Below are 57,671 nucleotides of genomic sequence, written 5' to 3' on the forward strand. Positions count from 1 at the left end.
CAAGCCCATAAGATTACCATAGACACGTCCAGTCTTGCCTCTTAGCAATTCCGGCACATCTGGGTTTTTCTTTTGTGGCATGATGCTTGAACCTGTGCAGAAGGCGTCATCAAGCTCGATAAACTGAAATTCCTGGCTCGACCAGTTAACAAGTTCTTCTGATAGACGCGAAATATGAGTCATCAGGATAGAGGAAGTTGATAGGAATTCCAGTGCGAAATCACGGTCACTTACTGCATCCATGCTGTTTGGATATACTCTTTCAAAACCGAGTGCTTCGGCTGTCTGCTGGCGATTAATCGGGAATGTTGTTCCGGCAAGTGCACCTGCTCCAAGCGGTGACCAGTTGACACGCTTAAGGCTGTCACGGAAACGTTCTTTGTCACGTTCGAACATCCAGAAGTAGGCAAGGAGATGATGCGCGAAAAGGACAGGCTGTGCACGTTGCAAATGTGTGTATCCAGGCATAATAGTCTCAAGATTGTCTTTCGCCTGTTCTACGATTGATCTCTGAACGGCATCAAGCAACTCGATCATGACTTCAGTCTGTTTTTTTACATATAGATGGAAGTCAGTAGCGACTTGGTCATTTCGACTTCTTCCAGTATGAAGCTTGCCGCCAACTGCACCCACTTCATCGAGAAGAAGCTTTTCATTATTCATGTGAATATCTTCATTTTCAACAGAGTATTCTACTTCTCCTGCTTCCACTTTCGCTTCTACCTTTTTCAAACCTGCTACAATCGTTTCCTTCTCATCCTGGCCGATGATTCCACAATCAGCAAGCATTGTAACGTGAGCTATGCTGCCTGCGATATCCTCATGTACTAGGTTTTTATCAAAAGAGATTGAAGCTGTATATTCTTCAACTAGTTTGTCTGTCTGTTTTGTAAATCTGCCGCCCCATAATTTGGACATTTGACATTCCCTCCAGTTTTATAACCGATTTATGTAAAAGGAAAGCCATCAAATCCGGATTGCGGACGTCATGCCCGCCGTCCGTGAATTTGATGGCTTTTTTAATGTTCAGGATCAGTTGCCGACTTCCAATTGCTTAGCTTTTTTTTCGTTCTTCGCGTGGATTTCTGTCGGAAGGCCCCATAGTTTGATGAAACCTACAGCAGCATGGTGGTCGAACATATCACCTTTTTCATAAGTGGCAAGTTCTTCATTGTACATGCTCTGTGGTGCCTGGCGTTGGATAACCATATGTGTTCCTTTGAACAACTTGATACGTACTTTACCAGTAACGACTTCCTGTGTTTCATTGATGAAAGCATCAAGAGCCTGACGAAGTGGTGAATACCAGAGACCATTGTAAACAAGCTCTGCATATTCCTGTTCAATTTTATACTTGAACTTGCCAACTTCACGAGTTTGTGTAATGAATTCAAGCTCTTTGTGAGCATTAATAAGGATTAGTGCTCCCGGATTCTCGTATACTTCTCTTGATTTGATACCGACAAGACGGTTCTCGATATGATCGATTCTTCCGATACCGTGCTTACCGCCAATTTCATTCAAGTATTCAATAATATCAACACGGTTCATCTCTTCACCGTTGATTGCAGTTGGAATACCTTTTACGAAGTCAATTTCAATATACTCTGCTTCATCCGGAGTCTTTTCAATCGGATTCGTCCATGCAAATGCTTCCTCAGGCGCTGCATTCCAAGGGTTCTCAAGAACGCCCGCTTCACAAGCTCTCCCCCAGATGTTTGCATCGATAGAGAACGGATTGTCAAGATCGATCGGAATCGGGATACCTTTTTCTTCTGCGTAGGCAATCTCCTCATCGCGTGTCATGCCCCATTCACGTACTGGTGCAACAACTTCTAGGTCCGGGTTAAGCGCTTTGATTGAAACTTCGAAACGTACTTGGTCGTTTCCTTTACCAGTACAGCCGTGTGCAACGGCAACCGCGCCTTCTTCTTCAGCTACCTGGACAAGCAATCTTGAAATGAGCGGACGGCTAAGACCAGAAGATAGCGGATATTTGCCTTCATAAAGTGCGTTCGCCTTCAATGCAGGCATCAAATATTCATCTGCAAGCAACTGCTTACCATCAATGACAACTGCCTTGATTGCTCCAACATCTAATGCTTTCTGACGTACTGCTTCAAGATCCTTGTTCTCACCCATATCAATTGCTAGTGCGATAACATCGTAATCATATTTCTCTTGAAGCCACTTTATGGAAACAGAAGTATCAAGACCTCCGGAATAAGCCAAAACAATTTTACCTTTCGCCATTAAGAATTCCTCCTCCAGTTAACCAAGAAAACTCGGTTCCGTTTAATGCGTTGGTATCATTATACATAATTCAGTATAAATATACAACCTCTTTTTTTGAAAAAAACTGAATAACTTTTTTATTCAAAAAAGCCGATAAATCCGGGCTTTTTGCCTGCATCGCATCATATGCTCCATCCCAATTAGAAGTGAATCGTCCGTCAGTGTTATACAAAAGCAGGCCTTCCATTCAACAAGACATGAAAAGCCCGCTCGCTTCTATTGTATTCTTCTGACATGCCCACTAAAATGATCCTTCCAGTAGCCGCTATTCATATCCGCGACATCCAACCCTGAATCTTGAGCACCGAGGAAACGTCCATCACCAAGGTAAATGCCGACATGGCCATTTGTTTTGTACGTGTTAAAGAAAACCATATCTCCCGCTTGAGCACCGCTATAAGGAATCTTTTTCCCAACATATTGTAAGCCCGCAGTGCTTGAAGGCAAGTCATAGCCAGCTTGACGATAAGCCCAGGCTACAAACCCAGAGCAATCAAACCCGCCTGGCTTTTTCCCACCCCAAACATACGGTGTCCCAATCTGTGTATAGCCTGCTTCGATTGCTTTGGCCATAGCTCCTGCCTGGGCTGGTTCGGAATTCCAAGATGAACTAGCTTTAGCCGGTTGATTGCTTTCTTCTTTTTTGACATCTTTCTTATTTAAACTACCTTCATTCTCTTCATGTCTGGTCACTGTTGTTGAAGAAGCAGATGATGTGTTTGGGTTTTGAGCTTTTTCTTCATTTTGTTGCTTTTGTATTTCACGTTTGGCAGCAAGCTTCTCTTCTGCCAAACGTTTCGCTTCTTCAGCCGCCTTACGTTCTGCCTCTTCTTGAGCTTTTCGCTTCTCTTCTTCTTTCTTCTCTTTAATACGCTCGCCAACCTGTTTTTGCAAAGTAACGAGCTCTTCATCTTTTATTTTCAAAGCAGTTTGTTTCTCTTTAAGTTCTAAACGTTTCTTTTCCAACGCCTTCTTATTCTTTGCAAGCTGTTTATTCTGATCGGCGATTGTTTTACGAACCCCTTCAAGTTCAGCCTGCTCTTCCTTCTGACTGGCAAGCTCCTGTTCAACAGTCTTTTGCTTAGCGCTCAGTTCATCCTGAGCCGCTTCCAATTCTTTCATTAAGTCATAATCAGAATTTGAAATTGTTGAAACTGCCTTAGCCCGGCTCGCAAATTGGCTGAAACTCTGAGCTTCGGCAAGTACTTCAAGATAGCCAATGTCGCCACCACTTTTCTGGTAAGCAGCAAGTCTCTCTTTCAAAATGGAATAACGTTGCGTGATTTGCTGTTCCAGTCCATCTATTTCGCTACCTAGCTTGTCCACTTTCTTCTCGGAATTAGAAATGCTCTTCTTTGTCCGGGTCAACTGTTTCTCATTAAGTTTCAAAGCTTTAGCTGTTCGGTCCAATTTATCTTGCTTCTTATCCAATTCTTCAAGTAAGGAGACAATCTCTTTTTCTGATTTTGACAAGTCGGCAGTAACTTCAGCCCTATCTTTCTGTATTTGTTGTTGATCCGCTGTTAGTTCCTGTACGGACTCTGCCGAAACCGGACTGCACAAAGAGAAAATAAGCAAAGCCGCTGCTGACATTGTCGCCATTCTTTTATGCAATGTTCATCGCTTCCCCTTTAATTTGTTAATACAGGTCTTAAGAACCTTAATGTTTTTTCCATTAGTAATCTCTCTGTACTATAATAACAAATTAATAAGAAGAAAGGGCTGATTGAACAATAATATATTCATATATTTCCCATATGAGGTTGGCAAACCCTAAATTCACCAGCTCGACTTTTTGACTCCTGGAATTTGCCCTTTATGTGCATATTCTCTAAAAGCTATGCGTGACATGTTAAATTTCCTCATATAACTCCGAGGTCTGCCAGTAAGCGGGCAACGATTATTCAACCGAGTTGGAGATGAGTCACGAGGAAGCTTGCGGATTGCTTCATAATCTCCTTTAACCTTCAATTCATTTCTAATCTCTCTGTACTTTTCAACGAGTTGTTCCCTCTTCAGCTGTTTTGCGATTTTTGATTTTTTCGCCATTCAATATTCCTCCTCAAATTCAAACTTGTTGTACTTCCCATTCGAACGGATCACTAAGCTCCGTCCAGTCAACCATGTATTCAGATTCTGTCAGCAGACAGCAATCAAGTTCATTGATGATTTCTTCTTTATTCAAATCTGTTCCTATGAAAACAAGTTGTGTCATTCTATCTCCGTAATCAGGATCCCATTCAGAAGCAATTTCAGGGTTTTGCTGCAATAGCTGCGCTTGTCGATCTCCTGGCAAAGCTGCTACCCAGTATGCCATTGGTTCCAAATTCACAGAAAGTCCTGCCTGTGAAAGAAGCAAAGCTACATCATTCCTTGTTGCACACCATGCAATCCCTTTCGAGCGGACAATATTATCAGGCATGTTCTGAAGCCAGTGATACAAGCGCTCTGTATGAAATGGATTTCTTTTTTTATATACAAATGAGGAGATGCCATATTCATCTGTTTCCGGAACATGATTTTCAGGACCAATCTGCAATTCTTTCAACCATCCCGCTGAATTGCTCGCTTTCTCCAGATTAAACAAACCCGTTCCTAGTATATTTACAGGATCCAATTTGCCTTCTGTTGTCGTGATGACCTTTGCTTCAGGCTGAAGTTTATTGAGTACGCTCTTTAATCTTTTCAACTGTTTCTCACTGATCAAATCTATTTTATTAACGACGAGTACATCGCAAAATTCAATCTGATCCAAGAGAAGATCTGAGATTTCACGCTCATCAAGTTCTCCGACCGCCTGTTTTCTGTCCAGCAGACTTTCACCAGATTTCAAATCTAGCCAAAATCGATTGGCATCAACTACTGTCACCATCGTGTCAAGTTCACAAATTTCTTTAAGATCAATTCCAGTAAGTTCGTCTGCATAGGAGAATGTTTGAGCTACGGGTACAGGTTCTGATATGCCCGACGATTCAATTATTATGTAATCATAAACACCTTGTTCAGCGAGTCTTTGTACTTCAATAAGAAGATCTTCTCGCAATGTGCAACAAATGCAGCCATTGGATAGCTCCACAAGTTTCTCTTCCGTTCTTGAAAGTGCTGTATTGTTCTTAACAAGTTGCGCATCGATATTCAATTCGCTCATGTCATTGACTATGACTGCTACACGCAACCCTTGTCTATTGTTCAAAACATGATTCAGAATTGTTGTTTTTCCAGAACCGAGATAACCGCTCAATACTGTAACAGGAATTTTCCTCTTCACCATATCATCTCTCCACCTTCCTAATACGAAACCATTACGATTTAATCACCAAAAAGAAAACCGTATTCATTCGTGTATAAAACGTAATGATTACGATTAAATGGAATTATACAAGTAAACAAATATTAAAGCAAGATTTTTTTCACAATTTGATAATTGCCTAAACTAAAAACCGCCAAGCAATCTTTTACTTGGCGGTTATCTTCCTAATATTTAATTACTTTCACTCAAAACTAGGAAATATTATATTCTAAGCTTTAGGCAAATAACTATTTCCTATCGTTTCACCTATAGCTCCTGAAGCTCTTTCTGACTTCGGATCAAATGGTAAATGTGGAAAAACAAGTTCTGCGAAGCGATAAGCTTCTTCCAAGTGTGGATAACCAGAGAAAATGAACGTTTCTACACCGATATCACAATACTCCTTAATTCGCTCGGCTACCGTTATTGGATCTCCAACTAACGCTGTTCCTGCTCCACCTCTCACAAGTCCCACACCAGCCCAGAGGTTCGGACTGATTTCCAAGTCACCGTCTTTTCCTTTATGCAAATCCGCCATTCGTTTTTGACCATGGGAGTCGTAGCGACCAAGAGCCTCTTGTGCTTTTTGAATCACTTCATCGTCCAGATGGGAGATTAACTTTTCAGCTTCCTGCCATGCCTCGTCATTTGTTTCTCTTACAATTACATGGAGACGGATACCAAATTTGATTTTCCTGCCATTTCGCTCCGCTTGCTCTCTCACTTGAGTTATTTTTTCCCTAACATCCTCGATTGGTTCTCCCCAGGTGAGATACACATCAGCATGTTCAGCTGCGACTTGCTGTCCCGCTGGAGAAGAACCTCCAAAGTAGATTGGTGGGTGCGGAGACTGTACTGGCGGATACAAAAGCTCTCCTTGTTCGGTTCGCAAGTGATCTCCCAAGTAATCAACTTTTTCGCCCGATAGCAATTGCCTCCATATTGTTAGAAACTCATCGGTCGCTTTATATCTTTCTTCATGTGAAAGGAATATACCATCCCCGGCTAGTTCAACGGGGTCTCCCCCTGCTACGACATTAATGAGCAGGCGCCCGTTGGATAGTCGATCCAGTGTAGAAGCCATGCGAGCGGCAACACCTGGAAGCATAAGCCCTGGTCTGACGGCCACTAGATATTTTAATCTACTTGTTTCAGCAGATAGAGCGGAAGCCGTAATCCACGGGTCTTCGCAAGACTTACCAGTTGGAAGCAGAACCCCATCGTAGCCTAGTCTCTCTGCAGCCTGCGCTACTTGTTTGAAGTACGTGTGATCCGCTTCTCTTCCACCAGTTACTGTTCCTAAATATCGACCGTCACCATGCGTAGGAATAAACCAAAGTACATCCATTTCACAACTTCCTCTCCAATTTTTTATCCTTCAAAGCTATTACGCCATTTCAATAGTCTTCTCTCCAGTAAACGAACAAGTGAATCTGTCAGTTTGCCGACTACAGCAAAGATAATAATTCCGACAAACACTTTATCTGTTTGTGAGAACTGTCTAGCATCCATAATCAAATAACCGATACCAGCACTGGAACCCATCAGCTCAGCCACTACAAGACTGAGCCACGCAATACCAAGTGACAGGCGAACGCCGAGAAGAATATTGCTTAAAGCTGACGGCAGAACAAGTTTAGTTATTTGCTGTTTGCGACTGAATTCGAGTACACGTGCAACATCAAATAGCCTTGAGTCTGCACTGCGAATACCGAGATACGTGTTAATATAAATTGGAAAGAAAGATCCAAAAGAGATTAATAGAACTTTTGACAATTCATCGAATCCGAACCAGAGTATAAACAATGGAGTTACAGCCAGGTTGGGAATGGTTCTTAGCATTTGCAGCGAAGGGTCCAGGTAAGATTCTGTTTTTCGCGAAAAGCCAACTAGAATGCCAAACAGGAGCCCGAGGCTTCCGCCTAACAAAAATCCAAGTACGGCCCGCAAAACGCTTATCCGCAAATTAGCCAGTAAATCACCTGAAACTGTCAATTCCCAGAATGAACTCAGAATCGCCGATGGGACCGGAAGAACAGTTGGTGATATTAATCCCAGACTGCCAATGACTTGCCATACTGCAACGATCACCGCTGGCAGGAGAAAACCTTTTGTCCAAGCAGGCACATTCCACTTCTTTTTAGCCGCTTTTAAAGTTCCCGCTGAAGATGATGCTGGCAAATACGCTTCAGCTCCCATCTATTTCTCCTCCTTTTGAATTTTTTTAATGAATTGATTATCGACTACTTCACTTACATCGATTTTCTTTCCAATTGCTTTCAATTCAAGCTGCAAATCTGCCGTCTCTTGCTGTGCTTTTATAATTCTGTCAGTGATCGGCTCATTCAGCGGTTTCGTATTATCCAGGACGTTTTTAATAACTTTTTTGTCCAGTCCCTTCATTTTCGCGTAAATATCAATTGCTTCTTCTTCATTTTCCAATTGATAACGGACAGCTTCGTCATATACTCGAAGGAACTTCTCAACATATTGCGGATGATCCTTTATAAAGCCATCTCGAGCCAATGTAAACGAAGGAGAGAAGCTACCCAGTGTTTCTCCGTTTGCCAGAATAACCGCATCGTTCTCAATTGACTCAAGGGAAAGGAATGGTTCCCAAATTGACCAGGCGTCCACTTTTCCACTTTCAAACGCTGGCAAGGCCTCATCAGGCTGAAGTTGGATGATTTCTACGTCGTCCGGTGAAATCTTGGCATGTTTTAATGCACTGTATAAAAATCCAAATCCACTGCTTCCTTTAGCCACTGCGACTTTCTTTCCTTTTAAATCTTCCAGCTTCTTGATTTCACTATTTTTGTTAACTAGGATGCCGTTACCTTTCACTCCGTCACCGGATAAAGCAATCTCTTTGAATTTCACATTTGCAGCCTGACCGGCTACGACTGGTGTATTACCAACTTGGGAGAAATCGAGCTTATTGGCAGCAAGCCCTTCGAATTGAGGAGGACCACTTTGAAATTCTGTCCATTTAATTTTGATTCCATCTTCTTTAAACGCATCCTCAAACAGCCGCTTTTCTTTTGCAATCCACAATGGACTTAAGCTTTGCTGGATGCCGATGTTAATTTCTTTCGGCTTCTCTGTCGCTTTTGCCGAGCATCCTGTCAAAATACCAATCAGAACTATAACTAAAAGAAACGAAAGCTTTTTCATCTTCTCATCCTCCTCAAATCCCTTCGCCATTTGCAAACATAGGCGACTCTGTTTTTTCGAACTCTCCCAGAACAGTCTGTCTCAAATATTGAAACGATGAATCTGTACGGCTTCTTGGAAAGGGCAGGTCAATCGGTATAATCTTTTGAATCTGTCCTGGATTTGCACGGAGCACTGCAAGCTCTGTCCCCAGATAGACCGACTCATCAATATCATGTGTAACGAGGATCATAGTAATCTTTTTCTTCTGCCAAATATCAAGAAGTACATCTTGCAAGTGCTTCCTCGTAAAAGCATCCAAAGCCCCGAATGGTTCATCCAGCAGTAGAACTTGAGGGTTTCTCAATAAAGCTCTTGCTATGGCTACTCGTTGTGACATACCTCCTGAGAGCTCAGAAGGATAAGCCTTTTCATAGCCTGATAGTCTGACAATCTCAATTAGTTCTTCAACCTCTAATTTCACTTTAGGATCTTTCAAGTTGAGATTCGCCGCAATATTTTGTTCCACATTCATCCAAGGGAATAAGCGATGCTCCTGAAAAATAAACCCCTGATCAATCCCAGGTTGGCGAATCGTCTTTCCACCAATGACCACAACGCCCTTATAATCAGTATCAATACCTGCGATGATCTTGAGCAAGGTACTTTTTCCACAGCCACTTGGCCCAATCATCGTTAAGAAACTTCCTTTCTTCAATTCAAAACGGATATCTTTCAAGACCGTATTCGGTTTCATGTCCTTTAAGAAAGACTTCTCTGTCACTTGAATTTGTACACTCATCTCCAGATCCTCGCTTTCCCCTTAAAATGAATTGCTTAATTATTTAAATAGTTAGGAACTTATTGCAGTATGAGCATCTTTTAATCCATCCCCGAGTTTCTCCAAACCGTTATGCAAACGGAAAGCCGCCCCTTCTTCAATAAAATACTCATTCGACTCCAGCCGCTTTACCTGCTCATCATGGATGAAAATGCTGTCAAGAATGCGATTGGCTCCCAATATAGAGAGAACTGGCTTGAGTGAGTACTCAATTGAAAGTAAATGACCTAGAGATCCACCAATTGCTATTGGAAGGACTGTCTTATTCTGCAGTCCTTTCTGCGGTACCAGATCCAGATATGTTTTCAAAATTCCAGAAAAAGATGCTTTGTATACTGGTGTCAAAACAACAACCGCCTCTGCTTCGTTTAAAAGTCTGTTCGCTTCCTGTATAGCAGGGCTGTTGAACTTGGTATGGATTAAATCTTCAGCCGGAATATGTGGAACATTAATGGACTGAACATCAATACCGCGACCTTTGAGATACTCGAGAGCCTTTTCGTAAATTCCCTGCAACCTTGATGGGTTTCTGCTGCCACCATAAATCAATACAGCCTTTGTCATGAAATCCAACCTCTCTGTGTTTAATTTTAATTCCAACTAATTTGATGTGTTTAATTATATATATTATTTTTTCGAAGTCAATAAGGTTTTTAACCATAAAAATTAATATTCGAAGCCTATTAATGAAGGGATTCATTTAAATTTCTGAAAAATATAATTAAACAAATAAAATTACTTTACTTTTGATAATAATATTTGATATATTGCCAAAATTTATTATCAGATTTAATGATTTTAGAGAACTTACAAATAAAAAAAGAAAGAGCGCAGAATCAACTGCGCTCTTTCTATATCTAGACAACTTTTCTTGTTACAATTCTTTTCTTTCTCTTTTTAGATGGATCGAAACGTCGCTCAAGAAGTGCCATAATCAAATCTGCGGCTACAGCCATGAATGCTGTCGGGATTGCTCCGGCAAGAATAATTGCTGTTCCGTCCGTCATGTTTGTACCTCGAAGGATAATATCACCAAGTCCTCCCGCACCGATAAACGTGCCAATTGTCGCAACACCAATCGTAATAACGAGTGCAGTGCGAAGACCAGCCATGATTACGGACATGGACAGTGGCAATTCAACCATACGCAACACTTGGAAACGAGTCATGCCCATCGCTTTCCCGGATTCAAGCAATTTAGAATCGACACTGCGAATACCTGTGTACGTGTTTTTCAGGATTGGCAAGATTGAATAAAGGAAAAGCGCAACGACGACTGTATTCGTCCCAAGCCCCATGACCAGCATGAGAATAGCCAACATGGCAAGTGCAGGAATTGTTTGAATGATATTCGCCAGGGACATGACCCAGCCGGATAGCTGTCTATAGCGGGCAATCAGGATTCCAAGCGGAATGGCGACGATTGCGGCAAATAACACACCATACGCTGACATGAGAAAATGTCGGAAAAATTGCTCCCATACATAACCTCCATTATCGCTGTAATATGAAAGGATTTCCCTGATTGTATCCATCTGTCTCACCTCCGTTTATTTGAAGTAATTGTTTTTCACAAGAAATTCTTTTGCGATTCTTGATGGCTCTCTTTTCTTGCCATCCGCTTCGTAATTCAATTGTTGCATTGTATTGGTATCTATTTTACCGGCAAGCCGCTCCAACAATGGCGCCAATTCCGGATGTTTCTTAAGTACCTCGTTTCTGGCAACTGGTGATCCATCATAAGGTGGGAAGAATCGTTTGTCATCCTTTAACAAAGCAAGATTATATGCTGGAATACGGCCGTCTGTAGAATAAGCCAAAACAACATCCATCTTGTGATTTTTCAAAGCCTGATAAACGAGACCGATCTGCATAGGGTATTTGTTATCAAAGTCAAAACCATAATGTTTAACAAACCCTTTATACCCATCACCTTTACGCTGCAGCCATGAAGTATCGACACCGAGTTTCAAACCATCTTTGTACTTTTCCAAATCTGAAACTGTTTTTATTCCTCTTTTCTTTGCTTCACCTTTTCGCATGGCAAAAGCGTACGTATTTGAGAAGCCATAAGAGTTGAACCATTTAAGATTAAAACGCTCTTTATAACCTTTTTGGACAGTTTTCAAAGCTTCGTCAGGATCCTTCACTGCTTTCATTCCAAGCGGTCCGGTTAGTGAAGTGCCTGTATAAAGAACTGAAGCGATATCAATATCCTTATTAACAAGTGCCTTATGCTGCACAATGGATGAACCAAGATTATTTACCATATCTACATGAATGTCTGTTTCATGTTCAATGAGCTGACGAATGATTTCACCCATAATTTGTGACTCAGAAATCGATTGTGTACCTATTTTCACTGTATCTCCGGCAGCTCCGCCCAGTCCAGGCAGTGCACAGCCGCTCGTCAGAAGCACTATGCCTGCAAGCATGAGCGCCATTCCTGTCTTCTTAATGCGCATGTGTACCACCCTTTCTATGCCTCGTTGATTTCGCGAATTGCTTTTGGTGTTACGCCGATTTCAATACGCCCGAGCAACAAGTCAATTAGCAGAGCAATGATTGTAACCGGTATGGCACCTACAAGAATCAGTTCCGGCTGGTAATTATCTAGACCACTGAATATATAGTCACCAAGACCACCGGCACCAATAAATGAAGCAAGTGTTGCCCAACCAATTAAATAAACAATCGATAGCCGAATTCCTGCCATGATGACCGGAACTGCAAGCGGCAGTTCGACATGCCAAACTCTTTCCATCACAGTCATGCCCATTCCCTTACCTGCTTCAAGCAAGTTTGGATCTACGCCGCGTACACCTGTATAAGTGTTGCGCAATATTGGCAGGACGGAGTAGAAAAATAGCGCTACAATTGCTGGAATTTTACCCACACCTAAAAGCGGTATGAAGAATGCTAAAATCGCAAAACTCGGGAATGTTTGAATGACACTCAGAATTCCCATGATAAACCCAGCTCCTCTTTTAAAACGGGTAAGAGCAATACCTAGAGGAACTGCGACAATGATTCCAAGAATGCCTGCGATGAGAGAGATGTATAGATGCTCCCATACTTTGACTAGGAATGTACCCCAGTTGTTTTGAAAAAACAAAATAATATCATGCATGCATTGTCTCCTCCTTCCTATTGAGCGGTATCCTCTTCACCCCAGATCGAGTCGTAAACGATATCCACGAGGCTCGCACGTGTCACGATGCCGACAAGCTTATTCGCCTCATCAACGACAGGAACGTATTTAACTCCCCGCTTCAAGATTTTTCTTACGGTATCTCTTACAAGGGTGTGCTGTTCCACTTGCATGAATGCTGTTTCAATAATATCTCCGATAAGAAGATTCTTCTTGCGATTTCGGTCAATGCTCTCAATATCAACATAACCGAGCAATATGTTCTCATCATTAATAACAAGCAGTGAGTCGACTCGGCGTGCTTTCATATGCTGAATCGCTTCTTGCAATGTATTTTCCGGTTTGATTGTGACCGGTGTTCGGCTCATGATCTGAGCTACTGTCTCAATATCAGGTCGAGCTTGTACAAGTCTGTCTTTTCCAATGAAGTCCTCAACAAACTCATCTGCAGGATTGCGAAGAATTGCATCCGGTGTATCACATTGAACAATCTGCCCGTCACGCATAATGACAATACGATCAGCAAGCTTAATTGCTTCATCCATATCATGTGTAACGAAGACAATAGTCTTGTCCAACTGACGCTGCAACTTTTTGAATTCATCCTGCAACGCATCGCGCGTAATCGGATCAAGTGCACCAAACGGCTCGTCCATGAGAATGAGCGGCTGATCCGCTGCAAGCGCACGAAGAACACCAATCCGCTGCTGCTGCCCTCCAGAAAGCTCATGAGGATAGCGGTCAAGATAATCCGGTGTCATGTCGACAAGCTTCAAAAGTTCACGAGCACGTTCTTTGCGTTTCGCATCAGGCCATTTAAGCAACTTTAATACAAGGGAAATATTCTCTTGGATTGTCATATGCGGAAGCAGACCAATCTGCTGGATGACATAGCCGATGTTCCTGCGAAGTTCAACAGGATCCTGCTTCATAATATCTTTTCCATTTATAAGAATCCGTCCTTCAGACGGTTCAATAAGCCGATTGATCATTTTCATTGTCGTCGTTTTTCCGCAACCACTCGGTCCGATGAAACAAATAAATTCACCTTTATCAAATTTAAACGATACATCATTGACAGCGCGTTTTCCGCCTTTATATATTTTGGAAACATGTTCAAACTCAAGCATGGCAAAACCCCCTTAATTCTGTTCATTCTTCTCTTTAATATGTCCGAATCAACGACAAAAACCCGGCAAAACGCCGGGTTGGCTCAAAAAAAGCGTAGATACGACCAACCGGATATATATTTCTATACCCAGTTAGCAAGCAAGCGAAACAATTCTTTAAGAACTTTTGGTAACTAAATGTTTAAAAATCACCTGAATGTGTAAAACAAATAGATGTACAAATGACTCGGCATCAAATGTCCTCTGACGTTTTACTCTTTGTCAGCGACAACAGTGTACGAGTTCAAATCTATATAGAAAGGTAAAATCATATGGATATTTTCTTGGCCGTTTTACCGGCTCTTTTCTGGGGAAGTATCGTGCTGTTCAATGTTAAGCTCGGCGGCGGGCCTTATAGCCAGGTGCTTGGGACTACATTCGGCGCGCTTATTTTCTCTGTTGGCATTTATATATTTGTCCGACCTGAACTGAGTCCTGTTATTTTTGCAGTTGGAATCGTGTCAGGTTTGTTCTGGGCGTTGGGTCAGATCAATCAGTTGAAAAGCATTGACTTGATGGGTGTTTCCTTAACAATGCCCATCTCTACCGGAATGCAACTCGTATCGACTGCATTATTCGGCGTCATTGTTTTTAATGAATGGTCTACTAGAACTTCAATCATACTCGGAGTTCTCGCGCTGGTTCTTATTATAGCTGGTGCTGTTCTTACATCACTGCCAGACCGGAGCGGACAGAGTGCTGAATCAGCTAATCTGAAAAAAGGGATTCCGATTTTGCTCCTTTCAACGCTCGGATATTTGGTTTATGTCGTCGTTGCCCGTCTTTTCCATGTAGATGGTTGGGCTGCACTATTCCCACAAGCAATCGGTATGGTGCTCGGCGGGATCATTTTGACTTTTAAACATAAACCATTTAACAAATATGCAATCCGAAACATCATTCCGGGTTTGATTTGGGCAGCTGGTAATATGTTTTTGTTTATTTCCCAACCGCGTGTTGGTGTGGCGACAAGCTTCTCACTGTCACAAATGGGCATTATTGTTTCAACTTTGGGTGGAATCTTTATCTTGGGAGAGAAAAAGACAAAACGCCAATTCGTCTGGATTATTATTGGAATCATTTTAATCGTTGTTGCCGGCTTCATGCTCGGTAATGCAAAAGCATAAAAGGAGGAAATAAATATGTTTACAGACTTGGAAGGTAAAGTTGTCGTTATTACAGGAGCCTCAACCGGATTGGGACGAGCAATGAGCAATCGTTTCGGAGAAGAAAAGGCTAAGGTTGTTGTGAACTATCGCAGCAATAAGGAAGAAGCCGATACAGTCGTAGAAGAAGTGAAGAAAGCCGGTGGAGATGCCATTGCTGTAAAAGGTGATGTGACTGTGGAAGCTGATGTGATCAACCTCATCGAAACAGCCGTTAAAGAATTCGGCACACTTGATGTCATGATCAATAATGCAGGCATTGAAAATGCGGTGGAATCTCATAAGATGCCGCTTGAAGATTGGAACAGAGTTATCGACACGAACTTGACAGGCGCCTTCCTCGGCAGCCGCGAAGCTATCAAATACTTTGTAGAGCATGACATCAAAGGCGCTGTTATCAATATGTCCAGCGTTCACGAACAGATTCCATGGCCATTGTTCGTTCACTATGCAGCTAGTAAAGGCGGAATCAAGCTGATGACTCAAACATTGGCAATGGAGTATGCACCAAAAGGAATTCGTGTGAATAATATCGGACCTGGTGCTATCAATACGCCGATCAACGCTGAGAAATTTGCCGATCCGAAACAGCGTGCAGATGTTGAAAGTATGATTCCAATGGGTTACATCGGAAAACCTGAAGAAATCGCCAATGTGGCAGCATGGTTGGCTTCTTCACAGGCGAGTTATGTAACAGGGATTACCCTGTTTGCGGATGGCGGTATGACACTGTATCCTTCATTCCAAGCGGGACGCGGTTGATTTAGTAGTTAAAACAGTATTGGCCAGTAAAAGTACGGGATTACCGGACTCTTGCTGGCCAACTTTTTCTCACAATATGGTCATTAAGAAAATCTAATATAAAGAAAAACCGCTCAAGGAAACAAATTCCTGAGCGGTTTTCTTTATAGGTTTTATATAAGCCCTTAATCCCGGGCTATGATTGAATGTCCAGTCCACCAACGATATATGTATGGTGGAGACGGCGGGAGTCGAACCCGCGTCCAGAGACATCGCCACTAAGGCTTCTACGCGTGTAGTCGGCATATTGTATTTCGCACATGCCACAGCCTGCCAACGGGCTGAACAGCATGGCTAGCCTGATTTAATTCAGCAGCCATCCTCAGGCGGGGGATGGTTGCAATAGCCCGCTTAATTTGAGACCCTTCAATCCGGAACACGGGCGATTCCGGGAAGGATCCTCTAGATTAGCTTACGCTGCAGCTAGAGAGTAGTTGTTTTCTTTGCCAGTTATATTTAGGCGAGTAACGTTTTACGAGTCGTAACCTCGACGCGCCACCAAAGCTCGAACCGCCCCTGTCGAATCCGTAACGTCCCCATTATAAAAATGAAGCGAACGGAGAAGGCATTGTGCTTGGGTGCCTTTCCTATGTTCCTATTATAGCATATCTAGATGAAATTGCAACTCAGGCGTCTATCTGTTGAAATCCTTCATCGCACGGTCAATATCGCGCTTCATTTGCTTCTGTTTCAGGTCATCACGCTTGTCGTATTTCTTCTTACCTTTACCAAGTCCAATAAGAACTTTTGCAAAGCCATTCTTAATGTACATTTTCAACGGTACAAGTGCATAACCTTGCTGCTGTGTGAGTCCAATCAATTTGTCTATTTCTTTACGATGAAGCAGCAGCTTGCGTGAACGTGTTGGGTCGTGGTTGAAACGATTACCCTGTTCATAAGGTGAAATATGCAAATTAATTAGCTGAACTTCGCCACGGCGATCGATTCTGGCATGGGCATCCTTCATGTTCACCCGTCCATTTCGGACCGACTTGATCTCGGTACCGTTCAATACAATGCCGGCTTCATATGTTTCTTCTATAAAATAATCATGCGATGCCTTCTTGTTCTGGGCAATCGCTTTGCCAAGTCCTTTTGGCATATCTGTTTCCCCCTTCATATAGCGTACTCCATCATAACAGATATATACTATTTTCAGCGAGCAAAAAGCAAAGGTGCAGACAATATTCAGCTGCACCTTTGCTTGCTCACTGACAATCGTTAATTGCGGCCTTTCTTACTAGGCTTCTTCGCTTTCGGTTTGCCCTTTTTATTGCCGCCCTGCTTCTTTTTCAAACCTTGTTTGCCGCTCTGCTTATTATTAGGATTTCCTTTTCCTTGAATGGGCTTACGCGGTTTGTTTGCCTTAACAGTTCCAGCAAGTTCGAAATCAATCGTATGTTCATCCAGATTGACTCCGATCACTTTTACTTTAACCTCGTCACCGATACGATGCATCTTCGCTGTTCGCTCACCGATCAAGGCCATGGAACGCTCATCATAATGATAGTAATCATCAGTCAGATAGCTAACATGAACAAGTCCTTCAACAGTATTCTCAAGCTCGACGAACATTCCGAAGTTTGTAATCGAGCTGATTACACCGACAAATTCATCGCCGATCTTGTCTTTCATGAATTCCGCTTTCTTCAGGTCAATTGTTTCCCGTTCCGCGTCCACAGCGCCACGCTCACGCTCGGATGAATGGCGGGTAATTTCAGGGAGTCGCAACTTCCAATGCTTAATATCTTCTGCTCCCAGCTTCTTATCGAACAAGTAGGAACGGATAAGTCTGTGCACCATTAAATCCGGATAACGGCGGATTGGAGAAGTGAAGTGCGTGTAGAATTGTGTTGCCAGACCGAAGTGGCCAATCCCTTCTACATCATAGCGCGCCTGCTTCATAGAGCGTAGCATTAGCTTGGAGATAATCATTTCTTCAGGCTTATTCTGTACTTCTTCCAAAACCGTCTGTAGGCTTTGCGGGTGAATTTCATTTGCTGTTCCTTTGACAGAATATCCAAGTGTACCAAGGAATTCAAAGAATTTTTCCAGCTTCCCTGCGTCTGGATCTTCGTGAATTCTATGGACAAACGGTACATCCAGCCAATGGAAATGCTCAGCAATTGTTTCGTTCGCACAAAGCATGAACTCTTCAATGAGACGCTCACCTACAGAACGTTCACGAATGATGACATCGTCTGCCTTTCCATTCTCATCAACGAGTACTTTTGCTTCTTTGAAGTCGAAATCGATCGCCCCACGTCCCATTCGTTTCTTTCTGAGAATTGACGCAAGCCCCTCCATATTCTCAAACATTGGAACTAACGGTTCATATTTCGAACGCAATTCCTCATCCTGGTCGACGAGTATTTTGTTAACATCAGAGTATGTCATGCGTTCCGTCGTCTTAATAACGCCTGGGAAAATTTCATGATCAACGACTTTTCCTGTTGAATCAATTTCCATATCACAGCCTATGACGAGACGGTTCACTTTCGGATTAAGGGAACAGATTCCGTTAGAAAGACGGTGTGGAATCATTGGAATTACCCTGTCTACGAGATAAACACTCGTTCCGCGCTCCAATGCTTCTTCGTCAATTGCGGACCCTTCCTTGACATAATGAGTTACATCCGCAATATAGACACCAAGACGGTAGTTACCGTTCTCCAATTTTGTTACAGTAACGGCATCATCAAGGTCTTTCGCATCGGCACCATCAATTGTGACAATCTGTCTGTCACGCAAATCACGGCGGCCCTCTATATCTTTTTCTGGCACTTCATCCGGGACACCAGCAGCTTCCTGCAAAACCTCATCCGGGAAGTCAATCTTGATGCCATTCTTATAAATGATGGAGATAATGTCGATGCCGGGATCATTGCGATGGCCAAGGATATGAACAATTTCTCCCTCGGCACTTTTCTTCCCTTCTGGATACTGCGTAATATGGCAGATAACCTTATGTCCGGAAACCGCTCCGTGCATGGCACTCTTCGGAACAAAGATATCATTTGGTATCCGCTTGTCATCCGCAATGACAAAACCGAATGCCCCATTGTCCTCAAATGTTCCTACGACATCATGCAAGCCTCGCTCAAGAATTCGGATAACAGTTCCTTCTGGACGGTTCCCTTGAGCGTCGTATTTGTCAATTCGAACGAGCACTCTGTCTGAGTTCATCGCTGAATTCAAATCGGTGAAATGAATATATACATCCTGTGCGTCTTCCTCATCAGGAATGAGGAATGCAAAACCTTTGGAATGCATTTGTATGCGGCCACGGACGAGATTCATTTTCTCCGGCAATCCAAAACGATCCTTGCGTGTTCGTACAAGTTCTCCATCTTCTTCCAACGCATTCAAAGAGATGACAAGCTCTCGGAAATCGTCTGCATCCTCAATCTCCAGAGCAGTTTCCAGTTCTCCAACAGATAGTGGACGTGTCACATTTTCATTAAAATAAGTCCTGAGTCGGTCTTTCATTGATTCACTCATATAAACACCTTCCTTCATACATGCTTTGACTATCTATTATTTTCCCATTGCAGACTTTCAAGAAACTGGTGAATATCTTCGTGCAGCTTTTCGCGTTCCGGGCCCAGCGTAATGACGTGGCCTGATTGTTCATACCATTTCAGTTCCTTTTCATCCGACTGAATATGGTCATATATATATTGTGCACTTTTTGTATTAATCATTTTGTCCTGCCTCGCCTGAACGACTAAAGCAGGGGCATAGACGGAATCTGTCTCTTCGCGCACTTGTTCCACAAATGTCCCGAGCTCTTGAAAAACAGGACGGGAATGCGCCATAAGTTCTGTGATTTCCGAATCGACTTGCTCACTTTTTTTGCCTTCAAGTTCTTTATATGTTTTCGCATAGTGTTTGAACCCGGCTGTCAGCTGCTCTTCATTATCAAAGAACATCGGAGCACACATCGGAATGACCCCTTTGACCTTATGTGAATATGCGAGTTTTATCGCCAGTACCCCACCAAGTGAAAGACCGGCTACTGCAATTTCTTCATATCCAAGTTCATGCAAATGCTCATATGCTTTTACAACATCTTCCCACCAGTCAGCTGCTGTTGCTTCCACAATCTCTTCAGCTGCGCCGCCATGGCCCCGGTATATCGGTGCATGACTTGTGTATCCTTGCTTTTCCAAATAGCGCCCAAGCATACGCACATCAGCTGAATGCCCGGTAAAGCCATGCAAAAGTAGAACCGCACGTGGGCCTGCTTCAAATGTAAATGGTTCTGGGTGTTTTATTTTCATCAAGCTGCATCTCCTTCTCCATTTCTCCCACTTCTACTTTACCCTTTTTAGGCGCATGATACTAATAAGAGCCACTGTTTAAGTGGTTAAAATTGGTTCACAATCATTGGAAGCCATATTGATTAATCCGGTTCAATCTTATATTGTGCCGTAAAAGACGAAAAATCCCCGACCATCTTGAATGATCGGGGAAAATCTCTTCTATTGAAGTACATAACCGCTCAAAAATGCGAGTACAAACAACAATACGCCAGTAACGATTGTACCGCGATGAAGCACATAATCCAGTCCACGTGCTTTCTGCTTGCCGAAAAGCTGTTCGGCTCCTCCAGAAATTGCACCCCCAAGACCTTCACTCTTGCTTGACTGAAGAACAACAAATACAATCAGGACAATCGCATCAATGATGAGCAATATATTTACAACATTCAACATGCAAATTCTACCTCCCAATAAACGAACAAATCTGCTATTTTCTACTTTAGCACAAGCATGGCTCGACCGGCAAGGATGAATATGGGGAAAAGATGCCAATTCGAAGTCTGCTGTCATAAAAAAGGCTGTGCCGTTCATACATAGTTAAATACTGCAAACAACGGAAGGTGAAGTCATGAAACAATCACTTTGGATTCAGAACGAAGAAGGCATGGGACTTCATGCTGTCTCCTGGATTCCTGATGGACAAGACATCAAGGCCATTGTACAAATCTCCCATGGTTTGGCAGAGCATATCGAACGGTATGAGCCTTTTGCTCAATTTCTTAATGATCACGGATTCCTCGTGTTCGGCCACGACCATCGCGGTCACGGAAAGACAGGACGCAAGCAGAACAAGCCTGGATACTTTGCTCCTGAACAAGGCTTTAACAAATTGGCGGAAGATCTCGTTCACGTAAGTCTTTGCATCAAAGATGAGCATCGTGGCATTCCAATCATTTTGCTTGGCCACAGCATGGGTTCCTTCATAGTAAAAAAAGCCTTGCAGGAAAACAGCCATTTGTACTCCGGTGCAATTATTTGTGGTACAGGAAATGAAAATAGGCTGACGACAACGTTGGGCAAAGCACTTGCTGCGGGACTTCCACCAGAAAAGTCCTCGCCGCTCCTGAACAAGCTTGTTTTCGGAAGTTACAATAAAAAAATCATCCAACCGCGGACGAATTTTGACTGGCTTTCATGTGATGTGAACGAGGTTGACCGGTATATTGAAGATCCGTTTTGCGGATTTATCCCGACGGCCAGACTATTTTACGATTTGCTGGACGGCCTGCAAATCGTTGGTAACTGGAGAAAAAATACTAACATCCGAAAACATTTCCCACTGTTATTCATGAGCGGCCATGATGACCCAGTCGGCAAATTTGGAAAAAGTGTATGGCAGGCAACAGAGCATTATCGCAAGGCAGGACTGGAAGACATAACAGTTCTTTTATTTGAAGACATGCGCCATGAAATCCTGAATGAAATCAATCGAGATGAAGTCTGGAAAACAATCTTGAATTGGATTATGGAATCATATAATTAGAGCATGTGAATCATGTATGCTCTAGTCCATCTTGGCAAACCGAGGGATTTCTTTTCCTTCTACGATTACATTTTCAAAAAACATATCATACGGCCGTGCAAAGATGCGCTGTTCATGATTTTTGTAAATAACGAGCTGCTCCTCTGTCTCACTATGTGTCGCAGTGAACAAATACTCATATATTCCACCCTTGTAGTGCTTGTAAAAAGTCATAAAAAAATTCCTCTCATGAAAACAACCCTGCCCATGAAAAGGGTCAGGGTTGCATGTAAAATTACTTTTTCAAATTGTAGAAAGCACTTTCTCCAGCATATGTTCCAAATCCGTTCAATTCATCTTCAATGCGAAGAAGCTGATTGTACTTGGCAACGCGATCTGTGCGTGAAGGTGCACCAGTTTTAATCTGACCTGCGTTTGTCGCTACAGCGATATCTGCAATTGTTGCGTCTTCAGATTCACCTGAACGATGCGAGATAACAGCTGTATAGCCAGCACGAGCAGCCATTTCAATCGCAGCGAACGTTTCAGTCAATGTACCGATCTGATTCACTTTAACTAGGATAGAGTTGCCGACTCCCTGCTCAATCCCTTGAGCGAGCTTCTTCGTATTCGTTACGAACAAGTCATCACCGACAAGCTGAACACGGTTGCCAATACGATCTGTAAGCAATTTATGGCCTTCCCAGTCATTTTCATCCAAGCCATCTTCAATAGAGATAATTGGATACTTGTCGACCATCTGCTCATACCAATCAACCATTTCTTCAGACGTACGAACAACGCCTTCGCCTTTCAGGTTGTACTTGCCGTCTTCATACATTTCAGATGAAGCAACATCCATTGCAAGCTTCACTTCTTCACCTGGCTTATAACCAGCCTTTTCAATTGCTTCAACAATTGTTTGAAGTGCTTCTTCGTTAGACTGAAGGTTCGGTGCGAAGCCGCCTTCATCACCTACAGCAGTATTGTAGCCGCGGTCTTGAAGTACTTTCTTCAAAGAGTGGAAAATTTCCACACCTGTACGGAGTGCTTCCTTGAATGTAGGAGCTGCAACCGGCATGATCATGAATTCCTGAATATCAACGTTGTTATCAGCGTGCTCGCCACCGTTTAGAATGTTCATCATCGGTGTAGGAAGTACATGAGCGTTGAAACCGCCAAGATATTTATACAATGGCATATCAAGGTAGTCTGCCGCTGCATGTGCTGCTGCCATTGATACACCAAGAATCGCATTGGCACCGAGTTTGCCTTTATTATCAGTTCCGTCCAATTCAATCATGATCTGATCAATGATGTTCTGGCTTGTTACATCGACGCCAAGAAGAGCTGGAGCAATAATTTCATTAACGTTCTTTACTGCTCTCTCAACACCTTTTCCAAGGTAACGTGACTTATCGCCGTCACGCAGTTCAACTGCTTCATATTCACCAGTTGATGCACCGCTCGGTACGATAGCAGATCCGAATGCTCCAGATTCTGTTCCAACTTCTACTTCGACAGTTGGGTTCCCGCGTGAATCAAGTACTTCTCTAGCATAAATTTCAGTAATAAATGGCATATGTTTTATTCCTCTCTATTGTTTGATTAGTGTTTTTCCTGTCATTTCTTCCGGTTTTTCCAACCCTAAAAGATGGAGCAATGTCGGTGCAAGGTCAGCAAGAATACCGCCGGAGCGCAGATCAATTCCATTCTTTGTAACGATTACAGGAACTGGATTTGTCGTATGAGCTGTCATTGGCTTGCCTTCTATCGTAACAACTTCATCGGAATTGCCGTGATCTGCAGTAATAATTGCTGTACCTCCAAGAGAGATAATCTTGTCCACAATCTTGCCAAGGCATTCATCTACTGTCTCAATTGCCTTCACTGTCGGCTCAAGAAGACCGGAATGGCCGACCATATCAGGATTGGCGAAGTTCAGAATTACTGCATTCAGATCATCTCTATCAAGTTCCTCAAGCAGCGCATCTGTCACTTCATAGGCACTCATTTCCGGCTTCAAGTCATATGTAGCTACTTTTGGTGAGTTGATCAGAATCCGCTTTTCACCAGGGAATTCATCTTCCCGTCCGCCACTCATAAAGAATGTGACATGCGGATATTTTTCTGTCTCTGCAATCCGGAGCTGTTTCATTCCATTAACAGAGATCACTTCACCTACAGTATTATTCAAATTGATCGGTTCAAAGCCTGTTTCTCCATGAATCATGTCACTGTATGGGAGCATCATGACGAAATTCAAGTTTGCCGGCTTTGATGGACCTCGGTCAAACTCATTAAAATCTTCATTGCCAAAAGCAAGTGAAAGCTGAATCGCACGGTCTGGACGGAAGTTGAAGAATATAGCAGAATCCCCGGTTTCAATGTTACCAATCGGATTCTCCTCACTATTTACCATTACCGTTGGCTTTACGAATTCATCTGTGATGCCAGATGCATAGCTTGCTTCGACAGCTGCTTCAGCAGACTGGAACTTTTCTCCAGCACCAGCAGTCATTGCATCATAGGCAAGCTTTACCCGTTCCCATCTTTTATCACGGTCCATTGCGTAATAACGGCCGGTAATGCTTGCGAAAGAACCGACTCCGATTTCTTTCATCTTTTCTTCAGCTTCTTGAATATATCCGAGGGCTGTCTTAGGGCCGACATCCCGGCCATCCAGGAATCCGTGTACATACACACGATCAAGTCCTTCTTTTTTAGCCAACTTCAGCAGAGCATACAGATGACGAATATGGCTGTGGACCCCACCATCGGAAAGCAGACCGAACAAATGAAGTGCTTTGCCCGTATCCCGAGCCTGACGAACAGCTTTTAAGAAAGCCGGCTTTTCAAAGATATCACCATTCTCAATTGCCAGATTGATCCGTGTCAGACTTTGATAAACAATTCGGCCAGCACCAATGTTCAAATGACCAACTTCGGAATTGCCCATCTGCCCCTCCGGCAGACCGACAGCATTCCCGCATGCAGTCAATGTCTCATGCGGGAATTCAGTCCAGTAGCGGTCAAAGTTCGGCTTATGTGCCTGTTCGACGGCATTGCCTTCCGTTTCATCACGAAATGCGAACCCATCAATGATGATGAGAGCGGCAAGTTTCCGATCCGTCATTTGGTGCCCTCCTCAAGCAGTTTCACAAAGGAATCTGCTTCAAGGCTCGCACCACCGACAAGGGCACCATCGATATCACTTTTTGCAAGCAAATCCCCTATATTATCAGGCTTCACACTACCGCCATACTGAATAATGACTTGATCTGCAATCTCCTGATTAGACAGTTCAGCAATGGTCTTGCGAATATGTTTGCAAACATCATTCGCCTCTTCATCTGTTGCTGTCTTGCCTGTTCCAATAGCCCAGATTGGTTCATAAGCAATGATTGTTTTGGAAATCTGCTCATCTGAAAGACCTGAGAGCGCATTTTCAACTTGCTGTCTAATATGGCTTTCCATAACTCCTGATTCGCGCTGTTCAAGTGATTCACCAACGCAGATGATCGGAAGGATATTATGAGCAAAAGCTGCATGAGTTTTCTTGTTCACTGAGTCATCTGTTTCTCCAAACATTTCACGACGCTCAGAGTGTCCGATAACACAATGGCTTACACCAATATCAGCAAGCATTCCTGGACTCACTTCACCAGTGAATGCACCTTTTTCTTCGAAGTGCATATTCTGGGCAGCGATTCTGATATCAGTTCCTTTTGCCTTTTCAACGAGCAGTGGAAGGAATAGATACGGTGCACAAACAATCGTTTCTGTCTTCATTGCAGATGGGACAGAGGATTTAATATCATCTATAAATTGGCCGGCGCTATTAAGCAATTTGTGCATTTTCCAATTGCCGGCAATTACTGTTTTCCTCATGAAAGCTGTGCCCCCTGATCCTTGTCATCAAGTGCAGCGACACCTGGAAGTGTCTTTCCTTCCATGAATTCCAATGATGCTCCCCCACCAGTTGAAACGTGATCCATCTTTTCTGCAACACCGAACTTCTCAACAGCTGCAGCCGAATCTCCGCCACCGATTACAGAATAACCTGCTGTTTTTGCCAGTGCATCGGCAACTGTTTTCGTTCCAGCTGAGAAAGGCTCCATTTCAAATACACCCATCGGTCCGTTCCAGACAACCAGCTTGGAATCAGCAATCAGCTCACTGTACGTCTTGCGTGTCTTCGGCCCGATATCAAGTGCCTGCCAGCCCTCAGGAATTTCAGATACAGGTACAACTTTTGTCTCTGCATCTTCAGAAAATTCATTAGCAATGACGACGTCGACTGGGATTTCGAAACGAACGCCTTTCTCTTTCGCTAGCTCAATGAATCTTTTCGCTGTATCGACTTTATCAGCCTCTAGAAGCGAGTCTCCTACATCATGACCTTCCGCTTTGATGAAAGTATTGGCAAGTCCTCCGCCGATTAGCAATGTGTCAACCTTATCAAGCAAATTGTCGATGACATCAATCTTGTCCTTTACTTTGGCGCCGCCAATAATCGCTGTAAACGGACGTTCAGGATTTTCAAGAGCTTTCCCGAGAACTTCAATTTCCTTTTCCATGAGCAGACCTGCTGCGCTCGGCAGTTTTTCTGCTACACCTGCTGTTGAAGCGTGAGCACGGTGAGCCGTTCCGAATGCATCGTTTACATAGAGGTCAGCCATTTTTGCGAATGCTTCTGCAAGCTCAGGCGCATTCTTTTCTTCGCCGGCTTCAAAGCGTACATTCTCAATTAAGAGGACATCACCATCTGAAAGGCCTTTGATCGCTTCATCCACTTCAGAACCATAAACCGAATCTGTCTTGATAACATCACGCTCTAGCAAATCACTTAATCTAGCCGCAACTGGATCAAGACGCAATGTTTCATCAATTTTTCCTTTAGGGCGTCCAAGATGAGTCACAAGAATGACACGCGCTCCCTGATCGGAAAGATGTCTGATTGTCGGCAAGGCTGCTTTGATACGTGTGTCGTCAGTAATTTCCCCTTCATCCATCGGCACATTGAAGTCCACACGGCAAAACACGTTCTTGCCAGCCACATCAAGATCGTTCAGCGTTTTTTTATTCATATGTTTCATATCCTCCAATATTTGCATTTATCTTCATTATGTATACGCAATCCGGCTTTTTTGCACCGTCTGCTTTTCCTTTATTATATAAGAGTTTACTCTAAAGGACTACTATATTGTAGCATTATCATTAAAAGTGACATACTATTTTCTACCCGATTAAAGGGGGAAATATCCCCTTGCCTTAATAGAAAAAGCCAGCAACTGCAAAATACTCCAGTTGCCGGCCTTTATCATCTGCCATACGAGCAGTTTAATCTTCTATGAACTTAATCGCTTGTTCAATTGTTCAAAACTAATCTGCTCTCCATACATCTCTTCACGATCAATGACGATAACAGGAATCATCAATCCATAATTGAGCTGCCACTCATCTCTCGTTTCGATATCGTGCTCTATTATATTCACATCGAACAGCTCCAGGAGGGCCCTCGCCTCATCGCAAAGTGGGCATTGTTTTCTCGTATACAGTAAAACTTCCTTCATCGTAGCGGCTTCCTCCTCATAATTATCTATTTTCATTTTCCGAGAAGGAATCATTTTCGTCAATGTGTCACATTTTAAAATCACTAATTGATTCCTGAAGTTGCTGTGCCATTTCCGAAAGCATATTGGACACTGTTGTTATCTCTTCCACTGACGCACTCTGCTCCTGAGCAGCTGCGGCAATTTGCTGTGTATAATCTGCTGCTACGTCCGTCGTATGCTCTGATTCTTCAATTAGGCTTTCCATTTCTTTTGTTTCTTTGGACATTTCAAGAACAGCCCCGGAAACTTCCTCCACCTGATCAGAAACATGACGCACAGCCTGCACGATATCCCTGAATGCATCACCAGCTTCGTTTACGAGCTTCAGTCCCTCATCAACAGATGACTCTCCTTCATGCATCGCGACGACCGACTTATCAATGTCGACTTGAATCGCTTCAATCAGACTGCTGATTTGCTGTGCGGCGTCAGCGGACTGCTCTGCAAGTTTGCGAACTTCATTGGCAACGACAGCAAAACCTTTCCCCTGCTCACCTGCACGTGCTGCCTCAATCGATGCATTAAGTGCAAGCAAATTCGTCTGTTCGGCGACACTTGTAATCATTGAAACAATTTTACCAATTTCCTTTGATTTGCTGCCAAGCCCGTTTACAATGCCCGAAAGCCCGGCAGTATGTTCCTGGACAGTCGTCATATGATCAACAGTTGCCGTAATAATCTCGTTACCATTTTCTGCCCCATCTGCTGTTTGACGTGAGGCGAGACTGACATCCTCCACAATCATGACAATATCATTTATATGAGTTGAGATATTCTTGGCTGCATTGCTGGACGAACTGGAACGGTTCACTTGTCCCTCTGCGCTGCTTGCAATTTCCTGTACCGATTCTGCAACATGTTGAACCAGCTTGGCAGTCTCTTCACTACTTGCTGATAATTGTTCTGATGTACCTGCAACCTGATGGGAAGCTTCCGATACACTCAGTATCATCGTCTTTAAATTTCCAGCCATTTCATTGAAGTAACGGGACAATTCGCCTACCTCATCATTCGATTTGATAGAGACCTCTTCAGTTTTCAAATCCCCTTTCGCCAGCTTTTCGACCTGCTTTGTAATAACTAAAATCGGATTGGCAATCTTTCCGGCAAACCAGAAAATGAATATAATTCCGATAGTCAGGGCTGACAGAAGTACAATCAATGTCGTTGTTAGAACTTTTGTTGCTTCACTGTTGAATTCCTTCATATAAGAACCTGATGTGATAATCCATCCCCAGTTCTTTTCTTTATCTGCATAAACAATCTTCGGAGCTATTTCTTTGCCCCCAGGCATTTCAAATTCAAATTCTATAAAACCACCGCCGCTATTCGCTCTCTTGATAATCTCCTGAGTAGAATATACGCCATCGGGAGTTTGGCTATCAATGAGGCTTTCTCCTTCTTTCATTGGATGGGCAACAGCGACCCCCTGATCATCAAGTGCGAAAAAGTAGCCATTCTCTCCCATATCCACTTTTGAATCAATGGAACGTTTGCCATCTCCCTGTTTCTTCCCAATGAGCATTACTCTAGCCCTTTCCTGAGCTTCCTCAAGTGTCAGCTTACCTGCTTTAACTTCCTCATTTAGCACAGTAATTAATTTCTCCGCAAGGATTACATTATTCTTAAGACCTTTCGTACCTTGTTCATCAAGACCTTTCTTCGCACCCGTATATCCAAAGTAGCCGATAATCATAGTTGGAAGCGCTAACAAAATCAATGAGATTAAAACCAGCTTTTTACGTATTGTCCACTTCATTGTCAAACATGCCCCCCTTCCTTTTCCATTTTATCGGATCTTTGAACTATATATGTAGCAGTTTAGTTAATTTATTTAGTGAAATTTTCCAAACTTGTTTTTCTCATCCTTTTCATGCCTGTCTCACTAATTTAAGACGATTATCGTCATTTTCTGAAACAGTAAATGCGTAATTTCGCACACGGCGCTTTATAATAAAAATGATAGTGTAAAAAAGGAGACGACTTTCATGGAGAAAAAGATGGAATACGGCATCTATACGCTCGGAGATCTCGTTGCCGATCCGCACAGTGGAAAAATTGTATCGCCCGCTGTCCGCATTAAGGAAATCATTCATCAGGCAATTCTTGCTGAGAAAGGCGGATTGGATATTTTTGGAGTAGGCGAACATCACCGACTTGACTACGCAGTTTCTGCGCCTGCCCTTGTTCTCGCCAGCATTGCTCAGGCAACCGAAAAAATTAGATTGACAAGTGCCGCCACAGTTCTTAGTACGACTGACCCGGTTCGATTGTTTGAAGACTTCTCCACTCTCGACCTTCTTAGCGGCGGACGGGCGGAAATCATGTGTGGACGCGGCGCTTTCGCTGAGTCTTTTTCTCTGTTCGGCTATGAATTGGAAGAAAACGATGCTTTGTTTAAAGAAAAAATGGCACTGCTTTTAAAGCTAAATGAAGAAAAGATCATTTCCTGGCACGGGCGCTTCCGTCCCGAACTGCAGCAAGCGGAAATTTCTCCGCGTCCATTACAGGAACAGCTGCCGATATGGATTGGTGTCGGCGGTTCTCCGGAAAGTGCGGCATTTGCCGGGAAGAGCGGGGCCAATATGGCTATGGCAATTTTGAAAGGTGATGCCTTGCGATTCAAGCCGCTTGCTGATGCATATTGGGAAGCTGCACGCAATGCTGGACAACCGATCGATCAGCTTTCCCTAGGTGTCACAGGGCATGCTTTCATTGCTCAAACAACAAAAGAAGCAAAGGAGCAATTCTATCTTTATTACAAGAATTATCGCAGCTATGTGCATCGACAGCGTGGAGAAGACTTTCAATTAACTTGGGAGGAGTTCGAGGAGTTAACAGCACCTGATACATCCCTATTTGTAGGCAGCCCTGAGAGTGTAGCTCAGAAAATTGCCAATCAGTATCAATTATTCGGCCATAACCGGTTCATTGCGCAAATGGATATTGGCGGACTGCCCGCCGCACTCGTTGAGCAAAGTATCCGCCTTTTTGCCGAAGTGACAGTACCGCTTGCTAACGAGCTAATTAATAACGTAAAATAAACCACTTACGTTCACATAACTGTCATACCGGTTGCAGATAATAGATGCTATAGTAAAATTTGTAGAAGATTTTAATAAGTGGGTGAGAGGAGTTATTTATTTGAAAATATATAAAATCATTCCGCTCCTTGCCATTCTGTTACTTGCTGCTTGTGGCCAGTCCAAAATTGAGACGAATATGTCTGTGGACGTTAAAAGCTTCGAATATAGGAATCAGGATGGTAATAAATTCGGACTTAAAGATTTAAAAGGTAACTGGTGGGTTGCCGATTTCATCTTTACAAACTGTACTACCGTTTGCCTGCCAATGACTTCAAATATGAAACAGCTTCAGAACAGAGCAGCAAAAGAAAATGTCGATGTCCAACTTGTATCTTTCAGTATTGATCCGGATCGCGACAAACCAGATGTGCTGAAGAAATATGCAAAAAGCTATAATGCTGATACGAAGAACTGGAATTTCCTAACAGGTTATGATTTCAATACAATTAAAGAGCTTTCCGTACTCTCTTTCAAAAGTCTAGCCGAGAAACCACCGGAGGGAACCGATACAGACCAGTTCACACACGGGACGAGCTTCTTCCTCGTTAATCCTGACGGCAAAGTAATTAAGAGATACGACGGAAGTGACAATAAATCAATTGATGCCATCGTGGATGACTTAAAGAAAGTTCAATAAAAGGAGGATACTCATTTGAAAAAAAGTCTATTTATTATTGGAACAGTGATCCTTGTACTCTTCCTTTCAGCATGTGGGGAAAAGGACAAAGCGAAGGACACTTCATCAAAAGAGCCGAACACGCTCGATCCGCTAGAAGTTGCTCTGAATGTGCCCGAAACTGGCGAAAAGAACAAGCCCATTGAACTAAAAGCAACAGTTAAACAAAAGAAAGAGCTAGTAGACGATGCTTCTGAGGTTCAATTCGAAATATGGAAAGACGGCGCCAAAGAAGACTCCGAAATAATTGATGCTGCAAATAAAAAAGACGGTAAATATACTGCTAATTACACTTTCAAAGAAGATGCCGTCTATACTGTCCAGGTACATGTAACGGCACGTCAGCAACACCAGATGCCAACAAAGAAAATTGCGATCGACAGTTCTGAAACTACGAGGAATGAGCATGAGGGACACAGCCACGGCGATGAGCACCATGCCTCTGATCTCAGTTTTCATTTTATAAAGCCGGAAAAAATCAGCAAAAATACAGATACTGAATTGGCCGTTCATTTGGAGAAGGACGGAAAACCACTTACAGAAGCAAATGTCCGTTATGAAATTTCCAAAGATGATGTTAAAAAACATGCATGGGTAGCTACGCAGGAAATTAAGACCGGTCAATATAAAGCTACATATGCTTTTAAAAATGCCGGCAAGTATACAGTACAAATTCACGTTGAAAATGATAAAGGTTTGCATGAACATGAGCACTATACTTTGACAGTTGAATAACGCGAGAACCAAATCCCGGTTGCACTGTGCAATCGGGATTTTTTATGTCGAAAATTATTAACTCGTTCGACATTCTATTAAGTTCGTGTCGAATATACTCGTTCATCTTTCGACATGTTCACTTGCTAGATTCGACAACTTCCATATGCTTATTCGACACATTCCTTTGTTTGTCGAAACCTAGAATAACAATCGACAACCCAAGATAACATTGGCGAATTATGAGCAAATTGATTTCTCCAAAATTCGCCGTATACGACAAAAAATCAGACAACCAATATAAGTTGTCTGATTTCATATATTTATTCTGCAATATTTACGTAAACGTCTGTAGCTTCAGGTTCTTTTTTGATTAGATCATAATCCTTAAGCCATTTTGCCGTCTCTTCCCAAGATGACTTTTCCTGACTGCCGAAACCTTTGTCAGATTTCATCTTTGGCAGAAGGATTTCAAGACTCTTCTTCTCAATTGTCGCGTCAAGTGGGAAATTGGACTTGTCCTGATTGTCCAAGAGAATTTCCAATGACTGTTCTGGGTTCTCGACTGTAAAATTAAATCCTTTTTCTGCCGCACGCCAGAACGCTTCAATTTGCTTTTTCTCTTTCTTTAGGGTCGCATCACTTGTTACTGCAACAAGTTCATAATAGGATGGTACGCCGTAATCTTCTGGATTCAATACACCTACATCATGCTTTTCACTTTCGAGAATCGGTACCTCATGGTTCACATACATTCCTGTTACAGCATCTGTCTTTCCAGAAACAAGTGCCGGCATTAAATCAAAACCAACATCCGTCATTTTAACTTTAGCCGGATCCCCTCCGTCTTTTTTGACCATCGTTTCAATCATTTTTTCTGCTACAGGAATACCAGAATAGCCAACATTTTTTCCTTCCAGATCTTTTGGTGACTTGATTTTTGTTTTAGTCTCATATACGAGGCGGTTAAGTGGTGAACGAACAACAGCTGCAACTGCTTTTACTGGAATGTCTTCATTGGCACGGGCCATGATGACATCCGGCTGATAATACATTCCCATCGTCACTTTCCCAGAAGCCGCGAGACTGAGCGGGTCTGTCGGATTCGCAGGAAATTCAAATTCTACATCAAGTCCTTCATCTTTGAAATAACCTTTCTCTTTGGCTGCATACAAATAGCTATGTACAGCATTGGGATACCAATCCAGCATGACGGTAATCTTTTTCAAACGCTCATCTGATTTCCCTCTTGCATGATCTTTTTCAGTTTCATCTTTCGCACCACATCCAGCAATCAATAATAATGTAAAAATAGCAATAAACGATATCAACAATTTTTTCATTCGTATTTCCTCCATTTCAATATGTAACTTTCAAGTACCAAAACAATTGCAAATAGCAACAGGCCTGCGAGTGACAATACGATGATTGGTGCAAAGACCCCTGCTCCATCAAACTGTGTCATCATTCTTCTGCTGAAGTATCCGAGTCCTTCCTGTGCACCGAGCCATTCACCGATTGCCGCTCCGATAACTGCCATTGGAACAGCAACTTTTAATCCGGAAAAGAAGCTGGGCAGTGAGGCAGGAACTTGTAATTTGAAAAAGATGTCTCGCCGATTAGCTCCCATTGTATGCATCAGTTCTGTCAATTCTCTACTTGTTGCACGAATCCCATCAAATGAAGAAATGACAATTGGGAAAAAGGTGATCAGCACAGTCACAAGTACTCTGCTCCAGATTGTATAGCCGAACCAAAGCACAAAGACTGGGGCAATGGCTATAATTGGTATCGTCTGGGTTGCGACCAAAACAGGATAAAGTGCCTGCTCTATCATTTGGCTTACTGTCATTAGAATCGCTAATAGAATACCAAGTACAATCGAAATCATAAGGCCGATGAAAACGACAAGCATTGTAGCCGGCAAATGTTCCAGGAGCAGCACATCTTTTAGCTCCCAAATCTTATTGACTATGCCTGTCGGTGTTGGCAAAATGAATTGCATGTCAATCGAACGGGCAACGATTTCCCAGATGATCAGGAGGATGATAATAAATATTACCGGTGCAATCCGTCTCATTTTAGAGCCTGCTTTCTGAACCGTTCAATGAGCGATTCTTTCAAATGCAGAACAGCCGGTAGATCTTCATCTTTGCGCCTTCGCGGCCGATCGAGCGGTACCTCAATCTCTGTAAGCATTTTAGCCGGCGTCTCTTCCAGCACAAGAATCCGGTCTGATAGAAATACTGCTTCACTTATATCATGAGTGATGAACAAAACAGTCTTCTTATCACGCTCCCAGCGCTCCAAAAGCCATTCCTGCATGAAAAGTTTTGTAAGTGCATCAAGAGCGGAAAAAGGCTCATCAAGCAACAGTAATTCAGACCCAGCAAGCGTTGCTCTTAAAAAGGATACACGCTGACGCATACCACCAGAAAGTTCACCCGGATATTTCTTCGCATAGCCGTCAAGTCCAAATGCATCAAGCATTTCTGTAATTTCATCGCTATGAATTTCTGTTCTATTCAACTCCAGGGGCAGCCTTACATTCTCATATACTGTCCGCCATGGCATAAGGAGGTCCCGTTGTGGCATATAACCTACTTTTCCATGCCGATTCTCCCTCATTTCTCCGTTTAGTTGGATTACACCGGAATCCACCTTTTCCAAACCTGTAATTAATCTGAAAATAGTTGACTTGCCCGAACCACTCGCACCAATCAGACTTACGAACTCACCCTTTTTAATCGATAGATCAACCCCTTTCAATATCTCTTTATTTCCATAACTGAAACTGACATTTTCAAACTCTAAAGCCTTTTCACTCATTTCCTTTCACACCCTTTCTTCAAGTGATCAATCCGTCTAACATAAAAAAGCACCGCTTCCAGTAATACGGGAAGCGGTGCTTTTTAGACACACATACAGAATATACACTGCTGGTCATGACCATGCAGAGATCTTCTTCACCGCTTCCTTACGCTAGTTCGAACTAGATCAAGTTCAAGGGTCAAGGCCACGCCTCTCTCAGCTCGCAATTGAGCACCCCTAGTGGTGATAAAATTATTGAATTTTCAGCATACTTAATGACAGTATGTCATGATTTAAGAAATAAAGCAAGTCAACTTCAGCAAGTAAAAAAGCCCCGGAGTATGTCCGGAGCTTACAAAAATTAGAATTTGCTGTTGAATACTTTAACAGCAGCATCGATATCTGCTTCGAAGCCCATTTCCTTCAAAGTTTCACCAATGAGGCGGATTGCTTCAGCAAGCATTTCTTTTGTTGTATTACCCATATGCCCGATACGGAAAGCCTTGCCGCTCAAATGTGCAAGTGCACCGGAAACGACAACTTTCTTGTCAGCAAGCTTCTGACGGAATTCTGCATCATTGACACCTTCAGGATAAAGTGCGCAAGTAAGCGTATCAGCAGCAGCACCTTCAACTGCTAGTGCCTTCATGCCGTATACCGCAAGTGCAGCTTGTACACCTTCACGGAATTGACGATGACGACGGTAACGCTGCTCAAGTCCTTCTTCAAGAACAAGACGCATGCCTTCGTTATAAGCATAGACAAGGTTTACTGCAGGTGTTGCGAAATATTTAGTAGGGTCATGCATGATCGGAATCCAGCGTTTGATATCAATGTAATAACCAGGAACGCGTTCCATTGCATCACGAGCTGCTAGAGCTGTTTTGCTGAATGATACAATCGCAAGACCTGGTGGTACACCGATAGCCTTCTGGGATCCTGTAAGAACTACATCAAGTGTCCATTCAGGGTTGTTGCAATATGCTTTGCCCATGTCTTCTTCCATTGCCGCAGTCGCGCAAACGCCATCAACGATTGCAAGCGCGCCATGCTGCTTGATCATAGGAACAAGAACATCAAGATCAGCTGCAACACCAGTAGATGTATCAGCGTGAGTTACAGTAACAGCTCTGTACGTGTTGTTTGCAAGACGTGCTGCAACCATGTTCGGGTCAACCTGATGGCCCCATTCTGCTTCAACAACGTCAAAAGGAATGCCATAAGCTGCGGCAACATCCTTGAATCTGTCACCGAAGAAGCCTTGGCTGATGATTAGAATTCTCTCACCAGGCTTGACTGTATTCGCAAGTGCCATTTCCATCCCTAGTGTTCCGGAAGCAGCAAAGACGATTACTTCGCCCTCTGTGTTATTGAACATTTCACGTGTTTTCGCAACTGAATCTTTGTAGATTTTTGCGAAACGCGGATCTGTATGGCTCCATGTTTCCTGAGACATTGCATCGTAGATAGAGTCGACAACAGGCGTTGGGCCTGGGATCAACAGCATTTCTTCATTACGCATGAACTTTTCCCCTCCTGAAAGGTATTATGTAATTTGTTCAAATTAACTATACTACATTTTAACTCTTTTTCCCCCTGATTCGCAATTTTCGAATTCTTAATCTTTTTCTATAGTCATATTGATTTATTTTAACGTTTTATGCATTCAGTTTGACAAAAAAATGACAAATTTCAACAAAACATCTTGATTTTATATGTAATTGGACGGATACTAATATAGGTTATATATACCATTTATCAAAAAATAAGGAGGTCTATACTAACATGCGCCAGAGAAATACTTTTCAGCGCAATCTCGTTTTCATGCTGGGCATATCGATTTCTGTGCTAGTCATCCTGATCATGCTGTTCAATTACTGGAACGCTCGCAAGGATCTTGTCCAGAAGAATGAAGAGACCGAACAGCTGGTAGAGGAGAATATACTCAATGCCATTAACAGTTCGGATGCTGCTTATAGCATTATTGAAAAGTCGCTTGGCGAGAAGATGGAACAATACACGAAGGTCCTTATAAACAAATACAAAAAGAACCCGAATATCGATTCATGGAATCTTGCTGATTATAAGAAGCAATTCGATGGGTTTGATATTTTCGTCTTGAATAAGGATCTTGTCATTACCCACTCATCCCGCAAAGCTGACCTTGGTCTCGACTTTAAGGAATTCGGGATTACCGATTTGCTCATGGGCCGTTTGAACAGCGGCAAATTCGAAACAGATCGAATGGAAATCTCCGAAGCGACAAAGCAAGCGAATAAATTCAGCTATATGGCGACACCTGATAAGAAGTATTTAATTGAATTAGGTGCCACATCTGAACAATTCGACAGTCTCATTAAAGATCTGGACATGACACAACTTGCTTCCAATCTGGAAAAGGCACATGATTACGTGGACAATATCGACATTTATACAGTCCAAGCTGATAAAATGCCAGAACAGTCAATCACAGATCAGAACAATAAAGGTGAATCCATCAAGATTAGCAAAAAGTCAGCCAAGATTGGTGCCGAGGCAATCAAGAGTGGAAATTCGATCGAAAAAGAAGCAAAAGAAAATGGAAAAGAATTTAAATACCATTACATACCTGCTTTGAAAAAGGATGAAAACGGCGACACACTTTATAAACAATCACGCCTGCTTGTTATCAAGTATGATGAGTCCTATTTCAAAGGCCTTCTTATGAAGAAAAACATTTATTCCATTATTATCGTCATCGTTTCAGTCATTTTATCAATTGTATTATCCATTATAATTAGCCGCAGAATCTCCAAGCCAGTTGAGGCATTTGGTGAAGTAATTGATCGGACTTCGAGACTTGAATTTACGGATAATGAACATTTAACACAACTCAAGGAACGTAATGACGATTTTGGCAATCTTGCTGAGAAGTATGATCATATGCTTTCAGAAGTCCGTTCCGCTTTTTCAAAGGTCGTTCATTCCGCAGACCAATTGGCAGCCATGTCTGAACAATTCCAGGCAAGTGCTGAAGAAACAAGACAAGCAGCAGGTCAGATTTCGGGATCCATTCAGGATGTATCCAATGAAACTGAGAAACAATCAAGGCTTGTTAACAATGCGATTGAAGATATTCATCAGATTACAAATGAAGTCAAACATGTTAGTGATAATATCCAGAAAGTAAACAATCTAGTTGGCCATACAGTAGAAATTTCGAATAGCGGATCAGAAGCTATCGCCCATTCCGCGGAAAATATGGTCAAAATAGACACCCATACAAAGGGCTCAAAAAATATCGTTATCCAGCTGAATGATAAATCAACTCAAATCGAAACGATTTCTTCATTTATTACGTCAATTGCCGAGCAGACGAACTTGCTTGCTCTAAACGCAGCAATCGAATCTGCAAGAGCTGGTGAATCCGGTAAAGGTTTTGCTGTTGTTGCTGATGAAGTACGCAAACTTGCAATCGAATCGAGCACAGCTGCCAAGCAGATCAATGACCTTATTGCTGAAATCAAAAATGAGATTTCCAAGGCTATGGACAGTATGAACGATGGCTATGAAGCTGTTCAAGAAGGCAATACATTGACGAATGAAGCGGGCACTGCATTTAATGGCATTCTTGAAGCGGTTGAACAAGTTTCTGAAGAATCCCGCCACACGGCAGAGATTTCTTTAGAGGTTGAACAAATCACGTCCGGACTTCTCGGTTCCATCCAAGAAGTTGCCGACTTGTATGACAAACTGACTGCTAATGCACAGGAAGTTGCCGCGACAACAGAAGAACAAACTGCTGTTGTTGAAGACATGACAGACGGAGCAAGCAACCTTTCAAAAATTGCCGACGAATTGATCAAAGAAGTCGACAAATTCAAGATGGATTAATCATCTATCAAACAATCTAAAACAATCTAAGAAAGAGGTATCAACGTATGCAGAGAAATACAAACTACTATATTCGATTAACGAAAACATTAATGACCGGTTTCTTCGGCCTTTACGTTCTTCTCGTTGCTTTTGGAAACGTAACAGACTACAATTCAAACTTTGAATTCGTAAAACATGTCCTTAGCATGGATACAACTTTTGACGGCAATAGCCTCATGTACCGTGCACTCGGTGCAACATGGGTACACCATACAGGTTACATCCTTATTATTATTGTTGAGTGGATTATCGCTATTTCCTGTCTTGTCGGTGCTTGGAAAATGGGTAAATACATGAAAGCAGATGCAGCCTCTTTCCACGCTGCTAAGAAGTGGGGATTCATCGGTCTTCTACTCGGTATCACAGTCTGGTTCCTCGGTTTCCAGGTAATTGGTGGAGAATGGTTTGCCATGTGGCAAAGCGAAATCTGGAACGGTCTTGATTCCGCTTTCCGCCTGACAACATATATCAGTGCATGCATCATCGTTCTTATGATTAAAGAGGATTAATGGACAGAGGCTGGGACATAAGTGTCTTTAGCCTATAGAAACCCTATAAAACCCCGAACTAATGCAAGGAATAAAATTGCTTTGGTTCGGGGTTTTCATTTTCGAATATTGATTCTTTTTGAGGTAAGCCGCCGCTGCGAAAAGAATGCTCGCTTTCACCCAAGGGCATAAGTGCGACATCTGTTCAAGCTACCTTTTCAGTCGCTTTCTCAGTGTCTTTCTTTACCTGCGGGCAAGCACTGAGCCACTGTGGCGCAAGCGCCTCACTGTCTCAGTACGTTTGTTTCGACGGCAGGATGCCTAGTGATGGCGTTGGTCGCAGGACGCGACCGATTTTAGCTATCTTCCCGCGGGATTCTCGCATCTTTTCTCCGCTATGTCCGGTGTTCTATCAAGGATTGCAGTGGAAGGCGATGACTTCAAGCCGACATAACGCCACGTCCTGTGGCATTGTCGGCACTAGGACGTCGTGTCCTTCGTGGGAATAGCATGAGCAGAAGATAATATTCCAGGCGTTCTTTGCCTGGAATTTAGCTAAAGCCATGCCCGTGGCAAAGTAGACACTGTGAAAGAAACTTGAACAGATGTCGCCCTTGAGCCCTTGGTTTAAAGCGTTCGCCTGTAGCGCAAATCCGGCGGGGCGCAATCGTTGTCATACCATGATGTTATCTAATTCATTGTTCCTCTTTTACATAAACAATATTAGTTAAGTCCCAGCTTCTTTTTACTTGCATTAATCTTTTCCAAACGCTATAATAGCTCTTGCATGCTAATTATGCGCCTATAGCTCAGTCGGATAGAGCACTGGTTTCCGGTACCAGGTGCAGGGGTTCGAATCCTCTTAGGCGCGCTAGATATTTTACTGTAATGGCAAGGGCACATTTCGTACCCTTGCCATTTTTATATTCCGATCCGGTTTCCATACTACAGCAAGGTTTACCTCCTTTTGCCAATGGGCATAATATAGAGAGCTTCCAGTTTTACTACATATGCAAAAAATGTTGAACGTTTTTGTTTGACCTTAATTGACCTATTGAGTTATGATAAATCTGGAAAACGAAATGGATACTTGAGGAGGAATCACTATGAACTTGATACCTACAGTTATTGAACAGACAAATCGCGGGGAACGTGCTTATGACATTTACTCTCGCCTTTTGAAAGACCGCATCATCATGCTTGGCAGCCAGATTGACGATAATGTCGCCAACTCAATCGTTGCTCAGCTCTTGTTCCTTGAAGCAGAAGATCCTGAAAAGGACATCTCTCTTTATATCAACTCTCCTGGTGGTTCCATCACTGCCGGAATGGCGATCTATGACACAATGCAGTTCATCAATGCTGATGTATCTACAATCTGCATCGGTATGGCTGCTTCAATGGGTGCATTCCTATTGACTGCTGGTGCTCCTGGCAAGCGTTATGCTTTGCCTAACAGTGAAGTCATGATTCACCAGCCTCTTGGTGGTACTCAAGGTCAGGCTGCTGACATTCAGATTCACGCTAAACGTATTATCGAAATGCGCCAAAAATTGAATGAAATCATGGCACAACGTTCCGGCCAGCCTCTTGAGGTTGTTGAACGCGATACTGACCGCGATAACTTCATGACTGCTGAACGTGCTAAAGAATATGGTCTTATCGACAAAGTCATTGAGAAAAAAGAGAAGAAGTAACATTAAAAAAACAACCCGTGAACAAATATTGTTCACGGGTTGTTTTAGCTTTCATTTGTTACGAATCGAACAAGCACATCCAATGCCTCTTCTTCATCCGCTCCTTCAGCTTGGAGCGTAATTTCCTCACCTTTTGCCATTGCGAGACTCATGAGTCCCATAATGCTTTTTGCGTTAATTGTACGACCATCTTTCAGCAGATTGATCTGTGATGAGAATCTTGTTGCTTCCTGGACGAATTTAGCGGCAAGTCTCGCCTGCAAACCCGGATCCAGTTTAATTTGTACTGTCTTTTCCACCATTTCAATCATCCTTCCATATGGCCTTTGCAGATTTGTCTTCGTTCAATGCTGCCTTGTTGGAAATGGCATTAATTTCTTTAGTTTATTTTTCCCCTGAATGTGCTATTTATTAAAAACATGCTCGCCACGGCGCAATTTTTCTGCAAAATCATCGATCTTCTTCAACCGATGATTCACACCAGACTTTGAAATATTGCCACCTGATGCCAATTCACCGAGCTCTCTGAGAGAGACGTCCTGGTGTTCAATTCGGAGGCGAGCGATCTCTTGCAGCTTTTCAGGCAAAGCTTCAATTCCTACAGTTTCCTGAATATATTTGATGCTTTCTATTTGGCGGAATGCCGCTCCAATCGTCTTATTCAAATTGGCTGTCTCGCAATTGACGAGACGATTGACGGAATTACGCATATCACGCACGATACGAACATCTTCAAATTTGAATAAAGCGTTATAAGCCCCTATAATATTCAGAAATTCTGTAATCTTCTCTGCTTCTTTTATATATACAATATACCCGTTTTTCCGTTCCAGTTCACGTGACTTCAATCCGAAGTCATTCAACAGGCAGCATAATGCATGATTATGCTCCTTGTAAAAGTTGAAGATCTCCAGATGATAAGAAGAGGTTTCAGGATTATTCACCGATCCGCCTGCAAGAAAAGCTCCGCGTAAATAGGAACGTTTACAGCAATTGTTCTGCAAATACTTATCCGGTATGTCGCGTGTCAAAATGTTCGCTTCTCGCAGGATGCCTAGATCTTTAAGAAGTTCGGCGACATTCCTTTTCAAGCGTACAATATAAACATTATTCTTTTTCAATTTCATTTTCTTCCTGACAAGCAGTTCAACTGGATACTTATATACAGATTTGATCAATGTATAAATTCGTCTGGCAATCGCCGCATTCTCAGTCTGTACATCAAGTGTATAGTCCATTCTGGAAAAAGAAATGGCCCCATTCATTCGGACTAACGCGGCAAGTTCTGCATATGTACAACAAGAATCCACTTCAATCCCAGTCAGTTCCTTTTTAATTTCAGAAGCAAAGGACATTTTGCTTCGCCCTCCCCTCCTGCAGACGGCAAATATGCTCGCCTGCTCATGACGATATTAACTGCTGATCAATGCCTGAATCAGCTTTGCCACCTTGGATGTATCATGACGCAAAGTCGGCGCTTCATGATCGATGATATCGCCTTCAATAATTTCCACGCCCATATCAACAAGCTTCTCTATATCATATTCAACCGGTTCTGCATTTTCGACCGCATATCGTTTTTGCATTTCTTTCTCAATCGGTTCATTGTGAACAATAATAGCATCGACAGCTTCATGACCAATATGATCTGTAATTGCTCTAATATGATCAGAAGCTTTAAAACCAGTCGTCTCTCCATACTGTGTCATCACATTGCAAATGTAGACGACTTTTGCCTTCGTCTGGCGTAGTGCTTCATCAATCTCAGGAAAAATGAGATTTGGCAAAATACTCGTATACAAGCTTCCCGGCGAGATGATTACAAAATCAGCATCGCAAATCGCTTTTACGGCATCAGGAAGTGCACGTGCAGGCTGAGGAGATAGGAATACACGTTTAATTCTTTTACCAGAAAGCGGAATATTGGATTCCCCTGAAACAATCGATCCGTCTTCCATTTCAGCATGCAGCAACATGCTTTCATTAGAAATCGGATAAATTTCTCCCTTTACAGAGAGAACACGCGAAATCTCTTTGATGCCGGTATAAAAATCACCACTCAGCGATGACATTGCAGCAAGCAATAAATTACCCATTGAGTGTCCGGAAAGTCCATTCCCTTCCTTGAAGCGATGCTGAAATAGGCCAAGCAGCATCGGTTCAGCATCAGATAGAGCTGCGAGACAATTTCTCACATCACCAGGTGCAGGGATTTCCATTTCCGAACGCAGGCGGCCGGAGCTCCCCCCGTCATCCGCAACAGTAACCAGTACTTTCAGATTGATTGGGAGATTTTTCAGACCGCGCAGAAGAACCGGCATACCTGTTCCCCCGCCGATAACAACGACTTTTGGTTGTTCATTTTTGTTCATTATATTTCTTCCTTTTCTCTATATCACGGTGGCTCGCATGTGTCAGACACAAATTAGATAAAGCTTTTGAGAAATATTCTGTTAAGGTAACCGAACGATGTTGGCCTCCAGTACATCCGATTGCAATGACGAGCTGTGATTTGCCCTCTTTTTTATACTGAGGAATCATGAATTGGAGCAGATCCTGCAATTTCTCAATAAATTGCTGCGTATCGGACCATTTCATGACATAGGAGGAAACTTCCGAATCCAGACCTGTGAGTGGTTTCAAGCTCTCGACATAGAAAGGGTTGGGGAGAAAGCGGACATCGAAGACAAGGTCGGCATCAATCGGGATACCATGCTTAAAGCCAAATGAAACGAAATGAACAGAGAAAATATCCTGCTTTTCCTCTGAATACTTAGATAGGATCATCTCCCGCAATTCACGAGGCTTCAATTCACTTGTGTCTATGATGCGCTGAGCTCTTCCTCGCAATTCATCCAGCAGCTGACGTTCCTTCGTAATCCCTTCAATAATGCGTCCTCCTGGATCAAGTGGATGCGAACGTCTCGTTTCCTTATAGCGGCGGACAAGCGCACCGTCCTTTGCATCCAGGAAGAGCACATGCTGGGTAAGCCAAGTTTCTTTATCCAGAAAATCAAGTGCTTGAACGAGGGAATCAAAGAATTCACGTCCCCTTAAATCCATGACAAGGGCAACTTTGCAGATTGTATTGGAGGAGTCTTTAAGCAATTCCAGAAATTTCGGGAGCAATGCGGGAGGCAGATTGTCAACACAGTAATAGCCCAAGTCTTCAAAACTCTGCACGGCCACCGTCTTTCCGGCACCCGACATGCCAGTAATGATTACAAGTTTTGTTTCCTTTTCATTTATCAACACGCAAGCTCTCTCCTTCATGGTTCATATCCACACTGTGGGTAACCCCTTTGCACCGATGTCAGAAAAAGCTTAACAGTCTCATTGCGCATAGAATATGGGGGCTTCTCATGTTATGTTATTTCGATATAACATGATTATGTTGAGGTTTAGCATATACCGATCCGTGATCAATCGTATAAAAAAACGTTCTTTGTTCTTATCCACATTATACAATGAATCGTCATTTGCAACAAACCCAATTTTGTGGACAAAAAAAAGAGCACAGACATAAGCGTCTGTGCCAAAATATATTAAAAGGGGGTCAATTAGTAATTATATTGTACCCCAAAAATATTTCGCTTATGTTACGCGAGCGTTAACGTAGTGTTACATTTTTTTGTATAGCTTATTTAGTAGCTCTCATTTTGTCTTTCAAATCTTCAAGATACTTCTGTGCAGACTCAGCTGCAATGCTACCATCACCAGTCGCTGTTACGATTTGGCGAAGATGTTTTTCACGAATGTCTCCTGCAGCGTAAATACCAGGAATCTTCGTTTCCATTTCGGAATTTGTTGGAATGTATCCTTCCTCATTCGTAATTCCAAGTGATGCAAATGGAGAACTCAGTGGCAACATTCCGATATAGATGAATACACCATCTGTTGCGAAATCAGACTTCTCACCTGTCTCACGGTTCACGAGCGTTACACTGCCGACTTTTCCGTCTTTATCATTAATTGACTCAAGCGCTGTATTCCAGATGAAGTCAATTTTCTCATTGTCAAAAGCACGTTCCTGGATGATCTTCTGAGCACGCAGCTCATCACGTCGGTGGATGATTGTTACTTTGCTCGCAAACTTCGTTAAATAAATTCCTTCTTCGACAGCAGAGTCACCCCCGCCGATTACGACAAGTTCTTTATTTTTGAAGAATGCGCCATCACATACTGCACAGTAGGAAACCCCGCGTCCTGAAAGTTCTTCTTCCCCAGGTACGCCGATTTTCTTATGTTCAGCTCCAGTAGTGATAATCAAAGTGCGTGTCTTATACTCCTTGTCAGCACCAGCTTTGATGACCTTGTAATCGCCATGGTCGACAACTTCCTTAATATCTCCATACTGATACTCGGCACCGAATTTCTTCGCATGTTCAAACATTTTGTTGGAGAGATCTGGACCAAGGATTGTTTCAAATCCAGGGAAGTTCTCTACCTCTTCTGTATTCGCCATCTGACCGCCGGGAATACCGCGCTCGATTAGCATTGTATCAAGGTTGGCACGTGAAGCATAAAGTGCTGCCGTCATGCCAGCCGGCCCAGCACCTGCAATAATTACATCATAGATACGGTCTTCGGACATTCAAAGTCGCCCCTTTTCTTAGTTCTCTCTCAAGCTTATTGAATCGATGCGTTTTCGTCCATATTTTTGCTCAATTCCCACGGCTTTGATTCCCGCATAAGCGGCGCATGCTTGCGGCAACCTTCATTCCAAAGCCGGTCGGCAGTCTCATGGTCACCAAGCATGTAGGATGAGCGACTGAACCATCTGTAGAAAGATGGATGGCTGCGTACTCCTGAACGCTGAAGCTGGCGGAAACGGTTGCATGCCACTTCATAATGACCTGTTTTTGCAAGCACTACGGCAATTCTCAGTTTCTGCTGCTCATGCATCGGATATACATTAAGCAACTGCTTAGTAAACTGTTCCGATTTCTCCTTGTCACCAAGTTCATGGTAAAACACAGCAAGGTTCAGATGGCTAAGTATTTCATCTTCATTTTTCTCAAGAAGGCCCAACTCAAGTTCTAGAGCCTTTTCACGTTCACCCGCTTCAAAAAGTGCAAGTGCATAATCATGTTTGGCAAGAGGCTGGTCTGGGAAATTTTCCATCATTTCTTGAATGAGCGGCAGTGCCGTTTCCCATTCCAAATATTCCATATGACGGAAAATTGCTTCCTGAGATACGAGCAATTCGTCCTCATTGTCAAGCTCCCACTCATCATCTTCTTCATCTATATCCAATAGCTCAAGTAAAGCCTCAGCCTCATCAGCGAAATCTCCATCCGGCTCAACGTTCAAATAGAAGCTGGCATGCTTTTTCGCTTCATTTAAAAGACCGAGATGTGCATAATTGTTAGCAAGCAAGTAATAGCAGTCCGGATATTTGTCACGGTTGCGATCCAGTACATCCATAAGCAGTTCATTTGCAGAATGGAAAAAACCGATCTCCGTATAGACAACGGACAACTGGCATTGGTAAAGCGGATCCTTCGGTGACAGCTCGAGCGCTCTCTGCAGCCACTTGATCGCAGACTGGAACTTTGTCTTGCGAAACGCTTCGACTCCTTTGGTAAAGTAGAAATCACCGTCGGGAATAAAAGGGACAAGATTATTCAGCTGTTTGCTCGAAGGTTTGTCTTTTACGCTAGGCATCCCAATCCCCCTATAATTAATCTCCCCAAAGTATAACATAGTCGTTCGCTAATTTACACACAGCTTTACGGTACTTTGACCCATAGCGAACAAAAAAAGGCAGACAGCTTGGTTGCTGCCTGCCTAGTCTAGCATGTCTGCTGCCGCTTTTTCCGCTTCTATGATTTCTGAATCGACTTCTTCTGTAAGCCTTTCAGTCCATTCCTTCGTCCAGCCGAATCTCTGTTTCATATATTGGATGACCGGTTCTTTCTGTTGTTTGGCCCATTCCATATGGAAATATACACCAGCTGTTCGTCTTACGAGGAAATCGATTGGCCGGCTGACCATTTCCTCTTCAATGCCATAAACGAGCATCGCATAGACGAGTGGATCGAGATTTGCATATTTTGCGGAATCTTTCCCTTTTAAATATAATTCCAACACATGGTCAGTATTTGCTCCATAGAGACTTAACACATACTCCGCCATCTCTTTACTAATACCGAGAGCAGCCATTTCCTCAAGTTTACGCGTTCTGTACCGTGCAAATCCTTTAGAACCGCCTACTTCACCGCCGGCAATCGGCATATGTTCCGTTTCCGATTCAGAGTAGAGGATGCCTTCTTCGTCCTTTAACTGTTTCACCACTTCATTCACTGCTATCTCAGCCATTTTCCGATAGCCTGTCAGCTTGCCCCCTGCCATTGAAATAAGGCCTGATTTAGAAATGAAGATTTCCTCTTTACGTGAAATCTCTCCAGGTTTCTTGCCTTCATCGGCAATCAGCGGTCTGAGCCCTGCCCAGCTTGATTCCACATGTTCTGGACCGACTTTCACATCCGGGAACATATAGTGGATGGCATTAAGCAAGTAATCTCTATCCTCTTTAAGCGTCTGAGGGTGCTGGATATCACCGTCATATACGGTATCCGTAGTTCCGACATATGTTTTTCCTTCGCGTGGAATAGCGAAGATCATCCGCTTATCAGGTGCATCAAAATAAATTGCCTGGCGAAGCGGGAAATCTTTTAGGGAAAAGACGAGATGAACACCTTTCGTTAGCTGTAAACGTTTGCCATGCACCTGTTCATCAAGTCCCCTTACTTTGTCCACCCAAGGGCCTGCAGCGTTGATCACCTTTTTAGCATGTATTTCGTGAAGTCTACCTGTATTCATATCTTCAATATGAACACCGGCGATTTTCCCATCTGGGCGGCTCACCAACTCCTGTACCTTCGCATAATTGATCGCAAAGGCACCTTTCTGGACCGCTTTTTTCAATACTTCGATGGTCAACCGCGCATCATCCGTTCGGTATTCCACATAATAGCCGGCACCTTTCAATCCGTCTTTTCGAATGAGCGGTTCTTTTGCTGCTGCTTCTCCCGGAGACAGCATTTTCCTCCGCTCTTTTTTCTTAACTCCAGCGAGGTAGTCATAGACGCGAAGACCTGCATTCGTTGTAAACGGTCCGAATGTTCCCCCTGCATGGAACGGCAACATCATCCACTCGGGTGTTGTTACATGGGGTCCATTTTCATAGACGATCGCCCTTTCCTTGCCTACCTCAGCCACAATTTTAATTTCAAAGTTTTTCAAGTAGCGCAAGCCGCCATGGACAAGTTTCGTTGAGCGGCTAGATGTACCTGCTGCGAAATCCTGCATTTCTACTAAGGCGACTTTCAAACCGCGTGTGATTGCATCAAGAGCGATGCCGGCTCCTGTAATTCCCCCGCCAATGACGAGCACATCAAATTGTTCCGATTCCATTTTCTTTATGATTTTGCTTCTTTGTTCACTCGAAAACTTCACACCGACCACTCCTCATTCGGGTATTAACCTATTCTTAATATAGATACCCTGAAATCCTTGATTCATGTACATGGACAAACAAAAAAGCAAGCACTTTGTACGGTGCTTGCTTTTTCATATTTTCCGAATGAATTGTAGCGGATTTCCTCCAGCCATCATACCGGCAGGCACATCTTTGTGGACAAGACTGCCTGCAGAAACAACCGCTCCATCTCCAATTGTTACACCAGGCAGAATTGTTGTGTTGGCACCGATCATTACATTGTCGCCAATTACAACATTGCCTGTCCGGTATTCATGGGTCAAATATTCGTGGGTCAGAATTGTCGTATTATAGCCGATAATCGTATTGCGCCCAACTTTAATTTTCTCCGGAAAAAGCAGGTCTGGCATTGCCATCAATGCAAACGCTGAGTGTTCGCCCACCTCCATACGAAGAAACAAGCGAAAAAGGATATTTTTCACTGTTATCCATGGAGTGTAACGCGACGTTTGAATGACAATGAAGTTTTTGACCACTTTTAAAAAAGAGACTGTCGAGTACATCCGAAAAAGCGGGTTCGGCCCTTCTACCGGAAAGCGGTCCACTTTTCTCATATAAGTTAGACCCCTATAATCTCTAGTAAATCTTCCATCTTTTCAAGCATGTAAGTAGGCTTGAAAGTTTCCAAAAATGTACGTCCTTTATGAGACCAGGCAACACCAGCTGTCCGTATTCCAGCATTTCTGCCAGCTTCGATATCATGGGAATTGTCACCAACCATAATTGTCGTCCGCGGGTCAGCCTTCAGTTCGTGCATCGCTTTGATTACAGGTTCAGGATGAGGTTTTGAATGTACGACATCATTAGCTGTGACGACAGTATTGAAAAAGCCATCCAGCCCTGTCAGCTTCAGTCCCATTTCAACAGTCTGATCCACTTTTGCCGTCACGATACCAAGTCCGAAGCCTTTGCGGTACAAAGTGGATACAACCTCCACAACACCTGGAAATGCTTCAACGAGAGCGTCATGGTGTTTAATATTATGTTCTCGATAGACCCGAATCATTTCATCAGCAAGTTCAGGATTTACCGCTTGGAATGTTTCCCGCAGCGGGGGCCCGTTGAATTGCAAAAGCTCCTCGCGTGAAAAATGAAGGTCGTAAAAGTCAAATGTATGTTGGAAAGAGGATAAGATCAATTCATTCGTATCAATCAAAGTTCCGTCCAGATCAAATAGAATCGTCTGTATAGCCAAATTATGTCATCCTTTCAGCTAATTTTATTTTTCTTGCCGTGGCTCACCGTTATATCGCACATTAGCAAGACCGCTTCTTCTTCGGTAAATCAGAATCAGAATGGCTGCCACAATCAACAGCAATGAGACGACTTGGGCGATACGAACGACGCCTGGAATGATGTACAAAGAATCTGTGCGCAATCCTTCAATGAAGTAACGGCCGACTGAATAAAGCATCATATAACTGAGGAATACTTCACCTCGGAGTGGATTTTTCTTTCTGATTAGCAGAAGAAGACCAAACACGATCAAATCCCAAACCGATTCATACAGGAATGTCGGGTAATATGTAACACCATCAATGCACATCTGATTCATAATGAAATCAGGCAAATATTGATGGAAATTTTCATAAGCAGCCTTTGACATCGGACCGCCATGCGCTTCCTGATTCATGAAATTTCCCCAGCGGCCAATTGCCTGTCCGAGAATCAGACTCGGCGCCAGAATGTCAGCCATCTTCCAGAATGAGATTCCTTTCACTCTCGTATAAACAATCGCAGTCAGTGTAGCACCAATTAGAGCTCCATGGATTGCAATGCCGCCTTCCCATACCGCAAACCACTTCCACCATGGCCCACCAACATAGGCATCCCACTCAAATAGAACATAATAGATCCTTGCAAAGATGATGGAAACGGGCACTGCAAGAATAACGAGATCGATAATTGAATCCTTCTCAAGATTCTGTTTCGCCGCTTCTCTTTGTGCCAAAAACAAACCGATGAAAACACCGGCAGCGATAATGACACCATACCAGTAAATCGGCAGTGAACCGATTTGAATAAATACTCTGTCCAAATGGGGTGCGCTGCAACTCATAGAACATCCCTCCTATTCCAAATCATGTTTTCCCTGTTCAATCATTGACGTAAGCCGATCGGAAAATTCCTCCGCCGGGTTCAGACCAAAGAGCTTTACTCGGAAATTCATAGCAGCTACTTCAATAATGACAGCGAGATTTCGTCCAGGACGAATCGGCACTGTCGCTTTTGGAAGGGTCACGTCCATGATCTGCGCTGTCTCATCTTCAAGGCCGAGCCGGTTATACTGCTTATTCTCAACCCACTCTTCCAAGTCGATGATCATGTTGATTTTTTTAAAACGGCGAACCGAACCAGCGCCGAACAATGTCATTACATTAATGATACCGAGACCGCGGATTTCAAGCAGATGCTCAATTAAGTTAGGTGCTGTACCAATTAGATTTTCATAATCCTCCTGGCGAATTTCTACACTGTCATCAGCGACAAGTCGGTGCCCACGCTTTACAAGCTCAAGTGCTGTTTCACTTTTGCCAATGCCGCTTTTACCCGTAATGAGAACGCCAACTCCATATATGTCGAGCAACACACCATGTACGGCAGTAAAAGGGGCGAACTTGGCTTCGAGATGATTTGTAAGTCTGCCAATGACCCGTGTCGTCTTCAAAGGTGAATGAAAAATTGGCATATCATATTTATTGCCCGCCTCAATGAATTCTTCTGGCACTTCCATTCCCCGGGCAATAATTACCGCCGGTGTTTCATCAGTAAACATACGTTTCAACCGATCCTGACGCGTTTCGTGATCCAATTCCAGGAAATAACTCATCTCCTTGCGCCCGATCAGCTGCAATCTCTCTGAGGCATAGTAGGCAAAATATCCGGTCATTTCAATACCTGGGCGTGAAATTTCACTCGTTGTAATTTTTCTGTCCAGTCCTTTTTCACCGGCAAGGAGGTTCATATTCAACCGACCAACAAGGTCTTTTGTCCGTACAAATCCCATAAAAACATCCTTTCGTTCAAGCTAAAAAATCGAGCTAGCAACTGTGATTTATTTTAGCATAAACAACTCAAGCATGACAGAAACAAGAAAAAAGCCCTCCCACTATTTCAGTAGGAGGACAATCTTCTAGGACACAATTGTGTCTTTGACTAGTTTGTTCAAAATGAGATTGATGATTGAAATAATAATCGCAGCGATAATAGCAGTACCAAAATTATCAATCACAAAGGAAGATCCCATAACTGCCTGGGCAATCATGAGTGTGATTGCGTTTATAATAAACAGGAACAAGCCGAGTGATATCACTGTGATTGGCAATGTCAGCAAAACGAGAAACGGTTTTACAATAACATTCAGAATCGCAAGGATAATGCTCGCGATAAAGGCAGCGCCGAACCCTTCCAAATGGAATGAGTCAAACAGCTGAGCCACAACAATCAGAGCAATCGCATTGAGAAATAGCGACAGAAACCATCGCAAAATCATCAGTAACCACTTCCTTCAGTCGGAATGATGAGAGCAGCAATCAGGTAGAAAATAACCAACGGTATTACGACTGTCACGAGCGCCAGCAAAACGAAAATGAGCCGGACGAGTGTCGGGTCGACATTGAAGTATTCAGAAATTCCACCTAGAACGCCGGCAACCATCTTATTTCTGCTTGAACGGTATAGCCTTTTCATACCGATTCCTCCCAATAAACATGATTCTGATTCATTTTTCCTGATTCAGACCTTTTGTAAACATACAATAAAGGAATCAATCAGCAAAATCCCAAACATAATAGTCTTCAACACCAAGCACTTCCATCGCTTCCTCCATCACTGTTTCGTCAAGCTTAGCTTTGCGGAGCATATCTCCAAGAATGCCGTCGGCCTGTGAATGGTGGGCTGCAATTGCTTCCATTTTACGTTCAAAATTATCCCGTACATCATACGTAACATCCGGTTCTCCAAGTATTTCACGATAATTCCGCTCGACTGGACGTGCCCACATCTTAGGACGTTTATCAGGATCAATCATGCGTAGCGCCTCAATTGTCGCAGCGGCAATTGCATTATGATCTGGATGGACACCGTAGAGTGGATGATAGGTAATGACAAGGCTCGGATTGATTTCTTCGATAAGTCCCTTCAGATGCTTAGCAACTTCCATTTTATCTTCGAATTCCATTGTTTTGTCCAAATAGCCGAGCATGCGCAAGTCACAATCAAGGATACGGCATGCTTCATCTAGTTCAGCTTCACGTATTTTTGCAAGGGACTCCCTGTTGGCGATTGGCGGAAATCCCATATTGCGTCCCATATTACCTGATGTTCCGCATAAATACGTAACAGGCGTACCTTCTTCACGCATTTTAATAATCGTACCCGCAGACCCGAATGATTCATCATCTGGATGCGGATAAATGATGACAACATGTCGTTCTTTACTCATTCCTTCCACCTAGTCCCTTCTGTTATTCGTTCCAAACGGTGTCTCACTAATTTCGAGAGCGACGAGCAAACGTCCGGCCGGGTCATGTCCAGCCATAAGCAGCTTATCTCCTTCGAACAGCTCCCAATCCGTCAATCCTTCAGCATAAACCCAGCCATATTCGAGCTTCAGACCGACACGGAATGAGTCACCTTTCGCCCCGACGATTTTTGCCTGGCTGTATTTTACTTGGGCATTGCGTACATAAGCTCCAACATTGAATGCTTCATCTCCGAAATGGCTCGCATACGCTCCATTCGTCGTTTCCACATGGATATAAACTGGTTTATTCAAAAATTGATCCAGCTGTTCCTGGACCGTATTCAATTCAATCGGTTTCATCAATTCCACTCCCTGCTACTTTCTATTCTACAAGATTAGAGAATATGATTCGTTTCGTCAAAACATTGAAACTGGAACGGCCGGCTGCAAAATGCAGTCGGCCGCTGAAAAAGTCCATCGTTATTACTCTATTTGCCGGCATGCTCTGCTTCTTCGGCCTCTTCTTTAATGTTGCGCATCCGTTCACGATCACGTTCCAATATCGGTTTCAAGTATTCGCCTGTATGGGAACCCGGCGTTTCTGCAACCTGCTCTGGTGTACCGGTCGCAATGATTTGCCCTCCGCCAGCTCCCCCTTCTGGACCAAGGTCAATAATATGGTCAGCTGCTTTGATAATATCAAGATTATGCTCGATGATCAGAACTGTATCACCGTTCTCGACGAGGCGCTGAAGCACAACAAGCAAACGCTTGATATCATCTGCATGCAATCCGGTTGTCGGTTCATCCAAGATATAGAATGACTTACCATTGGATCGTTTATGCAATTCACTGGCCAGTTTCATTCGCTGTGCTTCTCCGCCCGATAGCGTCGTCGCAGGTTGGCCGAGCTTTACATACCCAAGACCAACATCTACAATCGTCTGCAGCTTACGCTTGATTTTCGGGATATTGGCAAAGAATTCAAGTGCCTCTTCCACACGCATGTCTAGAACATCAGCAATTGATTTACCTTTATACTTCACTTCAAGCGTCTCACGATTGTATCGTTTACCATGACAAACTTCACACGGAACATAGACATCAGGAAGAAAATGCATTTCAATCTTGATTATGCCGTCACCTCTGCACGCTTCACAGCGGCCACCTTTAACATTGAAACTGAAACGCCCCTTTTTATAACCGCGCACCTTCGCTTCATTTGTCTGCGCGAATACATCACGCACGTCATCAAAGACACTTGTATATGTCGCTGGGTTCGAACGAGGCGTTCTACCAATCGGTGACTGATCAATATCAATTACTTTCTCAATATGTTCGAGGCCTGTTATATTTTTATGTTTGCCTGGCTTCACTTTGGCACGGTTCAAGTCCCGGGCGAGGCATTTATAAAGAATTTCGTTGATCAGTGTACTCTTTCCGGAACCAGAAACACCTGTGACAACAGTCATGATACCTAGCGGGAATGTTGCCGTTACATTTTTCAAGTTATTCTCTTTTGCTCCGGTAATCTTGATTTCCCGACCGTCCGGCTTGCGGCGTTCTTCCGGGAGCGGAATGAATTTCCGTCCTGATAAGTATGCACCTGTAAGCGAGTTTGGATCTTTGAGCACATCTTCCGGACGTCCAGCGGAAACAACTTGTCCACCATGTTCACCAGCTCCAGGTCCGATATCAATTAGCCAGTCTGCAGCCATCATCGTATCTTCATCATGTTCAACGACAATTAATGTATTGTCCAGGTCACGCATTTTCAACAAAGTGCCAATGAGTCTGTCATTGTCACGCTGATGAAGGCCGATTGAAGGTTCATCAAGTACATAGAGAACTCCAGATAGCGCTGAGCCTATCTGTGTGGCCAGCCTGATTCGCTGGGCTTCCCCGCCAGAAAGCGTGCCTGCTGTCCGTGACATCGTCAAATAATCGAGTCCGACATTTGCCAGGAATTCGAGTCGGTCACATATTTCTTTAAATATTAGACGAGCAATATTCGCTTCCTTCTCTGTCAATTTGACATCAGTGAAAAATTTCTTCGCTTCTGTAATTGAAAAATCACTGATTTCACCAATATGCATTCCATTGATGAGAACTGCACGGGCTTCCTCACGAAGACGATACCCTTTACAAGTCGGACACTTTTTCGTCGCCATATACTTTTCTAAAGTTTCGCGTACAAAATCGGATGTAGTCTCTTTGAAACGGCGTTCAATATTTTTAAGAACCCCTTCAAATTCAACAGTATGATCACGTGCTTTTCCGAAATCATTCACGTAGTAGAAACGGATTTTCTCCTTGCCGCTCCCATTTAGAATTTTATCCATCTGCTCTTGAGGCAAGTCTTTTACCGGCGTGTTCATATCAATTCCGTAATGCTCGCACACACTTTGCAGCAATTGCGGGTAGTATTGAGAACTGATTGGTTCCCAAGCCGCAATCGCATGTTCATTCAAAGTAAGATCCCAGTTCGGAATAACGAGATCAAGATCGACTTCCAGCTTCGAACCTAGTCCATCACAGCTTGGGCAGGCACCAAATGGACTGTTGAAAGAAAACAGACGCGGCTCGAGCTCCTCTATGGAGAAGCCACAAATTGGGCAAGCGTGTAATTCGCTGAAAACAAGCTCTTCTTCACCGATGACATCGACAATCATTTTGCCTTCTCCAAGGGATAAAGCTGTTTCAATTGAATCGCCAAGTCTTCCAGCGATTCCTTCCTTGATGACAACCCGGTCAATAACAGCCTCAATGGAGTGCTTCTTGTTCTTTTCAAGCTTGATTTCATCAGTCACTTCCATCATTTCACCGTCAATCCGAACCCGCACATAGCCTTCTTTACGAAGTTTCTCAAGTGCTTTCACATGCTCACCCTTGCGTCCGGAAACAATTGGTGCAAGGAGCTGCATCTTTGTGCGTTCAGGATATTCAAGCAGGCGATCGGTCATTTGCTGGACGGTCTGGGAAGTGATTTCGATTCCATGCTTTGGACAAGTTGGTCTTCCTATACGTGCATAAAGGAGACGCAGGTAATCATTGATTTCAGTAACTGTCCCGACAGTTGAGCGCGGGTTGCGGCTCGTTGTCTTCTGATCTATGGAAATAGCCGGAGACAAGCCTTCTATCGTGTCTACATCCGGTTTGTCCATCTGTCCGAGGAACTGGCGCGCATATGCAGAGAGCGATTCGACATAGCGACGCTGTCCTTCTGCATATATTGTGTCAAAGGCGAGTGATGATTTACCTGAACCGGAGAGTCCTGTCACGACGACAAGTTCATTTTTCGGAATCTCAACATCGATGTTTTTAAGATTATGAGCACGTGCACCTTGAACCCGGATCATTTTGTTCTGCATAGGCTGTTCACCCTTCCGATTTCAATTCAAAGACGATATCACGCAGTTCGGCGGCCCGTTCGAAGTCGAGTGCCTTGGCAGCATCCTTCATCTCTTTTTCCATCTTCTCTATCATTTTCTTCTTGTCTTTCTTCGTCATCTTAGAGAACTTCTCTGTTTTTGCTTTATATTCTTCAGATTCCTCAGCAGCAACTGTTGCGCGGATCACATCGCGTACGTTTTTCTGAATCGTCTGCGGTACAATGCCATGTTCTTCGTTATAGGCAATCTGTTTAGCTCGACGGCGCTGTGTTTCATCTATCGCCACTTGCATGGAGTTCGTAATCCTGTCTGCGTACATGATAACTTGACCATTAGCATTACGAGCAGCTCGTCCCATAGTCTGGATAAGCGAACGCTCTGACCGGAGGAACCCTTCCTTGTCCGCATCAAGAATTGCAACGAGTGAAACTTCAGGAATATCCAGCCCTTCCCTCAACAAGTTGATACCAATCAGTACATCATATGTGCCGACACGCAAATCTCGGATAATTTCAATCCGTTCTAATGTCTTAATTTCTGAATGGAGATAGGCAACTTTCATGCCTAGTTCTTTCAGATAGTCGGTCAAATCCTCTGACATCTTCTTTGTCAGAGTCGTAATGAGCACACGCTCATTCTTCTCAACACGTTTGTTGATTTCTCCTATCAGATCATCTATCTGGCCTTCGATCGGACGGATTTCAATAGGCGGATCAAGCAGCCCAGTCGGACGAATGATCTGCTCTGTCATATCCGGTGTATGTTCCAACTCATATGGTCCTGGAGTTGCGGATACATAGATGAGCTGGTTCGTCTTCTCTTCGAATTCATCAAACTTAAGTGGACGATTGTCCAGCGCTGATGGCAGACGGAAACCATGATCGACGAGTACCTGTTTACGAGCCTGGTCACCATTGTACATGCCGCGTATTTGCGGCAAAGTTACATGGGACTCATCGATAACGAGCAGGTAATCGTCAGGGAAGAAGTCTAATAATGTATAAGGTGTGGAGCCAGCTGGGCGGAGAGTAAGGTGACGGGAATAGTTCTCGATACCTGAACAGAAACCCATTTCTTCCATCATCTCAATATCATAGTTCGTCCGCTGCTCAAGACGCTGGGCCTCCAGCAATTTATTCTCTTCACGGAATTTGTTCAATTGCTCGGCTAGCTCTGCCTTGATGTTGACAATCGCTTTTTTCATCGTCTCCTCACCAGTTACGAAGTGGGAAGCTGGGAAAATCGCCACATGCTCACGGTCGCCAATTACTTCACCAGTGAGCGCATCCACTTCACGCATCCGGTCAATTTCATCACCGAAAAATTCGATACGTATGCAGCTTGCTTCTTTTGAAGCCGGAATGATTTCGACAGAATCACCGCGTACACGGAACGTTCCGCGCTGGAAGTCAATATCATTTCGTGCATATTGAATGTCAACGAGGTCTCGAAGCAGTTCATCTCTCTCTTTTTCCATTCCTGTACGGAGTGAAACAACCTGGCTGCTATATTCTTCCGGCGAACCGAGCCCATAGATGCAGGAAACACTAGCTACAATAAGGACATCACGGCGTTCAAACAACGCTGTTGTCGCCGAGTGACGCAGCTTATCAATTTCATCATTGATGCTGGCGTCTTTTTCTATAAAAGTAT

55 protein-coding genes, 1 tRNA gene, 1 other RNA gene and 1 riboswitch (2 of these 58 only partly in view) are annotated in these 57,671 nt (G+C 43.3%); of the genes, 10 read left to right on the forward strand and 47 right to left on the reverse strand.

What is annotated here, in order from left to right; genetic code table 11:
- From argH to QR721_RS09800, 14 genes are all read right to left on the reverse strand, one after another.
- Window positions 1-918, reverse strand: the 5' portion of a protein-coding gene (gene argH / locus QR721_RS09735) for an argininosuccinate lyase (RefSeq protein ID WP_348026406.1). 456 nt of this gene lie to the left of the window's left edge; the window shows 918 of its 1,374 coding nt (coding positions 1-918); it begins with the start codon at window positions 916-918; its stop codon lies beyond the left edge, outside the window.
- 114 nt (window positions 919-1,032) lie between these two features.
- Window positions 1,033-2,253: an argininosuccinate synthase gene (locus QR721_RS09740; RefSeq protein ID WP_348026408.1), complete on the reverse strand. Its 1,221-nt coding sequence runs from the start codon at window positions 2,251-2,253 to the stop codon at window positions 1,033-1,035.
- 258 nt (window positions 2,254-2,511) lie between these two features.
- Window positions 2,512-3,909 (reverse strand): C40 family peptidase, encoded by a 1,398-nt coding sequence (locus QR721_RS09745; protein WP_348026410.1) that lies wholly within the window; start codon window positions 3,907-3,909, stop codon window positions 2,512-2,514.
- Window positions 3,910-4,074: 165 nt separating this feature from the next.
- Window positions 4,075-4,344: a 30S ribosomal protein S14 gene (gene rpsN, locus QR721_RS09750; protein ID WP_348026412.1), complete on the reverse strand. Its 270-nt coding sequence runs from the start codon at window positions 4,342-4,344 to the stop codon at window positions 4,075-4,077.
- 19 nt (window positions 4,345-4,363) lie between these two features.
- Window positions 4,364-5,566, reverse strand: coding sequence for a GTP-binding protein (locus QR721_RS09755; RefSeq protein WP_348026414.1), 1,203 nt, complete (start codon window positions 5,564-5,566; stop codon window positions 4,364-4,366).
- 247 nt (window positions 5,567-5,813) lie between these two features.
- Window positions 5,814-6,932: an FMNH2-dependent alkanesulfonate monooxygenase gene (ssuD, locus tag QR721_RS09760; protein ID WP_348026415.1), complete on the reverse strand. Its 1,119-nt coding sequence runs from the start codon at window positions 6,930-6,932 to the stop codon at window positions 5,814-5,816.
- 23 nt (window positions 6,933-6,955) lie between these two features.
- Window positions 6,956-7,783, reverse strand: coding sequence for an ABC transporter permease (locus QR721_RS09765; protein WP_348026417.1), 828 nt, complete (start codon window positions 7,781-7,783; stop codon window positions 6,956-6,958).
- Complete coding sequence (locus tag QR721_RS09770) at window positions 7,784-8,758, reverse strand: aliphatic sulfonate ABC transporter substrate-binding protein (RefSeq protein WP_348026419.1); 975 nt, start codon at window positions 8,756-8,758, stop codon at window positions 7,784-7,786.
- A gap of 13 nt (window positions 8,759-8,771) precedes the next feature.
- On the reverse strand, window positions 8,772-9,539 hold the full coding sequence (locus QR721_RS09775) for an ABC transporter ATP-binding protein (RefSeq protein ID WP_348026421.1): 768 nt from the start codon (window positions 9,537-9,539) through the stop codon (window positions 8,772-8,774).
- A gap of 51 nt (window positions 9,540-9,590) precedes the next feature.
- Window positions 9,591-10,142, reverse strand: coding sequence for an NADPH-dependent FMN reductase (gene ssuE / locus QR721_RS09780; protein ID WP_348026423.1), 552 nt, complete (start codon window positions 10,140-10,142; stop codon window positions 9,591-9,593).
- A 293-nt stretch (window positions 10,143-10,435) separates the two neighbouring features.
- Entirely contained in the window at window positions 10,436-11,113 is a 678-nt protein-coding gene (locus QR721_RS09785; RefSeq protein WP_348026425.1) for an ABC transporter permease, read from the reverse strand.
- A 15-nt stretch (window positions 11,114-11,128) separates the two neighbouring features.
- Window positions 11,129-12,043, reverse strand: a complete 915-nt coding sequence (locus QR721_RS09790; protein WP_348026427.1) for an osmoprotectant ABC transporter substrate-binding protein — start codon at window positions 12,041-12,043, stop codon at window positions 11,129-11,131.
- A 14-nt stretch (window positions 12,044-12,057) separates the two neighbouring features.
- On the reverse strand, window positions 12,058-12,708 hold the full coding sequence (locus QR721_RS09795) for an ABC transporter permease (RefSeq protein WP_348026429.1): 651 nt from the start codon (window positions 12,706-12,708) through the stop codon (window positions 12,058-12,060).
- 17 nt (window positions 12,709-12,725) lie between these two features.
- The gene (locus QR721_RS09800; RefSeq protein WP_348026433.1) at window positions 12,726-13,859 is read right to left on the reverse strand and encodes a betaine/proline/choline family ABC transporter ATP-binding protein; all 1,134 of its coding nucleotides are present in this window, start codon (window positions 13,857-13,859) and stop codon (window positions 12,726-12,728) included.
- Window positions 13,860-14,170: 311 nt separating this feature from the next.
- Between QR721_RS09800 and QR721_RS09805 the strand changes: the two genes are divergently transcribed.
- A complete protein-coding gene (locus tag QR721_RS09805) occupies window positions 14,171-15,025 on the forward strand; it encodes a RhaT/GlcU family sugar-proton symporter (RefSeq protein ID WP_348026440.1) in 855 nt (284 codons plus the stop codon).
- A 15-nt stretch (window positions 15,026-15,040) separates the two neighbouring features.
- Window positions 15,041-15,826: a glucose 1-dehydrogenase gene (gene gdh, locus QR721_RS09810; protein ID WP_348026442.1), complete on the forward strand. Its 786-nt coding sequence runs from the start codon at window positions 15,041-15,043 to the stop codon at window positions 15,824-15,826.
- Between the two features lie 212 nt (window positions 15,827-16,038).
- Here gdh and ssrA read toward each other — a convergent pair.
- The 5 genes from ssrA to secG all read right to left on the reverse strand — a co-directional run bounded on the left by ssrA (window position 16,039) and on the right by secG (window position 20,583).
- Window positions 16,039-16,403, reverse strand: a transfer-messenger RNA (tmRNA) gene (gene ssrA, locus QR721_RS09815).
- A 96-nt stretch (window positions 16,404-16,499) separates the two neighbouring features.
- Window positions 16,500-16,967: an SsrA-binding protein SmpB gene (gene smpB, locus QR721_RS09820; RefSeq protein WP_348026444.1), complete on the reverse strand. Its 468-nt coding sequence runs from the start codon at window positions 16,965-16,967 to the stop codon at window positions 16,500-16,502.
- 119 nt (window positions 16,968-17,086) lie between these two features.
- Window positions 17,087-19,366, reverse strand: coding sequence for a ribonuclease R (gene rnr, locus QR721_RS09825; protein WP_348026447.1), 2,280 nt, complete (start codon window positions 19,364-19,366; stop codon window positions 17,087-17,089).
- Between the two features lie 29 nt (window positions 19,367-19,395).
- On the reverse strand, window positions 19,396-20,148 hold the full coding sequence (locus QR721_RS09830; protein WP_348026449.1) for an alpha/beta hydrolase: 753 nt from the start codon (window positions 20,146-20,148) through the stop codon (window positions 19,396-19,398).
- Between the two features lie 201 nt (window positions 20,149-20,349).
- Complete coding sequence (gene secG / locus QR721_RS09835) at window positions 20,350-20,583, reverse strand: preprotein translocase subunit SecG (protein ID WP_348026451.1); 234 nt, start codon at window positions 20,581-20,583, stop codon at window positions 20,350-20,352.
- Window positions 20,584-20,758: 175 nt separating this feature from the next.
- Here secG and QR721_RS09840 point away from each other — a divergent pair, with 175 nt between their 5' ends.
- A complete protein-coding gene (locus tag QR721_RS09840; protein WP_348026453.1) occupies window positions 20,759-21,673 on the forward strand; it encodes an alpha/beta hydrolase in 915 nt (304 codons plus the stop codon).
- A 21-nt stretch (window positions 21,674-21,694) separates the two neighbouring features.
- On the opposite strand, the gene QR721_RS09845 is transcribed toward QR721_RS09840, so the two are convergent.
- The 7 genes from QR721_RS09845 to QR721_RS09875 all read right to left on the reverse strand — a co-directional run bounded on the left by QR721_RS09845 (window position 21,695) and on the right by QR721_RS09875 (window position 29,029).
- A complete protein-coding gene (locus QR721_RS09845; RefSeq protein ID WP_348026455.1) occupies window positions 21,695-21,886 on the reverse strand; it encodes a DUF1653 domain-containing protein in 192 nt (63 codons plus the stop codon).
- Window positions 21,887-21,947: 61 nt separating this feature from the next.
- Entirely contained in the window at window positions 21,948-23,234 is a 1,287-nt protein-coding gene (gene eno / locus QR721_RS09850) for a phosphopyruvate hydratase (RefSeq protein WP_348026457.1), read from the reverse strand.
- A 15-nt stretch (window positions 23,235-23,249) separates the two neighbouring features.
- Complete coding sequence (gene gpmI / locus QR721_RS09855; protein WP_348026459.1) at window positions 23,250-24,788, reverse strand: 2,3-bisphosphoglycerate-independent phosphoglycerate mutase; 1,539 nt, start codon at window positions 24,786-24,788, stop codon at window positions 23,250-23,252.
- Window positions 24,785-25,543 carry a triose-phosphate isomerase gene (gene tpiA / locus QR721_RS09860; RefSeq protein WP_348026461.1) on the reverse strand — a complete coding sequence of 253 codons (759 nt, stop codon included), beginning with the start codon at window positions 25,541-25,543 and terminating at the stop codon, window positions 24,785-24,787. The genes gpmI and tpiA overlap by 4 nt, the downstream gene beginning before the upstream one ends.
- Window positions 25,540-26,742, reverse strand: a complete 1,203-nt coding sequence (locus QR721_RS09865; RefSeq protein ID WP_348026463.1) for a phosphoglycerate kinase — start codon at window positions 26,740-26,742, stop codon at window positions 25,540-25,542. The genes tpiA and QR721_RS09865 overlap by 4 nt, the downstream gene beginning before the upstream one ends.
- A 261-nt stretch (window positions 26,743-27,003) precedes the next feature.
- A complete protein-coding gene (locus QR721_RS09870; RefSeq protein WP_348026465.1) occupies window positions 27,004-27,228 on the reverse strand; it encodes a glutaredoxin family protein in 225 nt (74 codons plus the stop codon).
- Between the two features lie 67 nt (window positions 27,229-27,295).
- Window positions 27,296-29,029, reverse strand: coding sequence for a methyl-accepting chemotaxis protein (locus QR721_RS09875; RefSeq protein ID WP_348026467.1), 1,734 nt, complete (start codon window positions 29,027-29,029; stop codon window positions 27,296-27,298).
- 229 nt (window positions 29,030-29,258) lie between these two features.
- On the opposite strand from QR721_RS09875, the gene QR721_RS09880 reads away from it, so the two are divergent.
- From QR721_RS09880 to QR721_RS09890, 3 genes are all read left to right on the forward strand, one after another.
- Entirely contained in the window at window positions 29,259-30,314 is a 1,056-nt protein-coding gene (locus tag QR721_RS09880; protein ID WP_348026469.1) for an LLM class flavin-dependent oxidoreductase, read from the forward strand.
- Window positions 30,315-30,414: 100 nt separating this feature from the next.
- On the forward strand, window positions 30,415-30,993 hold the full coding sequence (locus tag QR721_RS09885) for an SCO family protein (RefSeq protein ID WP_348026471.1): 579 nt from the start codon (window positions 30,415-30,417) through the stop codon (window positions 30,991-30,993).
- A gap of 15 nt (window positions 30,994-31,008) precedes the next feature.
- On the forward strand, window positions 31,009-31,767 hold the full coding sequence (locus QR721_RS09890; protein ID WP_348026473.1) for a FixH family protein: 759 nt from the start codon (window positions 31,009-31,011) through the stop codon (window positions 31,765-31,767).
- 302 nt (window positions 31,768-32,069) lie between these two features.
- Here the strand turns inward: QR721_RS09890 and QR721_RS09895 are convergent, their stop codons facing one another.
- The 4 genes from QR721_RS09895 to QR721_RS09910 form a co-directional block, all read right to left on the reverse strand.
- The gene (locus tag QR721_RS09895) at window positions 32,070-33,089 is read right to left on the reverse strand and encodes an ABC transporter substrate-binding protein (RefSeq protein ID WP_348026475.1); all 1,020 of its coding nucleotides are present in this window, start codon (window positions 33,087-33,089) and stop codon (window positions 32,070-32,072) included.
- Window positions 33,086-33,826 carry an ABC transporter permease gene (locus QR721_RS09900; protein WP_348026477.1) on the reverse strand — a complete coding sequence of 247 codons (741 nt, stop codon included), beginning with the start codon at window positions 33,824-33,826 and terminating at the stop codon, window positions 33,086-33,088. The genes QR721_RS09895 and QR721_RS09900 overlap by 4 nt, the downstream gene beginning before the upstream one ends.
- Window positions 33,823-34,575, reverse strand: a complete 753-nt coding sequence (locus QR721_RS09905) for an ABC transporter ATP-binding protein (RefSeq protein WP_348026479.1) — start codon at window positions 34,573-34,575, stop codon at window positions 33,823-33,825. The genes QR721_RS09900 and QR721_RS09905 overlap by 4 nt, the downstream gene beginning before the upstream one ends.
- 128 nt (window positions 34,576-34,703) lie before the next feature.
- Window positions 34,704-34,806: riboswitch (TPP riboswitch) on the reverse strand.
- A 112-nt stretch (window positions 34,807-34,918) separates the two neighbouring features.
- Window positions 34,919-36,079: a pyridoxal-phosphate-dependent aminotransferase family protein gene (locus QR721_RS09910; protein ID WP_348026481.1), complete on the reverse strand. Its 1,161-nt coding sequence runs from the start codon at window positions 36,077-36,079 to the stop codon at window positions 34,919-34,921.
- A gap of 263 nt (window positions 36,080-36,342) precedes the next feature.
- Between QR721_RS09910 and QR721_RS09915 the strand changes: the two genes are divergently transcribed.
- The 4 genes from QR721_RS09915 to clpP all read left to right on the forward strand — a co-directional run bounded on the left by QR721_RS09915 (window position 36,343) and on the right by clpP (window position 40,657).
- Window positions 36,343-38,430: a methyl-accepting chemotaxis protein gene (locus tag QR721_RS09915; protein WP_348026483.1), complete on the forward strand. Its 2,088-nt coding sequence runs from the start codon at window positions 36,343-36,345 to the stop codon at window positions 38,428-38,430.
- 47 nt (window positions 38,431-38,477) lie between these two features.
- Window positions 38,478-38,981, forward strand: coding sequence for a DUF2165 family protein (locus tag QR721_RS09920; RefSeq protein ID WP_348026485.1), 504 nt, complete (start codon window positions 38,478-38,480; stop codon window positions 38,979-38,981).
- Between the two features lie 777 nt (window positions 38,982-39,758).
- Window positions 39,759-39,831: transfer RNA gene (locus tag QR721_RS09925), tRNA-Arg, on the forward strand.
- 235 nt (window positions 39,832-40,066) lie between these two features.
- Window positions 40,067-40,657 carry an ATP-dependent Clp endopeptidase proteolytic subunit ClpP gene (gene clpP / locus QR721_RS09930; RefSeq protein WP_348026487.1) on the forward strand — a complete coding sequence of 197 codons (591 nt, stop codon included), beginning with the start codon at window positions 40,067-40,069 and terminating at the stop codon, window positions 40,655-40,657.
- Window positions 40,658-40,701: 44 nt separating this feature from the next.
- Here clpP and QR721_RS09935 read toward each other — a convergent pair whose 3' ends face one another.
- The 17 genes from QR721_RS09935 to uvrB form a co-directional block, all read right to left on the reverse strand.
- Window positions 40,702-40,959: an HPr family phosphocarrier protein gene (locus QR721_RS09935; protein ID WP_348026489.1), complete on the reverse strand. Its 258-nt coding sequence runs from the start codon at window positions 40,957-40,959 to the stop codon at window positions 40,702-40,704.
- Between the two features lie 102 nt (window positions 40,960-41,061).
- On the reverse strand, window positions 41,062-42,012 hold the full coding sequence (gene whiA, locus QR721_RS09940; RefSeq protein WP_348026491.1) for a DNA-binding protein WhiA: 951 nt from the start codon (window positions 42,010-42,012) through the stop codon (window positions 41,062-41,064).
- A gap of 57 nt (window positions 42,013-42,069) precedes the next feature.
- Window positions 42,070-43,029 (reverse strand): gluconeogenesis factor YvcK family protein, encoded by a 960-nt coding sequence (locus QR721_RS09945; RefSeq protein WP_348026493.1) that lies wholly within the window; start codon window positions 43,027-43,029, stop codon window positions 42,070-42,072.
- Complete coding sequence (gene rapZ / locus QR721_RS09950) at window positions 43,016-43,867, reverse strand: RNase adapter RapZ (RefSeq protein WP_431189544.1); 852 nt, start codon at window positions 43,865-43,867, stop codon at window positions 43,016-43,018. The genes QR721_RS09945 and rapZ overlap by 14 nt, the downstream gene beginning before the upstream one ends.
- A 430-nt stretch (window positions 43,868-44,297) precedes the next feature.
- A complete protein-coding gene (gene trxB / locus QR721_RS09955) occupies window positions 44,298-45,251 on the reverse strand; it encodes a thioredoxin-disulfide reductase (protein ID WP_348026495.1) in 954 nt (317 codons plus the stop codon).
- Window positions 45,252-45,286: 35 nt separating this feature from the next.
- On the reverse strand, window positions 45,287-46,324 hold the full coding sequence (locus QR721_RS09960; RefSeq protein ID WP_348026497.1) for a tetratricopeptide repeat protein: 1,038 nt from the start codon (window positions 46,322-46,324) through the stop codon (window positions 45,287-45,289).
- Window positions 46,325-46,447: 123 nt separating this feature from the next.
- Window positions 46,448-48,118, reverse strand: coding sequence for a glycerol-3-phosphate dehydrogenase/oxidase (locus QR721_RS09965; RefSeq protein ID WP_348026498.1), 1,671 nt, complete (start codon window positions 48,116-48,118; stop codon window positions 46,448-46,450).
- A gap of 114 nt (window positions 48,119-48,232) precedes the next feature.
- On the reverse strand, window positions 48,233-48,715 hold the full coding sequence (locus tag QR721_RS09970) for an acyltransferase (protein WP_348026500.1): 483 nt from the start codon (window positions 48,713-48,715) through the stop codon (window positions 48,233-48,235).
- A 5-nt stretch (window positions 48,716-48,720) separates the two neighbouring features.
- Window positions 48,721-49,356: a pyrophosphatase PpaX gene (ppaX, locus tag QR721_RS09975; protein WP_348026502.1), complete on the reverse strand. Its 636-nt coding sequence runs from the start codon at window positions 49,354-49,356 to the stop codon at window positions 48,721-48,723.
- Window positions 49,357-49,380: 24 nt separating this feature from the next.
- On the reverse strand, window positions 49,381-50,220 hold the full coding sequence (gene lgt, locus QR721_RS09980; protein WP_348026504.1) for a prolipoprotein diacylglyceryl transferase: 840 nt from the start codon (window positions 50,218-50,220) through the stop codon (window positions 49,381-49,383).
- Between the two features lie 12 nt (window positions 50,221-50,232).
- Window positions 50,233-51,168, reverse strand: coding sequence for an HPr(Ser) kinase/phosphatase (gene hprK, locus QR721_RS09985; RefSeq protein WP_348026506.1), 936 nt, complete (start codon window positions 51,166-51,168; stop codon window positions 50,233-50,235).
- Between the two features lie 126 nt (window positions 51,169-51,294).
- The gene (locus QR721_RS09990) at window positions 51,295-51,654 is read right to left on the reverse strand and encodes a phage holin family protein (protein ID WP_348026508.1); all 360 of its coding nucleotides are present in this window, start codon (window positions 51,652-51,654) and stop codon (window positions 51,295-51,297) included.
- Entirely contained in the window at window positions 51,654-51,851 is a 198-nt protein-coding gene (locus tag QR721_RS09995; RefSeq protein ID WP_348026510.1) for a PspC domain-containing protein, read from the reverse strand. The genes QR721_RS09990 and QR721_RS09995 overlap by 1 nt, the downstream gene beginning before the upstream one ends.
- A 76-nt stretch (window positions 51,852-51,927) precedes the next feature.
- Window positions 51,928-52,605, reverse strand: a complete 678-nt coding sequence (gene bshB2 / locus QR721_RS10000) for a bacillithiol biosynthesis deacetylase BshB2 (protein WP_348026512.1) — start codon at window positions 52,603-52,605, stop codon at window positions 51,928-51,930.
- Between the two features lie 9 nt (window positions 52,606-52,614).
- On the reverse strand, window positions 52,615-52,986 hold the full coding sequence (locus QR721_RS10005; protein WP_348026514.1) for a YojF family protein: 372 nt from the start codon (window positions 52,984-52,986) through the stop codon (window positions 52,615-52,617).
- Between the two features lie 128 nt (window positions 52,987-53,114).
- Entirely contained in the window at window positions 53,115-55,997 is a 2,883-nt protein-coding gene (gene uvrA / locus QR721_RS10010; RefSeq protein WP_348026515.1) for an excinuclease ABC subunit UvrA, read from the reverse strand.
- A gap of 7 nt (window positions 55,998-56,004) precedes the next feature.
- Window positions 56,005-57,671, reverse strand: the 3' portion of a protein-coding gene (gene uvrB / locus QR721_RS10015; protein ID WP_348026517.1) for an excinuclease ABC subunit UvrB. The gene runs 316 nt beyond the window's last position; only the last 1,667 of its 1,983 coding nucleotides appear in the window; its start codon lies off the right edge, out of view; its stop codon occupies window positions 56,005-56,007.

The organism is Aciduricibacillus chroicocephali, from assembly GCF_030762805.1.
Classification (GTDB): domain Bacteria; phylum Bacillota; class Bacilli; order Bacillales; family Amphibacillaceae; genus Aciduricibacillus; species Aciduricibacillus chroicocephali.

Coding starts and splice junctions, on each gene's coding strand:
- QR721_RS09740 (WP_348026408.1), bottom strand. CDS start 2,253: ATGGCGAAAGGTAAAATTGTTTTGGCTTATTCCGGAGGTCTTGATACT.
- rpsN (WP_348026412.1), bottom strand. CDS start 4,344: ATGGCGAAAAAATCAAAAATCGCAAAACAGCTGAAGAGGGAACAACTC.
- QR721_RS09755 (WP_348026414.1), bottom strand. CDS start 5,566: ATGGTGAAGAGGAAAATTCCTGTTACAGTATTGAGCGGTTATCTCGGT.
- ssuD (WP_348026415.1), bottom strand. CDS start 6,932: ATGGATGTACTTTGGTTTATTCCTACGCATGGTGACGGTCGATATTTA.
- QR721_RS09765 (WP_348026417.1), bottom strand. CDS start 7,783: ATGGGAGCTGAAGCGTATTTGCCAGCATCATCTTCAGCGGGAACTTTA.
- QR721_RS09770 (WP_348026419.1), bottom strand. CDS start 8,758: ATGAAAAAGCTTTCGTTTCTTTTAGTTATAGTTCTGATTGGTATTTTG.
- QR721_RS09775 (WP_348026421.1), bottom strand. CDS start 9,539: ATGAGTGTACAAATTCAAGTGACAGAGAAGTCTTTCTTAAAGGACATG.
- ssuE (WP_348026423.1), bottom strand. CDS start 10,142: ATGACAAAGGCTGTATTGATTTATGGTGGCAGCAGAAACCCATCAAGG.
- QR721_RS09785 (WP_348026425.1), bottom strand. CDS start 11,113: ATGGATACAATCAGGGAAATCCTTTCATATTACAGCGATAATGGAGGT.
- QR721_RS09790 (WP_348026427.1), bottom strand. CDS start 12,043: ATGCGCATTAAGAAGACAGGAATGGCGCTCATGCTTGCAGGCATAGTG.
- QR721_RS09795 (WP_348026429.1), bottom strand. CDS start 12,708: ATGCATGATATTATTTTGTTTTTTCAAAACAACTGGGGTACATTCCTA.
- QR721_RS09800 (WP_348026433.1), bottom strand. CDS start 13,859: ATGCTTGAGTTTGAACATGTTTCCAAAATATATAAAGGCGGAAAACGC.
- QR721_RS09805 (WP_348026440.1), top strand. CDS start 14,171: ATGGATATTTTCTTGGCCGTTTTACCGGCTCTTTTCTGGGGAAGTATC.
- gdh (WP_348026442.1), top strand. CDS start 15,041: ATGTTTACAGACTTGGAAGGTAAAGTTGTCGTTATTACAGGAGCCTCA.
- smpB (WP_348026444.1), bottom strand. CDS start 16,967: ATGCCAAAAGGACTTGGCAAAGCGATTGCCCAGAACAAGAAGGCATCG.
- rnr (WP_348026447.1), bottom strand. CDS start 19,366: ATGAGTGAATCAATGAAAGACCGACTCAGGACTTATTTTAATGAAAAT.
- QR721_RS09830 (WP_348026449.1), bottom strand. CDS start 20,148: ATGAAAATAAAACACCCAGAACCATTTACATTTGAAGCAGGCCCACGT.
- secG (WP_348026451.1), bottom strand. CDS start 20,583: ATGTTGAATGTTGTAAATATATTGCTCATCATTGATGCGATTGTCCTG.
- QR721_RS09840 (WP_348026453.1), top strand. CDS start 20,759: ATGAAACAATCACTTTGGATTCAGAACGAAGAAGGCATGGGACTTCAT.
- QR721_RS09845 (WP_348026455.1), bottom strand. CDS start 21,886: ATGACTTTTTACAAGCACTACAAGGGTGGAATATATGAGTATTTGTTC.
- eno (WP_348026457.1), bottom strand. CDS start 23,234: ATGCCATTTATTACTGAAATTTATGCTAGAGAAGTACTTGATTCACGC.
- gpmI (WP_348026459.1), bottom strand. CDS start 24,788: ATGACGGATCGGAAACTTGCCGCTCTCATCATCATTGATGGGTTCGCA.
- tpiA (WP_348026461.1), bottom strand. CDS start 25,543: ATGAGGAAAACAGTAATTGCCGGCAATTGGAAAATGCACAAATTGCTT.
- QR721_RS09865 (WP_348026463.1), bottom strand. CDS start 26,742: ATGAATAAAAAAACGCTGAACGATCTTGATGTGGCTGGCAAGAACGTG.
- QR721_RS09870 (WP_348026465.1), bottom strand. CDS start 27,228: ATGAAGGAAGTTTTACTGTATACGAGAAAACAATGCCCACTTTGCGAT.
- QR721_RS09875 (WP_348026467.1), bottom strand. CDS start 29,029: ATGAAGTGGACAATACGTAAAAAGCTGGTTTTAATCTCATTGATTTTG.
- QR721_RS09880 (WP_348026469.1), top strand. CDS start 29,259: ATGGAGAAAAAGATGGAATACGGCATCTATACGCTCGGAGATCTCGTT.
- QR721_RS09895 (WP_348026475.1), bottom strand. CDS start 33,089: ATGAAAAAATTGTTGATATCGTTTATTGCTATTTTTACATTATTATTG.
- QR721_RS09900 (WP_348026477.1), bottom strand. CDS start 33,826: ATGAGACGGATTGCACCGGTAATATTTATTATCATCCTCCTGATCATC.
- QR721_RS09905 (WP_348026479.1), bottom strand. CDS start 34,575: ATGAGTGAAAAGGCTTTAGAGTTTGAAAATGTCAGTTTCAGTTATGGA.
- QR721_RS09910 (WP_348026481.1), bottom strand. CDS start 36,079: ATGCGTAATGAAGAAATGCTGTTGATCCCAGGCCCAACGCCTGTTGTC.
- QR721_RS09915 (WP_348026483.1), top strand. CDS start 36,343: ATGCGCCAGAGAAATACTTTTCAGCGCAATCTCGTTTTCATGCTGGGC.
- QR721_RS09920 (WP_348026485.1), top strand. CDS start 38,478: ATGCAGAGAAATACAAACTACTATATTCGATTAACGAAAACATTAATG.
- clpP (WP_348026487.1), top strand. CDS start 40,067: ATGAACTTGATACCTACAGTTATTGAACAGACAAATCGCGGGGAACGT.
- QR721_RS09935 (WP_348026489.1), bottom strand. CDS start 40,959: ATGGTGGAAAAGACAGTACAAATTAAACTGGATCCGGGTTTGCAGGCG.
- whiA (WP_348026491.1), bottom strand. CDS start 42,012: ATGTCCTTTGCTTCTGAAATTAAAAAGGAACTGACTGGGATTGAAGTG.
- QR721_RS09945 (WP_348026493.1), bottom strand. CDS start 43,029: ATGAACAAAAATGAACAACCAAAAGTCGTTGTTATCGGCGGGGGAACA.
- rapZ (WP_431189544.1), bottom strand. CDS start 43,867: ATGTCGGGTGCCGGAAAGACGGTGGCCGTGCAGAGTTTTGAAGACTTG.
- trxB (WP_348026495.1), bottom strand. CDS start 45,251: ATGTCCGAAGACCGTATCTATGATGTAATTATTGCAGGTGCTGGGCCG.
- QR721_RS09960 (WP_348026497.1), bottom strand. CDS start 46,324: ATGCCTAGCGTAAAAGACAAACCTTCGAGCAAACAGCTGAATAATCTT.
- QR721_RS09970 (WP_348026500.1), bottom strand. CDS start 48,715: ATGAGAAAAGTGGACCGCTTTCCGGTAGAAGGGCCGAACCCGCTTTTT.
- lgt (WP_348026504.1), bottom strand. CDS start 50,220: ATGAGTTGCAGCGCACCCCATTTGGACAGAGTATTTATTCAAATCGGT.
- hprK (WP_348026506.1), bottom strand. CDS start 51,168: ATGGGATTTGTACGGACAAAAGACCTTGTTGGTCGGTTGAATATGAAC.
- QR721_RS09990 (WP_348026508.1), bottom strand. CDS start 51,654: ATGATTTTGCGATGGTTTCTGTCGCTATTTCTCAATGCGATTGCTCTG.
- QR721_RS09995 (WP_348026510.1), bottom strand. CDS start 51,851: ATGAAAAGGCTATACCGTTCAAGCAGAAATAAGATGGTTGCCGGCGTT.
- bshB2 (WP_348026512.1), bottom strand. CDS start 52,605: ATGAGTAAAGAACGACATGTTGTCATCATTTATCCGCATCCAGATGAT.
- QR721_RS10005 (WP_348026514.1), bottom strand. CDS start 52,986: ATGAAACCGATTGAATTGAATACGGTCCAGGAACAGCTGGATCAATTT.
- uvrA (WP_348026515.1), bottom strand. CDS start 55,997: ATGCAGAACAAAATGATCCGGGTTCAAGGTGCACGTGCTCATAATCTT.